Source organism: Brevibacterium sp. UBA7493 (genome assembly GCF_002479565.1).
Taxonomy (GTDB): Bacteria; Actinomycetota; Actinomycetes; order Actinomycetales; family Brevibacteriaceae; genus Brevibacterium; species Brevibacterium luteolum.
In genome coordinates, this window is the sequence record NZ_DLOD01000008.1 from 118,622 (window position 1) to 175,508 (window position 56,887).

52 protein-coding genes (2 of these 52 cut by a window edge) are annotated in these 56,887 nt (G+C 67.3%); 23 read left to right on the forward strand and 29 right to left on the reverse strand.

The window, feature by feature from the left end; translation table 11 throughout:
* Positions 1-169: the 3' portion of a DUF3073 domain-containing protein gene (locus B4E96_RS05605; protein WP_102162091.1), read on the forward strand. It extends 47 nt beyond the left edge of the window; only the last 169 of its 216 coding nucleotides appear in the window; its start codon lies off the left edge, out of view; it ends in the stop codon at positions 167-169.
* A gap of 74 nt (positions 170-243) precedes the next feature.
* Here the strand turns inward: B4E96_RS05605 and purM are convergent, their stop codons facing one another.
* The 5 genes from purM to B4E96_RS05630 all read right to left on the reverse strand — a co-directional run bounded on the left by purM (position 244) and on the right by B4E96_RS05630 (position 5,494).
* The gene (gene purM, locus B4E96_RS05610) at positions 244-1,347 is read right to left on the reverse strand and encodes a phosphoribosylformylglycinamidine cyclo-ligase (protein WP_286956700.1); all 1,104 of its coding nucleotides are present in this window, start codon (positions 1,345-1,347) and stop codon (positions 244-246) included.
* Positions 1,347-2,831, reverse strand: a complete 1,485-nt coding sequence (purF, locus tag B4E96_RS05615) for an amidophosphoribosyltransferase (RefSeq protein WP_286956701.1) — start codon at positions 2,829-2,831, stop codon at positions 1,347-1,349. Before purF ends, purM begins: the two co-directional genes overlap by 1 nt.
* A gap of 4 nt (positions 2,832-2,835) precedes the next feature.
* Positions 2,836-3,234 carry a hypothetical protein gene (locus B4E96_RS05620; RefSeq protein WP_286956702.1) on the reverse strand — a complete coding sequence of 133 codons (399 nt, stop codon included), beginning with the start codon at positions 3,232-3,234 and terminating at the stop codon, positions 2,836-2,838.
* A 251-nt stretch (positions 3,235-3,485) separates the two neighbouring features.
* Positions 3,486-4,946: an aldehyde dehydrogenase family protein gene (locus B4E96_RS05625; RefSeq protein ID WP_286956703.1), complete on the reverse strand. Its 1,461-nt coding sequence runs from the start codon at positions 4,944-4,946 to the stop codon at positions 3,486-3,488.
* Positions 4,947-5,014: 68 nt separating this feature from the next.
* Positions 5,015-5,494, reverse strand: coding sequence for an Lrp/AsnC family transcriptional regulator (locus B4E96_RS05630; protein WP_102162096.1), 480 nt, complete (start codon positions 5,492-5,494; stop codon positions 5,015-5,017).
* A 148-nt stretch (positions 5,495-5,642) separates the two neighbouring features.
* Between B4E96_RS05630 and B4E96_RS05635 the strand changes: the two genes are divergently transcribed.
* The 3 genes from B4E96_RS05635 (at position 5,643) to B4E96_RS05645 (ending at position 8,226) form a co-directional block, all read left to right on the forward strand.
* Positions 5,643-6,839, forward strand: a complete 1,197-nt coding sequence (locus B4E96_RS05635; RefSeq protein WP_286956705.1) for a trans-sulfuration enzyme family protein — start codon at positions 5,643-5,645, stop codon at positions 6,837-6,839.
* Between the two features lie 80 nt (positions 6,840-6,919).
* Entirely contained in the window at positions 6,920-7,375 is a 456-nt protein-coding gene (locus tag B4E96_RS05640) for a hypothetical protein (RefSeq protein ID WP_259855380.1), read from the forward strand.
* A complete protein-coding gene (locus tag B4E96_RS05645; protein WP_259794605.1) occupies positions 7,375-8,226 on the forward strand; it encodes a hypothetical protein in 852 nt (283 codons plus the stop codon). The genes B4E96_RS05640 and B4E96_RS05645 overlap by 1 nt, the downstream gene beginning before the upstream one ends.
* Before the next feature lie 4 nt (positions 8,227-8,230).
* On the opposite strand, the gene B4E96_RS05650 is transcribed toward B4E96_RS05645, so the two are convergent.
* The 3 genes from B4E96_RS05650 to B4E96_RS05660 are packed head-to-tail and all read right to left on the reverse strand — an operon-like array spanning position 8,231 to position 11,188.
* A complete protein-coding gene (locus tag B4E96_RS05650; protein ID WP_286956708.1) occupies positions 8,231-9,751 on the reverse strand; it encodes a phytoene desaturase family protein in 1,521 nt (506 codons plus the stop codon).
* Between the two features lie 4 nt (positions 9,752-9,755).
* The gene (locus B4E96_RS05655) at positions 9,756-10,154 is read right to left on the reverse strand and encodes a sterol carrier family protein (protein WP_286956709.1); all 399 of its coding nucleotides are present in this window, start codon (positions 10,152-10,154) and stop codon (positions 9,756-9,758) included.
* A complete protein-coding gene (locus tag B4E96_RS05660) occupies positions 10,151-11,188 on the reverse strand; it encodes an asparaginase (RefSeq protein WP_286956710.1) in 1,038 nt (345 codons plus the stop codon). Before B4E96_RS05660 ends, B4E96_RS05655 begins: the two co-directional genes overlap by 4 nt.
* 57 nt (positions 11,189-11,245) lie before the next feature.
* Here B4E96_RS05660 and purD point away from each other — a divergent pair, with 57 nt between their 5' ends.
* Positions 11,246-12,535 carry a phosphoribosylamine--glycine ligase gene (purD, locus tag B4E96_RS05665; protein WP_286956711.1) on the forward strand — a complete coding sequence of 430 codons (1,290 nt, stop codon included), beginning with the start codon at positions 11,246-11,248 and terminating at the stop codon, positions 12,533-12,535.
* A gap of 24 nt (positions 12,536-12,559) precedes the next feature.
* Positions 12,560-13,465, forward strand: coding sequence for a phosphoribosylaminoimidazolesuccinocarboxamide synthase (locus B4E96_RS05670; protein ID WP_286956712.1), 906 nt, complete (start codon positions 12,560-12,562; stop codon positions 13,463-13,465).
* A gap of 7 nt (positions 13,466-13,472) precedes the next feature.
* On the opposite strand, the gene B4E96_RS05675 is transcribed toward B4E96_RS05670, so the two are convergent.
* The gene (locus B4E96_RS05675; protein WP_286956713.1) at positions 13,473-14,546 is read right to left on the reverse strand and encodes a hypothetical protein; all 1,074 of its coding nucleotides are present in this window, start codon (positions 14,544-14,546) and stop codon (positions 13,473-13,475) included.
* Between the two features lie 157 nt (positions 14,547-14,703).
* Here B4E96_RS05675 and purS point away from each other — a divergent pair, with 157 nt between their 5' ends.
* The 7 genes from purS to B4E96_RS05710 all read left to right on the forward strand — a co-directional run bounded on the left by purS (position 14,704) and on the right by B4E96_RS05710 (position 18,393).
* On the forward strand, positions 14,704-14,979 hold the full coding sequence (gene purS, locus B4E96_RS05680; protein ID WP_102162103.1) for a phosphoribosylformylglycinamidine synthase subunit PurS: 276 nt from the start codon (positions 14,704-14,706) through the stop codon (positions 14,977-14,979).
* Between the two features lie 35 nt (positions 14,980-15,014).
* A complete protein-coding gene (purQ, locus tag B4E96_RS05685) occupies positions 15,015-15,755 on the forward strand; it encodes a phosphoribosylformylglycinamidine synthase subunit PurQ (RefSeq protein ID WP_102162161.1) in 741 nt (246 codons plus the stop codon).
* Positions 15,756-15,812: 57 nt separating this feature from the next.
* The gene (locus B4E96_RS05690; RefSeq protein WP_286956714.1) at positions 15,813-16,805 is read left to right on the forward strand and encodes a DUF6882 domain-containing protein; all 993 of its coding nucleotides are present in this window, start codon (positions 15,813-15,815) and stop codon (positions 16,803-16,805) included.
* Positions 16,806-16,985: 180 nt separating this feature from the next.
* Entirely contained in the window at positions 16,986-17,660 is a 675-nt protein-coding gene (locus B4E96_RS05695; protein WP_286956715.1) for a hypothetical protein, read from the forward strand.
* A 55-nt stretch (positions 17,661-17,715) separates the two neighbouring features.
* A complete protein-coding gene (locus B4E96_RS05700) occupies positions 17,716-17,919 on the forward strand; it encodes a hypothetical protein (protein WP_102162106.1) in 204 nt (67 codons plus the stop codon).
* 94 nt (positions 17,920-18,013) lie between these two features.
* Entirely contained in the window at positions 18,014-18,199 is a 186-nt protein-coding gene (locus tag B4E96_RS05705) for a hypothetical protein (protein ID WP_102162107.1), read from the forward strand.
* Positions 18,196-18,393, forward strand: a complete 198-nt coding sequence (locus B4E96_RS05710; protein WP_102162108.1) for a hypothetical protein — start codon at positions 18,196-18,198, stop codon at positions 18,391-18,393. Before B4E96_RS05705 ends, B4E96_RS05710 begins: the two co-directional genes overlap by 4 nt.
* 38 nt (positions 18,394-18,431) lie before the next feature.
* Here the strand turns inward: B4E96_RS05710 and B4E96_RS05715 are convergent, their stop codons facing one another.
* Positions 18,432-19,367, reverse strand: coding sequence for a rhodanese-related sulfurtransferase (locus B4E96_RS05715; RefSeq protein WP_286956716.1), 936 nt, complete (start codon positions 19,365-19,367; stop codon positions 18,432-18,434).
* 21 nt (positions 19,368-19,388) lie between these two features.
* Complete coding sequence (locus B4E96_RS05720; RefSeq protein ID WP_286956718.1) at positions 19,389-20,603, reverse strand: Fic family protein; 1,215 nt, start codon at positions 20,601-20,603, stop codon at positions 19,389-19,391.
* Between the two features lie 291 nt (positions 20,604-20,894).
* Between B4E96_RS05720 and purL the strand changes: the two genes are divergently transcribed.
* Positions 20,895-23,198, forward strand: coding sequence for a phosphoribosylformylglycinamidine synthase subunit PurL (gene purL, locus B4E96_RS05725; protein WP_102162111.1), 2,304 nt, complete (start codon positions 20,895-20,897; stop codon positions 23,196-23,198).
* Between the two features lie 118 nt (positions 23,199-23,316).
* Here purL and B4E96_RS05730 read toward each other — a convergent pair whose 3' ends face one another.
* From B4E96_RS05730 to B4E96_RS05740, 3 genes are all read right to left on the reverse strand, one after another.
* Complete coding sequence (locus tag B4E96_RS05730) at positions 23,317-24,525, reverse strand: NAD(P)/FAD-dependent oxidoreductase (protein ID WP_286956719.1); 1,209 nt, start codon at positions 24,523-24,525, stop codon at positions 23,317-23,319.
* A 106-nt stretch (positions 24,526-24,631) separates the two neighbouring features.
* A complete protein-coding gene (locus B4E96_RS05735) occupies positions 24,632-26,446 on the reverse strand; it encodes a BCCT family transporter (RefSeq protein WP_259855370.1) in 1,815 nt (604 codons plus the stop codon).
* An 84-nt stretch (positions 26,447-26,530) separates the two neighbouring features.
* The gene (locus B4E96_RS05740; protein ID WP_286956720.1) at positions 26,531-28,666 is read right to left on the reverse strand and encodes a S9 family peptidase; all 2,136 of its coding nucleotides are present in this window, start codon (positions 28,664-28,666) and stop codon (positions 26,531-26,533) included.
* A gap of 188 nt (positions 28,667-28,854) precedes the next feature.
* On the opposite strand from B4E96_RS05740, the gene B4E96_RS05745 reads away from it, so the two are divergent.
* Both B4E96_RS05745 and B4E96_RS05750 read left to right on the forward strand, forming a co-directional pair.
* The gene (locus B4E96_RS05745; protein ID WP_286956721.1) at positions 28,855-31,032 is read left to right on the forward strand and encodes an MMPL family transporter; all 2,178 of its coding nucleotides are present in this window, start codon (positions 28,855-28,857) and stop codon (positions 31,030-31,032) included.
* Positions 31,032-31,457, forward strand: a complete 426-nt coding sequence (locus B4E96_RS05750; protein ID WP_286956787.1) for a pyrimidine dimer DNA glycosylase/endonuclease V — start codon at positions 31,032-31,034, stop codon at positions 31,455-31,457. Before B4E96_RS05745 ends, B4E96_RS05750 begins: the two co-directional genes overlap by 1 nt.
* Position 31,458: 1 nt before the next feature.
* Here the strand turns inward: B4E96_RS05750 and B4E96_RS05755 are convergent, their stop codons facing one another.
* The 3 genes from B4E96_RS05755 to B4E96_RS05765 form a co-directional block, all read right to left on the reverse strand.
* Entirely contained in the window at positions 31,459-32,250 is a 792-nt protein-coding gene (locus B4E96_RS05755) for an ABC transporter ATP-binding protein (RefSeq protein WP_102162115.1), read from the reverse strand.
* A 2-nt stretch (positions 32,251-32,252) separates the two neighbouring features.
* A complete protein-coding gene (locus B4E96_RS05760; protein WP_286956722.1) occupies positions 32,253-33,206 on the reverse strand; it encodes an ABC transporter permease in 954 nt (317 codons plus the stop codon).
* A 121-nt stretch (positions 33,207-33,327) separates the two neighbouring features.
* Positions 33,328-34,329: an ABC transporter substrate-binding protein gene (locus B4E96_RS05765; protein WP_286956723.1), complete on the reverse strand. Its 1,002-nt coding sequence runs from the start codon at positions 34,327-34,329 to the stop codon at positions 33,328-33,330.
* 279 nt (positions 34,330-34,608) lie between these two features.
* On the opposite strand from B4E96_RS05765, the gene B4E96_RS05770 reads away from it, so the two are divergent.
* Positions 34,609-35,805, forward strand: a complete 1,197-nt coding sequence (locus B4E96_RS05770; protein ID WP_286956724.1) for a cobalamin-independent methionine synthase II family protein — start codon at positions 34,609-34,611, stop codon at positions 35,803-35,805.
* On the opposite strand, the gene B4E96_RS05775 is transcribed toward B4E96_RS05770, so the two are convergent.
* The 12 genes from B4E96_RS05775 to B4E96_RS05830 form a co-directional block, all read right to left on the reverse strand.
* Positions 35,806-37,092, reverse strand: a complete 1,287-nt coding sequence (locus tag B4E96_RS05775; RefSeq protein ID WP_286956725.1) for an adenylosuccinate synthase — start codon at positions 37,090-37,092, stop codon at positions 35,806-35,808.
* A gap of 82 nt (positions 37,093-37,174) precedes the next feature.
* A complete protein-coding gene (locus B4E96_RS05780) occupies positions 37,175-37,642 on the reverse strand; it encodes a DUF3151 domain-containing protein (RefSeq protein ID WP_286956727.1) in 468 nt (155 codons plus the stop codon).
* Positions 37,643-37,664: 22 nt separating this feature from the next.
* The gene (locus tag B4E96_RS05785) at positions 37,665-38,498 is read right to left on the reverse strand and encodes a hypothetical protein (protein ID WP_286956728.1); all 834 of its coding nucleotides are present in this window, start codon (positions 38,496-38,498) and stop codon (positions 37,665-37,667) included.
* Positions 38,495-39,502, reverse strand: a complete 1,008-nt coding sequence (locus tag B4E96_RS05790) for a glycosyltransferase family 2 protein (protein WP_414632675.1) — start codon at positions 39,500-39,502, stop codon at positions 38,495-38,497. Before B4E96_RS05790 ends, B4E96_RS05785 begins: the two co-directional genes overlap by 4 nt.
* A gap of 62 nt (positions 39,503-39,564) precedes the next feature.
* Entirely contained in the window at positions 39,565-40,344 is a 780-nt protein-coding gene (locus tag B4E96_RS05795) for an ABC transporter ATP-binding protein (RefSeq protein ID WP_259794474.1), read from the reverse strand.
* The gene (locus B4E96_RS05800; protein ID WP_286956730.1) at positions 40,328-41,176 is read right to left on the reverse strand and encodes an ABC transporter permease; all 849 of its coding nucleotides are present in this window, start codon (positions 41,174-41,176) and stop codon (positions 40,328-40,330) included. Before B4E96_RS05800 ends, B4E96_RS05795 begins: the two co-directional genes overlap by 17 nt.
* Positions 41,177-41,269: 93 nt before the next feature.
* On the reverse strand, positions 41,270-42,448 hold the full coding sequence (locus tag B4E96_RS05805) for an FAD-dependent oxidoreductase (protein ID WP_286956731.1): 1,179 nt from the start codon (positions 42,446-42,448) through the stop codon (positions 41,270-41,272).
* Between the two features lie 162 nt (positions 42,449-42,610).
* Positions 42,611-44,197: an HNH endonuclease signature motif containing protein gene (locus tag B4E96_RS05810; protein WP_286956732.1), complete on the reverse strand. Its 1,587-nt coding sequence runs from the start codon at positions 44,195-44,197 to the stop codon at positions 42,611-42,613.
* 358 nt (positions 44,198-44,555) lie between these two features.
* A complete protein-coding gene (locus B4E96_RS05815; RefSeq protein WP_286956733.1) occupies positions 44,556-46,424 on the reverse strand; it encodes a dipeptide ABC transporter ATP-binding protein in 1,869 nt (622 codons plus the stop codon).
* A complete protein-coding gene (locus B4E96_RS05820) occupies positions 46,421-47,476 on the reverse strand; it encodes an ABC transporter permease (RefSeq protein ID WP_286956734.1) in 1,056 nt (351 codons plus the stop codon). Before B4E96_RS05820 ends, B4E96_RS05815 begins: the two co-directional genes overlap by 4 nt.
* A complete protein-coding gene (locus tag B4E96_RS05825) occupies positions 47,476-48,567 on the reverse strand; it encodes an ABC transporter permease (RefSeq protein WP_170273626.1) in 1,092 nt (363 codons plus the stop codon). The genes B4E96_RS05820 and B4E96_RS05825 overlap by 1 nt, the downstream gene beginning before the upstream one ends.
* A 140-nt stretch (positions 48,568-48,707) precedes the next feature.
* Positions 48,708-50,345 (reverse strand): ABC transporter substrate-binding protein, encoded by a 1,638-nt coding sequence (locus B4E96_RS05830; RefSeq protein ID WP_286956736.1) that lies wholly within the window; start codon positions 50,343-50,345, stop codon positions 48,708-48,710.
* A gap of 370 nt (positions 50,346-50,715) precedes the next feature.
* Here B4E96_RS05830 and B4E96_RS05835 point away from each other — a divergent pair, with 370 nt between their 5' ends.
* From B4E96_RS05835 to panF, 6 genes are all read left to right on the forward strand, one after another.
* On the forward strand, positions 50,716-52,278 hold the full coding sequence (locus B4E96_RS05835; protein ID WP_286956737.1) for an alanine/glycine:cation symporter family protein: 1,563 nt from the start codon (positions 50,716-50,718) through the stop codon (positions 52,276-52,278).
* Between the two features lie 261 nt (positions 52,279-52,539).
* Positions 52,540-53,487 carry a nitrilase-related carbon-nitrogen hydrolase gene (locus B4E96_RS05840; RefSeq protein WP_286956738.1) on the forward strand — a complete coding sequence of 316 codons (948 nt, stop codon included), beginning with the start codon at positions 52,540-52,542 and terminating at the stop codon, positions 53,485-53,487.
* On the forward strand, positions 53,484-55,064 hold the full coding sequence (locus tag B4E96_RS05845; RefSeq protein WP_286956739.1) for an N-acyl-D-amino-acid deacylase family protein: 1,581 nt from the start codon (positions 53,484-53,486) through the stop codon (positions 55,062-55,064). The genes B4E96_RS05840 and B4E96_RS05845 overlap by 4 nt, the downstream gene beginning before the upstream one ends.
* Complete coding sequence (locus B4E96_RS05850) at positions 55,061-56,128, forward strand: alanine racemase (protein ID WP_286956740.1); 1,068 nt, start codon at positions 55,061-55,063, stop codon at positions 56,126-56,128. The genes B4E96_RS05845 and B4E96_RS05850 overlap by 4 nt, the downstream gene beginning before the upstream one ends.
* Before the next feature lie 17 nt (positions 56,129-56,145).
* Positions 56,146-56,484: a YhdT family protein gene (locus tag B4E96_RS05855; RefSeq protein ID WP_286956741.1), complete on the forward strand. Its 339-nt coding sequence runs from the start codon at positions 56,146-56,148 to the stop codon at positions 56,482-56,484.
* Positions 56,481-56,887 carry the start of a sodium/pantothenate symporter gene (gene panF, locus B4E96_RS05860; protein ID WP_286956742.1) on the forward strand. Its footprint extends 1,099 nt past the window's final position, so only the first 407 of its 1,506 coding nucleotides appear in the window; its start codon is at positions 56,481-56,483; the stop codon falls past the right edge of the window. The genes B4E96_RS05855 and panF overlap by 4 nt, the downstream gene beginning before the upstream one ends.

The following is a 56,887-nucleotide window of genomic DNA, read 5'->3' on the forward strand; positions in this document are numbered from 1 at the left end:
GCTGAAGTACTACAGCCCGGAGACGGACCTGAGTGCACTCCAGCGAGAGCTCGGGGGCGCGTCGACGTCTGATGACTCCGATGACTACGCGGACTACGATGATCCGGATTACTCCGATTATGCCGATAAGTACGCTGACGATGAGGACAGCGACGACCGCTCCCACTGAGCGCTGATTGCGTCAGGGCCCTGCCGACAGGCGGGGCCCTTCGCCGTTCCCGAGGCGGTTCTCGCCTGGCCGGCTCAGTCGAGCAGGATCGCCGCGCCCCCGTCGACACCCTTGGCACCCTGCACGTAGTACGGGTCGGAGGCATAGGTGCCGTCGTCATCGCTGACCTCGCCGAGCAGCCACGAGCCGGGCAACGCGGCGAGCAGCGCCTCGGCGGCGGCCGGATCGACAGCCAGGACCATGCCGACGCCGAGGTTCCAGGTGCGTTCGCGGTCGGCCTGCGGAACCTGCCCGAGGTCTCCGAGGACGTCGAAGACGGCCGGGACCTCCCAGCTGGACCGGTGCATGCGCGCCAGCGTGCCGGGTGGGATGACGCGGGCGACGTTGGCGGACAGACCGCCCCCGGTGACGTGGGACATCGCGTGGACGGCGCCGGGCCGGGCGTCGAGGATCGCTGCGAGATCGCCGGAGTACACGCGGGTGGGCGTGAGGATCTCCTCGCCGAGGGTGCGGGAGAACTCGGGCACCTCACGGTCGAGGGCCCAGCCGGCGTCGGCGATGATGCGGCGGACGAGCGAGTAGCCGTTGGAGTGCAGGCCGGAGGCGGGAAGCCCGATGAGCACATCACCGGTGTTGACGCGTTCGGGCCCGAGCAGGTCATCGGCTTCCACAGCGCCGGTGGCCGCTCCGGCGATATCGTATTCGTCGACGCCGAGCAGGCCGGGGTGCTCGGCGGTCTCGCCGCCGACGAGTGCGACACCGGCAGACGCACAGGCTTCGGCGATGCCGCGGACGATGTCGGCGATGCGTTCGGGCACGACCTTGCCGCAGGCGATGTAGTCGGTCATGAACAGCGGGCGGGCGCCGCAGACGATGATGTCGTCGACGACCATGCCGACGAGGTCGTAGCCGATGGTGTCGTGGATGTCGAGGGCCTGGGCGATCGCGACCTTGGTGCCGACGCCATCGGTGGAGGTGGCGAGGTAGGGCCGACGGTAGTCCTTGAGCCAGGTAGCGTCGAACAGGCCGGCAAAGCCGCCGAATCCGCCGACGACCCGGTCGTTGTGGGTGGCGGCGACTGCGGACTTCATCAGCTCGACGGCCCGATCCCCGGCTTCGACGTCGACGCCGGCGGAGGCGTAGGTGGTGGCTTCGGGGCTCTGGTGGTCCTGAGTCATCAGCATCCTCTTTCAGCTGCCGCGATGTCGGGCACGGTGATGGGGTAGTTGCCGGAGAAGCAGGCGGTGCACAGTTCGGCTTCGCGCTGCTGGGTGGCGGTGATCATGCCGTCGAGTGAGATATAGCCCAGCGAGTCGGCACCGAGGGACTGGCAGATCTCCTCGGTGTTGAGGCCGTTGGCGATGAGCTCAGCGCGGGTGGCGAAGTCGATGCCGTAGAAGCACGGCCATTTGACCGGCGGGGAGGAGATCCGGATGTGGATCTCCTTCGCCCCTGCCTCGCGCAGCATCCGCACAAGGGCCCGCTGAGTGTTGCCGCGCACGATCGAGTCGTCGACGACGACGAGCCGGCGGCCGGCGATGTTCTCCTTGAGCGGGTTGAGCTTGAGTCTGATGCCGAGCTGGCGCAGCGTCTGGGAGGGCTGGATGAAGGTGCGGCCGACGTAGGCGTTCTTCATCAGTCCCTGCCCGAAGGGGATGCCGGATTCCTCGGCGTAGCCGACGGCGGCCGGGGTGCCCGATTCGGGTGTGGCGATGACGAGGTCGGCGTCGACGGGGTATTCGCGGGCGAGCTGGCGGCCCATCTCGGTGCGGGCGGCGTGCACGGTCTTGCCGTTGAGGACGCTGTCGGGCCGGGCGAGGTAGACGTATTCGAAGACGCAGCGGGCCTGTTCGGGTTCGGCCCACCGGTAGGAGCGCAGCCCGTCCTCGTCGATGGCGATGAGTTCGCCGGGTTCGATCTCGCGGACGAAGGAGGCGCCGACGATGTCGAGGGCTGCGGTCTCGCTGGCGACGACCCAGCCGCGTTCGAGGCGGCCGAGGGCCAGCGGGCGCACGCCGTGGCGGTCTCGTGCGGCGTACAGGGTGTGCTCGTCCATGAAGACGAGTGAGAAGGCGCCGTCGAGTCTGGGCATGAGCTCCCGGGCGGCAGCCGTGAGGTTCTCGGCCGCCGACGAGGCGAGCAGCTCGGTGACCAGCGACGTGTCGTTCGAGGAGTCGCGCCCGGACCGGGTGCGGGCCGGCTTCTGGGTGGCGGCCTTGACGGTCTCATCACGCGCGGTGACCTTCGCGTCGGCCATCTCCTGCAGGTCGGCGAAGTTCGTCAGGTTGCCGTTGTGGGCCAGTGCGACGGTGCCGAATGGGGTGGGCCCGAGAGTGGGCTGGGCGTTCTCCCAGGACGAGACCCCGGTGGTGGAGTAGCGGGTGTGGCCGACGGCGATGTGGCCGGGCAGAGTGTCGAGGTCGCTTTCGTCGAAGACCTGGGAGACGAGTCCCATATCGCGGTAGATGAGGATCTGCTTGCCGTTGCTGGCGGCGATGCCAGCCGATTCCTGGCCGCGATGCTGGAGGGCGTAGAGGCCGAAGTAGGTGAGCTTGGCGACCTCCTCGCCGGGGGCCCAGACGCCGAAGACACCGCATTCGTCCTGCGGGCCTTGGTCGGCGAAGTCGAAATCGTCGCTGGAGGCTGCGTTCACGCGTGTCACGCCGTCATTCTCTCACATCCGTCTCCCCCGCCCGGCCGGGTTCAGAGGGCTGTTCGCCAGCGGTCTCGACCTCGGGCACCTCGGTGTCAACCGCCTCGGTGTCGACGGCCCCGGGTGCGGGGTCATGTACGGCGGGCACAGTGTAGGTGCGGGCGCGGCGCAGGCTGATGCGGTCGAGGATGAGGGCGACGACGGCGCCGAGGAAGCCGCCGATGGTGCCGACGAAGACCATGAGCATCCACGTCGCCGAGGCCTGGGTCACCTCGACCTCGACGCCGGCCATGTCGACGGGCAGAAAGGACAGGATACCGCCTGCGATCATGCCGAGGATGGCGCCGAGGATGATGAACGCCGAGTACTTGGGGCTGCGGCGGACCGAGACGTCGATCGTGTCGTCGTTCATGGGCTCCCTTGGTTGCCGTGGTGGCAGGCGGCGGCCTGCTGGTGTGCGCCCAACAGTCTAGTTCACCGGTCCCGCGTGCCGCGATTGCCGGTCGTGCCCGCGCGATGAGCCCGATGCCGATGTCGCGTTCGTCGAAGAGCCGGCGGGCCAGCGGGCTGACCACGAGGATGTAGGCCAGCGGGCTGAGCACGGCGACGACGACGCGCTTGTCGCTGACGGCCACCGCCGGCAGACCGGCCGGTCGGTGAAGGTCAGATCTTCATGACGACGGTCTTCGTCTGCGTGTACTCATCGAAGGCCTCGATCGACTTCTCGCGCCCGTACCCGGACTTCTTGAAGCCGCCGAAAGGCAGTTCGACGCCGCCGCCGGCGCCGTAGGTGTTGACGAACACCTGGCCGGCTTCGATCTCCGCGGCCATCCGGTGAGCGCGTGAGAGGTTCTGCGTCCACACGGCTGAGACGAGGCCGTAGTCGGTGCCGTTGGCCTCGGCGATCGCCTGCTCGTCGGAGTCGAAGCTGCGGGAGACGACGACGGGCCCGAACACCTCCTCCTGCCAGATCTCGGAGTCGGCCTCGACATCGGCGACGATCGTCGGGGCGAAGAAGGCGCCCTCCGTGCCGGAAGAGCCTTCCGTACCCGAGGTGCTGATCGCCTCGGCTGCGGCGCCGCCGGTGAAGATCTCACCGGAGTCGAGACGCTCGAGGAACCCGGTCACCCGCTCGAACTGCTTGCGGGAGACGAGCGGGCCGAGCATCGGGTCGTCGAGTCCGGGCCCGATCGTCACCTCGCGCATCGCAGCGCTCATCTTCTCCAGCACCTCGTCGCGCACGTCGGTGTGGACGAGCAGCCGGGAACCGGCCGAGCAGGTCTGGCCGGCGTTCTGGATGATCGAGCGGACCAGGGAGGGCACAGCTGCGTCGATGTCGGCATCGGCGAAGACGATGTTGGCCGACTTCCCGCCGAGCTCGAGGACGGTCGGGATGACCCGGTCGGCTGCCGCCCGGGCGATGATCGAGCCGGTGCCGGTCGAGCCGACGAAGCCGAGGTGGGCGACCTCGGGGTGCTGGGCGAGTGCCGCACCGGCCTCCCGGCCGAGTCCGGTGACGACGTTGAAGGCGCCGGTGGGGAAGCCAGCCTGGTCGAGGATCTCGGCTAAGCGCACGGTGGTGCGCGGGGTTTCGTCTGCCGGTTTGGCCACCGCGCAGTTGCCGGTGGCCAGCGAGGTGGCTGCCGCCCGGCCGACGAGCTGGAGGGGGTAGTTCCAGGCGACGATGTGGCCGGTGACGCCGTAGGGTTCGCGGCGGGTGTAGACGTGCATGTCCTCGCCGAGCGGGATGGTGTGGCCGTAGTAGGCCTCGATGGTGTGGCCGTAGAACTCGAAGTAGCGGGCGCACACATCGACGTCAGCATAGGCCTGGGACAGCGGTTTGCCGGTGTCTTCGCTTTCGAGCCGGGCGAGGTTCTCACGGTCTGCGCGGATGAGTTCGGCTGCTGCCACGAGCAGGCGGGCGCGCTCCTCCGGCTTGGTCCGGCCCCAGGACTGCTGGGCTCTGCCGGCGGCGATGACGGCCTGGTCGACTTCGTCGAAGCCGCCCCGGGCGATCTGCCCGATCGTCTCGTTGGTCGCCGGGTCGATGTTGTCGTAGGTCGTCACCGAGGGCACGTGACGGCCGCCGATGAAGGACGTGATCTGCGCAGGAGTTGAGGCCATGTCCTGAGCCTAAGCCCCCGCACCCGAGGTGTCAGCCCGCCGGCCGCATCCCGGACGCCTGACCTTTCTCAGTCGGCTTCGAGGGCGGTGGCCCAGCCGGTGCCCGGCAGGTTCTCGAACACGAGGTTCGTCTGGGTGCGGGTGATGGCCGGGTGGCTGGCGAGGTTGTCGACGACGAAGTCGCGCAGGGCATCGGCATCGGTGGCGACGACGTGGATGATGAAGTCGTCGCTGCCGGCCATGTGGAAGACCGAGAGCACCCCCGGCCAGGTGGGGGCATCGCGGCGCAGCGCGGCGATCGCAGTGCGGTCGAGGTGACCGATCTGGCAGGAGACCATCGCCTCCAGCGGCAGGCCGATGCGGTCCTTGTCGACGGTGATGCCGAATTTCGCGATCACCCCGGTGGACACGAGCCGGCGGATGCGCAGCGCCACAGTCGATTCGGCCACGCGCAGCCGGCGGGCCAGCGTCCGCCCGGAGGCGCGCGCGTCGGCATCGAGCAGGCGCAGCAGCTGCCGGTCGATGGCGTCGAGTGCGACATCGGCCACAGTGCACCCCCTTTCCACATCGCAGTGTCTGCGGCAGACTGCGATACAGTGCCCATTGTGCCGCGGTTCCTGCAGGATTATCCGCTCATCCTGCAATTATCTGCAGCAGATGCGCAGGTTCACGTCGAAGAGGAGTTGAATGCAGGCCATGAGCCACATCACGCCCGGCGAATCCGCCGCCCACGACACCCACCCTGACACCCTGGCCGTACACGGCATGACCGCGCGTGCCATGAGCGAGGGCACGCACGTTCCGACGATCGATCTGTCAACGACCTACCCGCTGCCCGAGGTGGAGTCCGGCGGAGATTCCTATGAGCTGCTCGCCGGCGGCGGCCGCGCCAAGGATGGTGCGACCTCGCTCGTCTACCAGCGGCTGTGGTCGCCGAACGCTTCGGACTTCGAGGAGGGCCTGGCCGCACTCGAAGGCGCGGAGTCCGCTGTCAGTTTCGCCACCGGGATGGCTGCGATCTGTGCGGTGCTCCAGCAGCGGGTGGCTGCTGGCAAGCCGCACATCGTGGCGATCCGCCCGCTCTACGGTGGGACCGACCATGTGCTGGCCACCGGGTTCCTCGGCACCCGCGTCACCTGGGCGACCCCCGACACGGTGACTGAGTCGATCGAGTCCGACACCGGTCTCGTCATCATGGAGACCCCGGCGAACCCGACGCTCGAACTCGTCGACATCGCAGCTGTTGTCGCGGCCGCCGGTGACGTACCGGTCATGGTCGACAACACATTCGCCACCCCGGTCCTCCAGCAGCCGCTGGCGCACGGGGCTGCGTATGCGGTGCATTCGGCAACGAAGTACCTCGGCGGCCACGGGGATGCGATGGGCGGCATCGTCGCCTGCTCCGAAGACCGCGCCCGCGAGCTGCGCGGCGTCCGCTCGCTCACCGGCGGGCTGCTGCACCCGATGGGCGCCTATATGCTCGCCCGCGGTCTGCGCACGCTGCCGGTCCGCATCCGCCAGCAGCAGGAGAATGCGCAGGCTGTTGCCGAGGCACTCGACGGCCATGAGGCGATCGCCCGGGTGTTCTTCCCCGGTCTCGACGGCCAGGATCCGGCCGGGCTCATCGGCTCGCAGATGTCGGGTCCCGGTGCGATGCTCGCCCTTGACATGGCCGGCGGCTACCAGGCCGCTGCCGCGTTCGCTGAGCGCACCCGCCTGGCAGTGCACGCTGTCTCACTCGGCGGCGTCGACACTCTCATCCAGCATCCGGCCTCGCTGACCCACCGCCCGGTCGCTCCCGACGCCCGCCCGGCCGCCGGTGTCGTGCGCGTGTCGATCGGGCTGGAGGATCCGCGCGACATCATCGCCGACTTCACCCAGGCTCTCAGCTGAGGGACAACTCCCGACAGCACCTCAGCGGCCGCGCCTTTTCGGTGCGGCCGCTGCGCATGTCGGCGGTAGAATGACAGTTTATGAAGACCGGTTCTCCCCTCGGTCCTTGGGCCATCGGCTGGCGCATCATCGCGCCCGTGGCGGCACTTGCCGTGCTCACCACCGGCCAGTTCCTCAAGACGAACGACTATTTTCCCCTCGGCTCACTGTCGCAGTACTCAACGGCCCGCGACCTCAACGGCCAGGTCAAGACCGCCTATCTGCTCGCCCGGTTCCCCGGCAGCGATGAGGACGTCAACCTGAGCCTCAACCTCCGGGTCGTCGGCATCGAGCGCGGTGATGTCGAGTCCCAGCTCGGCAACATCATCGCCGACCCGGCGATGCTGCAGACGATCGCTGACGGCTACGCGCGCCTGCACCCGGGTGAGCCGCAGCCGACCCATCTGACGCTGTGCCGGTCGATCACGCAGCTGAAGAACGGTGTGGAGACCGGCGAACCGGAGCACATCGTGCTCGCCGAATGGCAGGCGCGCTGATGCACCGCTTCACCGACTGGTTCCTGCCCGCCGTCCCCGCTGCGCGCCTGGCGGTCTTCCGCGTCATCATCTACGCGTTCGTGCTCATCGACGTGTTCCTCATGTCCAACGACGTCGTCAACCACGGCTACAAGCCCGACTTCTACCAGCCGACACTCCTGCCCCGCCTGCTCGGCCTGCCGCCGGTGTCCGTCTGGGGTGCGCACACCCTGCAGGTGCTGCTCGTCGTCTTCTGCGTCCTCGGCGCGATCGGCATCGCCCAGCGCATCACCACCGTCGGCGTCGCCGTGTGTTTCTGGTTGTGGATGATGTACTCACAGGGCTACGGCTATGTCGCCCACGACCACATGGCGCTCATGTTCGCCGTGCTCCTCATCCCCACCGCCGGCGTCATCGCCTTCTCCGACTTCCGCCCCGACCGGCGCGCCGGCTGGGTGCTGCGGATCGTGCAGATCTGTGTGGTGCTCACGTACTTCTATTCGGTGCTCATGAAGTGGATCGCCTCAGGCTCACTCATCCGCTGGGCCAACGGCGCGGTGTTCGTGTGGGCGATCATGCGCCGCGGATCGGTCTTCATCCGCTGGACGCTCGAATACCCCGGCCTGCTCATCGCCGCGCAGTGGGCGCTGCTCATCGTTGAGATCCTCACCCCGGTCGCCCTGTTCGTCAAGGGCCGGATCCTCTACGCGATCGTCATCTTCTTCTGCCTCTTCCACCTCGCGACCTACCTGTCACTCGGCATCCACTTCCTGCCGACCGTCGTGTGCTGGGCGGCGTTCCTGCCGCTCGAACGCCTGCTGCCGGCCTATCGCCGGCACACCGCGCCCGAGGCGGAGGTCGCCTCAGCCTGAGGACTCACCTTCCGGGTGCGAGACTCGGCACCGGCAGCCCGAACACATGTCTCAATGCCCGCTGGGCTGCGAACCAGCCGTTCATGCCGTGCACACCCGGACCCGGCGGGGTGGCCGCCGAGCACAGGTAGACGCCGGGGATGCCGAGTGAGTACGGATCCCAGGTCAGCCGGGGCCGGGCGACCATCCGGTACAGCGACACGGTGCCTGCGGCGATGTCGCCGCCTGCGTAGTTCTCGTTGTGCTCGGACATCTCTGATGCCGGCACGCAGGCGGAGTCGACGATGACATCGCGGAAGCCGGGGGCGAACCGCTCGATCTGGGCGGTGATGTGCTCGGTGACATCGACCGGGCAACCGGCCGGCACATGCGCGTACGTCCACAGTGGCCGCAGACCCGCCACCTCCCGGGAGGGATCAGCGACCGTCGGGTCGGAGACGAGCACGACGGGACGCTCGGGCAGCCGGCCGGAGGTGACCTCCGCCTCGGCGGCGGCCATCTGCTCCCTGGTCCCGCCCAGGTGCAGGGTTCCCGCGGCGGTCAACTCAGGATCGCGCCACGGCACCGGCCCGGAGAGCACGAAGTCGACTTTCGCGGCGGCATCCCCGTGCCCGAAGCGCGTGAGCCCCGCCCGGGCCGTCGCCGGCAGGCTGGCGTCCCAGATGCGGGCGGCGGTACCAGCTGAGGTGTCGAGCAGATAGCTGCGGGCAGGCGGCAGGTCAGCCGCGGTCTCGATGAGCACGCCCGTGCGGATCGTCCCGCCGTGGGCTGCCAGGTCGGCGGCGAGCGCGTCGGTGATGGCCTGGGAGCCGCCGACGGGGATCGGCCAGCCGGCCCCGTGCGCGAGTGTCGCCAGCAGCATCGCTGCGGCTGCAGTCGCCGGGGAGGGCAGGGTGCCGATCGCATGCGAGGCGACACCGGCGAACAGGGCCCGGGCGGGCTCAGTGCGCAGCGGCAGATTCCAGGCCGGTGTCCCCTGCTGGAACAGCCGGGCCATGAACTGCGTCGAACGCGCGAGGGCGGCCGGGCTGCGCAGGGCAGCCGGCAGGGACCGCTTGTCACCGAGGGAGAGCCACACGATCTCCTCGATGTGATCGGCGAACGGCTCGAAGAACCGCTTCCACGCCGGCCCATCGGCACCGAGGCCCGCGGCGGTCCGGTCGAGGTCGCGCCAGGCCAGTGCTGCCGGCTGGTCGTCGAGCGGCTGGGCGTAGGAGATCTCCGGCACGGCGAGCTCAACACCGCGGGCGGCGAGGTCGAAGTCAAGCAGGAACGGGCTGGCAAGCGCCATCGGGTGGACGGCGGAGCACACGTCGTGCCGCAGCGCCGAGGCACCGGTCCGGCCGGCGGCGAGCCCGAGGTTGAGGGTGCGCGCTCCCCCACCGACAGTCTCCTGCGCCTCTAGGACCTCGACGGCCAGCCCGGCGCGGGCGAGGGTGACGGCGGCGGCCAGTCCGTTGGGTCCGGAGCCGACGATGACGGCATCGAGTGCCGGGCTCCGCCGCAGCGCCGGTGGCTGATGCATCGGCTCAGCTGCCGGCGAGTTCGGCGGGAGTGAACAGGGGCAGCTGCTGACTCAGATCGGCCCGCGTGCCCGAGGCGATCGCCGGGTCGGCGGCCTGTGCGTCGGTGAAGCTCAGTTCGCCGATCGCCAGTCGCAACCACGTCTCCGGGTCGGTTTCGATGACATTGGGCGGGGTGCCGCGGGTGTGCTTGGGCCCTGCGATGCACTGGGTGACGCCGAAGGGCGGGATGCGCACTTCGACGGTGCCGCCCTCATGCCGGGCGGCGAGCTCTTCGAGTGTGTAGCGCACGGCCATCGCCAGGGTGCCCCGTTCGACGGCGTCGGCGCCGGTGCGGCGGGCCTGCTCCCAGCGGGCGAGTGCGGCCCGGCCCTCGGTCTGGTCGATTCTGCGGCGAATGCTCATGACTGTTCCCTCCCGTGCATCGCATCGTACAGGCCCGATCCGGCGCGCACCTGCCCGACGACGGCGGGGGCGCCGAGTTCGTCGATGCCGCCGGTGATCTGCGGGGCCAGATCGCTGATGACCGGCAGGGCGGCCTGCGCATCGACCGCCCCAGCGTGGGCAAGCAGCTCGAGCGCGACCATCGAGGTGATCCGGTTCGACCCGTCGAGGCATTTGACCGCAACCGCCCAGCCGTCGCGGGTGCCCATCACCATGACGCCTTCGGCGCCGAACTTCGCGAGCACCTGGAGTCGTTCGATCGCCACCGCGTTGGGCCGGCCGTGCCCGTCGATCGCCCACGGGTGCTCGACGACCGCTTCGGTCAGCAGCCGGGCTGGTTCGCTCACACCCGCTGCGATCTGCCCGATGCCGCGGGCCAGGCGGGTGAGCGGCATCGCGTGCACCGGTGCCCCGCAGCCGTCGACGCCGACGTGATCTGACGGCGCCCCGCAGTAGCGTTCGACGGCGGCGGCGACTGCCTGCTGGACCGGGTTGTCAGGATCGAGGTAGGTGGCGGTGTCCCAGCCGTTGTGGGCGCAGGCGGCCAGAAACGCGGCATGCTTGCCGGAGCAGTTGTAGAACAGCCGGGAGGTCTGCTTGCCCTCAGCCCGCGTGAGGTAGCGGTAGTCGGGGTCGGCCGGTGCGACGGCCGGGCACTTGAGCGCGGTCTCGTCGAGACCGGCATCGGCGAGCATCTCCTCGACGACCTTCACATGCCCTTCCTCGGACCGGTGGGAGGCGGTGGCGAGCACGGCGGCCTCCCCGGCGAGCGCCACCCCGGTCTCCATGACGGCGACTGCCTGCAGCGGTTTGAGGCACGAACGGGTGAGCACCGGCACCTCGGGAGCCCCGGCCTGCGCATACACGCCGCCGTCGGGGTCGAGGACGACAGCGGAGCCGATGTGGCGGGATTCGATGAACCCGCTGCGCTCGATGACGGCGAGCTCAGCGGCCTGGGCGGCGGTGCTGGTGGCAGGGTCGGCAGAAGCACTCATGCCCCCACTCTAAAGCCTGCCTGCCCGGCTGCGACCCGGCATACTAAGCTGAGGAGCATGAAGGTTCTCGTGCTGGGCTCAGGCGCCCGCGAACATGCCATCGTCGCCGGTCTGATCCGCGATCCGCAGGTTGATGCCGTCATCGCCGCCCCCGGCAACCCGGGCATCTCACTCATGTGCGAAACCCGCCCCGTCGAGGCCACCGATCCGGCCGCCGTCACGGCGCTCGCCCAAGAGCTCGACGCCGACCTCGTCGTCATCGGCCCCGAGGCCCCGCTCGTCGCCGGTGTCGCCGATGCGCTGCGCGAGGCTTCCTTCCCGGTCTTCGGTCCCAGCGGTGAGGCCGCCGTGCTGGAGGGTTCGAAGGCGTTCGCCAAGGAGATCATGGCCGCAGCCGGTGTGCCCACCGCCGAGGCGGTCGCCGCCACCGACGAAGACGAAGCCGCTGCTGCCCTCGACCGGTTCGGCGCCCCCTACGTCGTCAAGGCCGACGGGCTGGCCGCCGGCAAGGGCGTTGTCGTCACCGACGACCGCGATGCGGCACTGACCCACGCCCGCTCGTGTCTGTCGGTTGCCGACCGGGTCGTCATCGAGGACTACCTCGACGGCCCCGAGGTGTCCCTGTTCGTGCTCTGCGACGGCGCCACCGCTGTCCCGCTCGAACCGGCCCAGGACTTCAAGCGGATCGACGACGGCGACACCGGCCCGAACACCGGCGGGATGGGCGCCTACTCCCCGCTGCCGTGGGCCCCGCCCGAGCTCGTCGACGAGATCGTCACGACCGTCGCCCAGCCGGTCGTCGACGAGATGGCCCGCCGCGGCACCCCGTTCTCCGGACTCCTGTACTGCGGGCTGGCGCTCACCGCCAAGGGGCTCAAGGTTCTGGAGTTCAATGTGCGCTTCGGCGACCCGGAGACCCAATCGGTCCTCGCCCGCCTGGAGACCCCGCTCAGCACCGCACTCATGGCCGCCGCCACCGGCACACTCGCTGAGCTGCCGCCACTGCAGTGGTCGTCTGAGGCGTCGGTCACCGTCGTCATGGCCGCTGCCGGCTACCCCGAGGCACCGGTCACCGGCACCCCGATCACCGGCCTGAGAGAAGCCGCCGGCCAGGACGGGGTGATGGTCCTGCATGCGGGAACCACCGCCTCGGACACGGCAGGCCAGCTGGCCACCAGCGGCGGGCGCGTGCTGTCCGTCGTCGCCAACGCCCCGACACTGGCCGAGGCCCGCGAGCGCGCCTACGCCGCGACCGCGCTCATCAGCTGGGAGGGTGAACAGCACCGGTCCGACATCGCCGCCGCGGCGGCCGCCGGCCAGATCACGATCCCGTCCACCACCGACTAGCACCACCGACTGAGGAGGTCCGCCATGAGCACCGACGCACCGCAGAGCCTGCCGGGCTGGCAGCACGTGTACTCCGGCAAGGTCCGCGACATGTACGTGCCCGCAGACGGCCCGGCAGAACTGACAGGCGCGAAGCGCGTGCTGCTCGTGGCCAGCGACCGGATCTCCGCCTACGACTACGTGCTCGACACCCCGATCCCGGACAAGGGCGCGGTGCTCACCGGGCTGAGCCTGTGGTGGTTCGACCAGCTCGCCGAGGTCATCGGCAACCACGTCACCTCCACCGACGTTCCCGAGGCGGTGGCCGGCCGCGCGATGGTCTGCCGGCCTCTGGACATGTTCCCGGTCGAATGCGTGGCCCGCGGGTACCTCACCGGTTCAGGCCTGAAGGACTACGAGCGCACCGGCGCCGTGTGCGGTGTCTCCCTGCCGGCTGGGCTGCGGGAGGCCGACAAGCTGACGCCGGCGATCTTCACGCCGGCCACCAAGGCTGAGCTCGGTGATCACGATGAGAACATCAGCTTCGACAAGACCGTCGAACTGCTCGGTGAGGACGACGCCGAGCTTCTGCGCGATATCACCTTGCGCATCTACACCCGGGCTGAGGAGATCGCCCGGGAGCGCGGCATCATCCTGGCCGATACGAAGTTCGAGTTCGGCCGGGACGCTGACGGCCGGGTGCTGCTCGCCGATGAGGTGCTGACCCCGGACTCCTCCCGGTTCTGGGACGCCGAAAGCTACACGCCGGGTCAGGTGCAGGCCAGTTTCGACAAGCAGTTCGTCCGCGACTGGCTCACCGGCCCGGACTCCGGGTGGGACAAGGACTCCGGCCAGCAGCCGCCGGCCCTGCCTGAGGAGATCGTCGCCAAGACCCGGCAGCGCTACATCGACGCCTTCGAACGGATCACCGGCGAGACCTTCCCCGGCTGAGCCCGGTTCAGTCCGCTGACGCGTCGACCTCCGGGGTGCGCATCCACTCACGCTGCCCGTGGGTGAGCTGCCGCAGGTCCGTATCCGAGTCGAAGCTCGCCCCGATCGCACCGGCGAACAGCCCGAGCGCGGCGGACAGCCACGCGAGTTCGACGTAGTCGTTCCACTCCGTCTCATCGCCGAGCACATCGGCCATGAATTGGGCGTCGATGACGATGAGCGACGACAGCAGAATGACGACGAAGAGGATGAGGTAGACGAGCGTCACCCCGACGAGCAGCGTCATCACCGTCGAGAAGTTGTACAGCACCGTCACCGCAGCCAGGGATTCGCGCTTCGGCTTGTCCCACAGCCGGTGGCCGAAGATGAGCCAGGTCGCCACGAGCGTGATGGCCAGCAGCCCGATGAGGATGAGCCGGGCGGTCGGCAGGTAGTCGGCCATCTGCCAGATCGAGTTGTAGAAGATGCCGAACGCGCCGGCGGCCGCCGCGGCTGCGAGCGCACTCGAAAGCTTCGGCACCGCCTTCCACGGCTCGTTGGCCATGATCATACCCAGGGCCATGCGCGGCCCGCCGGTGAAGGTGTGGGCGTGCAACAGGTGCTCGCGACCCTCCTGGTCATACGTCCACGTCGACCACCTGAAACCGGAGGAGGACCGCCCGTGCGAGCCCCCGTCGAGCATATGCTTCACCGAGGCCGTCATCGTCGCCACGAGCCGTCCGGCCCGCGCCCACATACCGAAGGTCGGCAGTGAGATGACGGCGATCGCCAGATCGGTGAACACCTCGGCAATGAGCGGATAGCCGCGGGTGTGGCGCGGGATCTCGGTGAGAAACACCGTGGCATGAGCCGGTTCGGTCAGCTCGGCGAGCTCCTCGGCGGCCTCCATGTCGAGTTCGAACTCCGGGGTCAGGCGCAGGGTCGCGCTGCGCACCTCGACGCTGACCTCCTGACCGAGCTCGCGGGCCAGGCGCTCGGCGAGCTCGTCCTTGGCGGCTTCGGCCCGCTTGGTCGGGGTGCCGGGATCGGCGATGAGCACGACCCGGTCGAATGTCGTCGGCAGCTGTGGTGCGGCAGACATGGCCACCCGCCCTTCCGGCCGCGTCGTCGGCGGCAGAGACTGTGCGATTCGCGGTCACGCTACCAGAGGCTGCCCGGGCTGGTCGCGCTGTTAGGATGAGACTGCTGAACAGACGGCTGCCGGTCAGCCGCGCACATCGCATAAGGAGAACGTGGACATGGCACGTGTCGTCGTCGAGGTCATGCCGAAGCCGGAGATCCTCGATCCGCAGGGCAAGGCGATCAGCTCGGGCCTGACCCGGCTGGGATTCGACGGGTTCACCGATGTCCGTCAGGGCAAGCGCTTCGAGCTCACCGTCGAGGGCGAGGTGACCGATGCGGTGCTGACCGAGGTGCGCGATGCGGCTGAGAAGCTGCTGTCGAATCCCGTCATCGAGAACGTCGTCGCCGTGCGCGCCGAGGAGGACCCCGGCACCGAGGCAGGTGCCCGGTGACCGACCGCAGCGCCTACACTGCCGGCGGCCCGCTCATCGGCGCCCCCACCTCGTCTGCGGCGACTCCCGGCGCTGCCGGCGCCCGGGTCGGCGTCGTCACCTTCCCCGGCACCCTCGACGACCGGGATGCTGCACGCGCCGTCACCCTGGCCGGGGCGGAGGCGGTGCGCCTGTGGCATGCCGATGAGTCCCTGTCCGGGGTCGATGCGGTGATCCTGCCCGGCGGGTTCTCCTACGGCGACTACCTGCGCTGCGGTGCGATCGCCCGCTTCGCCCCGATCATGGATGCCGTCATCGCAGCAGCCGAGGGCGGGATGCCGGTGCTCGGCATCTGCAACGGCTTCCAGGTGCTGTGCGAGGCCCATCTGCTGCCCGGGGCGCTCGTGCGCAACGACTCCCAGCAGTTCGTATGCCGGGACCAGAAGCTGCGCATCGAGAACGCTGAGACCGCCTGGACCTCGGATTTCACCGCAGGTCAGGAGATCGTCATCCCGCTCAAGAACGGCGAAGGCGGCTATATGGCTGATGACGCCGCACTCGACATGCTCGAAGGTGAGGGCCGGGTTGTGGCCCGCTACCTGGAGGTCAACCCGAACGGCTCACGCAACGACATCGCCGGCATCACCGATGCGAGCGGCCGGATCGTCGGACTCATGCCGCACCCCGAACACGCCGTCGAAGCCGGCTATGGCCCGGACACCGCCGCCGGCATGCGCACCGGCCTTGACGGCCAGGGCTTCTTCACCTCGGTCATCTCCGCACTCGTCAACGCATGAGGCCGCCCTGCGGCGGTCTGCCTGCCGAGCCGGCACCGGAACGCTAGAGTTGTGAGCATGACTGAAACGCTGCAGGATCTCGTCAACCGTGCCGTGTTCCTCTCCGCCGAGATGCAGGCCGCCTTCGGCCGCCGGATCGCCGATGCCGACTGGGAAGTCGACTTCGCCGCCGACCCGCCGACGCTGCGCTTCACCGGCGAGCAGCCGCTGGAGGTGCGCGCCCACATGCTCGGCAGCGAATCGCAGCAGACTTCGACCTGGCATTGGGGCTGGGACAACATCAACGACTTCCCCGCTCCTGTCGTCGACCTCTCGCATGCGGTGCGCCGACACGGTGCCGCGCATGAGCTGGGCGAACTCACCACCGAAGAGATCGACCTGAGTGAGGAGCTGGCGCTGCGGCTGACGCTGGCGGCGAAGACGATCACCGGCCTGTGGGCGCACTACCCGGTCGATGCCGGCGGCGGTTCGGTCGTGTGGCTGCTCGTCGAGCATCCGGAGCTCACGCTCGGTCAGCCTGCGATCCGCGATCTCGTCCGCTCACTGGCCCAGGGCCTGACCGAGACCGAGGTGACCGATCACCGGGCGGCGCTCATCGCCTACGCCGAGCAGCGCGGCTTCCCGCTGGTCGAGCTGCCCGCGGGCGGCCTGCGCCTGCTGGCAGCCGACGGCAGCGCCGATGTCACCTTCGACGAGCAGAACCGCATCACCAACTGCGCTCTGCATCAGCCGCTCGAGGGCGAGGCCGCCGAGCAGTTCGCCGGCCGCAGTTCGACACCCGCCACCACGCCCGCCCCTGCGGTCGAGGGACCGGTTCCCGCCCCGGCACCGGAGCCCGCGCCCGAGGCGGGCGAGCCCGAACCTGCCCCGGCACCTGCCGAACCGGTCGCCGAACCCGAACCGGCACCGGAACCTGCAACGGCGCCTGAACCGGCACCGGAGCCTGTCGCCCCGACTCCGGCAGCCGAAGAGCCTGCTCCCGCACCCGAGCCGGAGAAGAAGGAGAAGCCGAAGAAGAAGAGCTTCTTCAAGAAGCTCTTCGGCGGTTAACGACGACTATTGAACGAACGTCGTAATGCAATAGTCCAATATTCATGAGTTTCACCTGAGTGAACGGTCTCAGAACTCTTGAAAATGATGCATGACACCTCATCGCCTGTGGCGTCGAATTCGCATTGGCGTAAGCATGGCCACACCAACCGAGTAGCCCACATGCGAGAGGACAATGACATGCACATGATAAAAAAGCCGACCGGTGCACTCTTCACGGCCGCTGCTCTGGTGGCATCGCTGACGAGCACCCTGCCGGCATACGCAGATACCCAGGTGAAGCAGAACGCTGATGTGAGCACGGTCAGCCAGACTCCATCGGCAGATGGGCCGGGCAACGATTCGAAAGTCACGTCTGCCGAGGGTTTGAGCGACGAGCTCATCGACAAATACGACCCGTATGTCAGCCAGAACGACAAAGGCACCTACTCACTCTCCCTTCCCACAGGAAAGACATTTCCCGAATCAGAGGTGGAACTTGTAGAGAAGGCGATTGAGAAGACGAATTCCGAGGTCGAAAAGATCTCGTCTTCGGCTGAAGCCACACAAGCCGACGATGGCAATCTCGTCGTTCAGAAATCCCATGGAGGATTCAAATCCCATTGGTGGGGATTCGAGGTGTGGCTCGACAATTACGCAGTGGGAAAGGTCCAGAAGATGCTCGCCGCAGGCGCTGGGGTCAGTGGTCTGGCCGCAGCGATCATGTCGTGGACCGGCGTCGGCGGCGGCGTTGCCGGAGTGATCGCCGGAGCATTCGCCGCAGCCGGTGGAATCGCCGAGCTGTGCAACTGGTCCGACAAGGGAATCTCCATCAAGCGGCCGCACGTCGGCCCGGTCGTCTGCTGGCCGCGGTGAACGACGATCCGTCTGCGCCCACTGACGTGGGCCCAAGCACTGAAGGACGACACACATGAAAATCGGATACGCACTGTCCATTGTCCTGTCAGTCCTCGGTCTCGCGGTGCTGTTCGGTGACGGCTTCGGACTCACCGAGCACTCCTTTGAGGCCGCCCTGGGGCTGATAGTGGTCTCCCTGATGCTCACCTTCTGGCAGCGTTCACGCGATCGGCGTGATCCCCAGCGGCATCCCCGCCCCGGAGATCAGGCGGCCTGAGGCCAGTACGCGCCGCTGCCCGACTCCTGTTGTGCTCGGCGAGCCGACGATGACATGGTGAATGCCTGACCCCTGCAGCTGAGAGGAGATGCTGATGAGACATCTGGGATACCTGGCCGCCGTCGCCGCGGCAGTCCTCGGCCTTGTCGTGCTGTTCACCGGCGGCTTCGGACTCACAGAGCACTCCGTTGAAGCCGCTGTGGGACTCATCGTGCTCTCCCTGGCGATCACTCTCTGGCAGCGCTCACGCGATCAGCGGACAGCAGGACGACGACCATGAGCTCCCGACGCAAGGCCAGCCCCGGCACACTCATGACAGCCGGCCTGCTCGTCATGGTCGGCCTGCTGCTGGTGCGCGAATTCGTTCCCGAGGGCCCGATCGCCATCGCCGCGCTCGTCATCGGGCTCGTCGCCCTCCTCATCATCATCCCTGCCTACCTGCGGGCACTGCTGAGCAAACGACGCGAGCGCTGACGAGACCGGCTGCTGATCCCGGGGTCAGCGCGGTTGACTCAAGCCCGCCCCTTTGCCGGAACTGATGGCGCTGGGACCGGCGCCACCGCCTCGGCAGCGGCGCACGCACCGCAGTACGGGTGCCGGCCGGCATCGGTGCAGTCCTGGCAGCGCAGGAACTGCTTCCGGCAGGACTCATCAGCGCAGTTGACGAACAGCGGGGTCGGCTCATCGCACTCCCGGCAGCGGCCCAGCGACTCGGCCCCGGAGCCGAACTCCATGTGCATGCGTTTGTCGAAGACGTACAGCGAACCGTCCCACAGCCCGGAGTTGCCGAAGGTCTCGCCGTAGCGGACGATCCCGCCGTCGAGCTGGTAGACCTCTTCGAAGCCGCGGTTCTTCATGAGTACCGAGAGGATCTCACAGCGGATCCCGCCGGTGCAGTAGGTGACGATCGGCTTGTCTTTGAACTCGTCGTAAGCGCCGGATTCGATCTCGGCGATGAAGTCACGGGTGGTGTCCGTGTTCGGGATGACGGCGTTCTTGAACCGGCCGATCTCGGCTTCCATCGCATTGCGGCCGTCGAAGAAGACGACATCGTCTCCGCGTTCATTCATGAGCTTGTGCAGCTGGCCGGGCCCCAGGCGCACTCCCCCGCCCTGCACGCCGTCCTCGGTGACCGTGACCTCATCGGGGTTGCCGAAGGTCACCAGCTCTGGGCGGACCTTGACGCTCAGGCGCGGGAAGTCATCGCCGGTGCCGTTCGACCACTTGATGTCGGCCGTGCGGAAGGGCGCGTAGCTCTTCGTCGTGCGCACGTACTGCTTGACGTCGTGGATCTCACCGCCGACGGTGGCGTTGATGCCGTCAGCGGAGATGATAATGCGGCCCTTGAGGTTGTGGCGCTCGCACAGCGCATGCTGCCACAGGCGCACCGCCTCGGGGTCGGCCAGCGGGGTGAAGACGTAGAACAGGACGATCTTGGATACGGACATAGCCACATTCTAATTCGCAGCTCAGTACGGCGGCGGCGAGGCCGGAGCCGGGCGGACCGGCACGGAGACCTGCGTATCGAAGCGCGTGCTCGCCATTCTGCGCTCAGCGTGCGCGACGATGTCAAGCAGGTCCCGGGCGATATGCCCACGGATGCCTCTGCCGACAGCCAGACTGTCAGTGATCCCAGCCGCGCTGAGCTGCTGCAGGGCTCTGCGCACCGATGGCACCGAGGCACCCGTCAGCTGCTCGGCGATGCGCTGGGTGAGAATCGGAGTGCGGGGCAGCAGCTCGAGGAGCTTCCACACGACAGCATCGCTGCGTGGGCGCCGGTCCAGCTGTGAATCGAGCGCCTCATGGTAGTCGTCGAGCACACTCTGCACCTCCTGCATGAACCGCTCCGCTTGGCTGACGGCTGCATCTGCTGCGGTGATGAAGAAGGCCAGCCACGTGTTCACTCCTGCGCTGATGTCGAGCTCGGCGGGAGGCTCGGCGCCGGTCATCGAAGCACCCGGCGGAGTCGCCCGGTAAGCCGTCAGGCCGTCGATGTACTGTTGCTGCCATGTCATGAGCACCTGGCTGATGGGCAGCACAGCTCCAGAGGTCAGTCCCCGCCGCGTGAGCACCGTGTGGATGAGGGCGCGTCCGATCCGTCCATTGCCGTCTGCGAAGGGGTGCAGCGTTTCGAACTGTGCGTGAGCCAGTCCCGCTTGGATGAGACCGCCTGTGGCTGCCCCGTTGATGAACGCCATGAGATCCTCCAGCGCCTGCGGCAAGACCTCTGGCTTCGGCGGGATGAACTCGGCCTCGCCCGGGTGGACCGCCGATCCTCCCAGCCAGTTCTGACTCTCACGCAGCCCCAGCTGACTGAAGCCGGGCAGCAGCTGTCGCTGCAGCTCTTCGAGATCGCTCCACGTCACTGCTTCAGCACTGCCGAGAGTGTCGACAGCCGCCACGACTGCAGCGATGTTGCCTGCCACCTCGGCCGCCTGATGACCAAAGCCGCTGAGAGCGTCCTGCGAGCTGAGTTCGGCGAGCACCACGTTCTTCACCGAGGGACTAACTCCCTCGATGCGGGAGCTGGCGACGGCTTCGCTGCGGATGAGGAATCGGGCGATTCCCTCGAACGCCCCGGCTGCCTCCGAGTCGCCGATGGCACGAATCCGTCGTTCGACGTGCGCTGCCTGGACTGCGAGTTCCGCGTCGATCCGCCAGTCTGCACCGGATGTCAGGGACATCGGCACGAAGGTCCAGTAGCTGCCCGCCCATCTCTCGCGACGAGACCGCGCCGCTGCCGACGGGGTCCATGTGTCTGCGTCCCAGCGCATCATCGCGTCAGCCTTTCATTCCTCGCCCTCGGATAGAAACTTTAGACTCTATCCTTTCATTCGCCATAGGTCTATTGAAAGCTTTCTACCTATCCTTTCACCCACCCGCCGACCCCTCTCATGCCAGCCTGGCCACTGCCTCGGGCGCGGTTTGAAGATAGGATGTCGAGTGGGATTTCACGAAAGGACCACACGAGGCGTATGTCTGACAAGCACGTCAAGGAGACCGTCGAGTTCGCAGCAGCGAACCCCGACGTCGAGCAGCCCTACGCGGAGCTGGGACTCAAGGCCAATGAGTATGAGCAGATCCGCGAGATCCTCGGGCGCCGGCCGACCTCCGCGGAGCTGGCGATGTACTCGGTGATGTGGTCCGAGCACTGCTCGTACAAGTCCTCGAAGGTCCACCTGCGCAAGTTCGGCGAGCACGTCACCGATGAGATGCGTGAGCATCTGCTCGTCGGCATGGGTGAGAATGCCGGCGTCGTCGACATCGGCGAGGGCTGGGCGGTGACCTTCAAGGTCGAGTCCCACAACTCGCCCTCCTACGTCGAGCCCTACCAGGGGGCGGCCACCGGAGTCGGCGGCATCGTGCGCGACATCATCTCGATGGGCGCCCGCCCGGTCGCAGTGCTCGACCAGCTGCGCTTCGGTGAGATCTCCCACCCTGACACCGCCCGCGTCGTCCACGGCGTCGTCGCCGGCATCGGCGGCTACGGCAACTGCCTCGGCCTGCCCAACATCGGCGGTGAGACCTGGTTCGACCCCTCCTATCAGGGCAACCCGCTCGTCAACGCGCTGGCTGTGGGCGTCATGAAGCATGAGGACATCCGCCTGGCCAATGCCTCGGGCGTGGGCAACAAGGTCGTGCTCTTCGGCGCCCGCACCGGAGGCGACGGCATCGGCGGCGCTTCGATCCTCGCCTCGGAGTCGTTCGACGACACGAAGCCCTCGAAGCGCCCGGCTGTGCAGGTCGGCGACCCGTTCGCCGAGAAGGTCCTCATCGAATGCTGCCTGGAGCTGTTCGCCGCAGGTGTCGTCGAGGGCATCCAGGACCTGGGTGCCGCCGGCATCTCGTGTGCGACCTCGGAGCTGGCCTCCAACGGTGAGGGCGGCATGCACGTCAAGCTCGACGATGTGCTGCTGCGCGACCCGTCGCTGACGCCGGAGGAGATCCTCATGTCGGAGTCGCAGGAGCGGATGATGGCCGTGGTGACCCCGGAGAAGCTCGACGAGTTCCTCGCGATCACCGGCAAGTGGGAGGTCGAGTCGTCTGTGCTCGGCGAGGTCACCGACACCGGCCGGCTCGTCATCGAATGGCACGGCGATGTCATCGTCGACGTGCCCCCGCGCTCGGTCGCCCACGACGGGCCCGTCTACGAGCGCCCCTTCACCGAACCGTCCTGGCAGGCCGAGACCCGCGCCAACACCGTCGAGGCCGCCGGACTGGCGAAGCCGCAGTCCGATGAGGAGCTGCGCGCCACACTGCTTGAGCTGCTCGGCTCCCCGAACCTGTGTTCGAAGGACTGGATCACCGGCCAGTTCGACCGCTACGTGCAGGGCAACACGGCGCTGGCCTACCCCGATGATGCCGGCGTCATCCGCATCGACGAGGAGTCCGGCCTGGGTGTGGCGATCGCCACCGATGCCAACGGCCGCTACTGCTTCCTTGAGCCGTCCGAGGGTGCGAAGCTCGCCCTCGCCGAGGCGTACCGCAACGTCGCCACCTCCGGCGCCCGTCCGATGGCCGTCAGCGACTGCCTCAACTTCGGCTCCCCTGAGGACCCGGAGATCATGTGGCAGTTCGCCGAGGCGATCGACGGCCTCGCCCACGCCTGCGAGGATCTTGCTGTGCCGGTCACCGGCGGCAACGTCTCGCTGTACAACCAGACCGGACAGACCGCGATCTACCCGACCCCGGTCGTCGGTGTGCTCGGCGTCTTCGACGATGTCTCCCGCCGCAGCCCCTCGGGCTGGCGGGATGCCGGCCAGACGATCTACCTGCTCGGTGAGACCGCAGCTGAGCTCGACGGCTCAGTGTGGGCCGATGTGGTGCACGGCCACCTCGGCGGTGTGCCGCCGAAGTACCGGCCGGAAGCCGAGCGCGAGCTGGCCGACATCCTCATCAACGCCTCCCGCGACGGCATGATCGATGCCGCCCACGACCTGTCCGAAGGCGGGCTGGCTCAGGCGCTGGCCGAGGCGGTTCTGCGGTTCGGCACCGGCGCGCGGGTGTGGCTGGATGAGGTGTGCGACCGCGATGGCATCGACCTGTTCACGGCGCTGTTCTCCGAGTCGACGGCGCGTGCGATCGTCGCGGTGCCGCGCTCCGAGGAGGTGCGGTTCACCGATATGTGCACCGCTAGGAAGTTCCCGTTCGCCCGCATCGGCGTGACCGACACCGGCGAGGACGGCAACGCCACCCTCGAACTCGTCGACCACTTCACGATCCCCGTGGCCGAGCTGCGCGAGACCCACGAGGCGACGCTGCTGAAGCACTTCGGGTGAGCGTGACGCCAGACTGCCGCCTGGCGAGCAGATCGGATTCACCGCCGTCGTCACCGACGGCACCGCCACGGTCGGCTGACGCATCCACCGTTTTTGTGCTGCGTTGAGGGCAACCTCCTCAGGCCATGCCCTTGACGATCGCATTCCAGTACAGCGCCGGCAGCCCGTGGCGTTTGAGCACCCACATGTCGGTGCGCTCCTTCGTCGTGTCGATGAACGGAAACGACGGCGTCGGGCGCATCGTGTAGTCGAACTCGGCGAGGATCGTCTTGCCGCGCGCAGTCGTCAGCGGGCACGAGGCGTAGCCCCCGTAGGACTCCGCCAGCGGCTCGTCCTTGAGGGTGGCCAGCAGGTTCGCCACAAGCACCGGGGCCTGCTTGCGGATTGCGGCACCGGTCTTCGAGTTCGGCGTCGATCCGGCATCGCCGAGGGCGAAGATGTCCGGGTAGCGCACATGCTGCAGCGTGTGCTTGTCGACGTCGATCCAGCCCTTTGAGTCGTCACCGGCCAGCGGGGAGTTCTTGAGCCAGTCCGGCGCTGACTGCGGCGGCACCACATGAGCCATGTCGAAGCTGATCTCCTGGCTCGTGCCGGCGGCGTTGTCGCGGATCGTCGCAGTGCCGGCCGCGGCATCGAGGCTCGTCATCTCCGAGTTGAAGCGCACGTCGATGCCGTAGCGCTTGACGACCTTCTCCAGCTCGTCGGAGAACTCCTTGACACCGAACATCGCCGGCGTCGGCAGCACGAGCACCGGCCGGATGCCGTCCAGCACGCCACGGCGCTGCCAGTGATCACACGCCAGATAGGCGATCTTCTGCGGGGCACCGGCGCATTTGATCGGGCCAGACGGCATGGTGAACAGCGCCGTTCCCGAGGTGGTGGCCTGGATGAGCTGCCAGGTCTTGGGGGCGAGCTCGGGCAGGTAGTTCGTCGAGACGTTCGGGCTCTGCAGCGCCTCGCGCATGCCCGGCACCTCGTCGAAGTCGAGTTGGATGCCCGGGCAGACGACGAGCCGGTCGTAGGCGATCTGCAGTCCCGAGGACAGGCTCACCCGGTGGGCTTCCGGATCGACCTCGGTGGCGGAGTCCTTGATCCACGACACACCTGCCGGCATGACGTCGGCCTGGGCACGGCGCAGCTCGCGAGCGGGAGCGCATCCGCCTCCCACGAGGGTCAGCAGGGGCTGGTAGATGTGCTGTTCGCGCGGTTCGATGACCGCGATATCGGTCTTGCCGGCTTTGCGCAGCCGGGCGGCGACGCTGAGCCCGGCGTTGCCCCCTCCGATGATGACGATGGCGTGATGCAGCGGATGCGCGCTCGTGGTCATAGCGACAGTCTCCTCAGGTGATCGGCATTGATCTACTGCAAATGTACAGACAAAATCGGGCTGAGGTCCAGATCTGAGTGCCCGCGGCGTCGCCGAGACCGAAGCGTCATTCCTGGTGCGAGCCGGACCTGTCGGAATACCGTCCGCTCTCGCGCGGCGGCAGGCGCTTCGACCCCGTCCGCGAAGACAGGGTGCCATCGGAGCGGCGGAACCACCGGCGCTGCGGTTCGTACGGGTCGATGACGTCGGGGGCGTCGCCCTCCGCCTCGGGCAGCACGACAGCGTCCTTCGAGTCGTACTCATCATCGCGCAGCCGACGGACGTACTCCTCCGGCGGTAGGACCTTCTTCCACTGCTTCGTGCGCATCGGCGGCAGCACACCGGCGTCTTCGCGCAGGGCCCGCAGCAGCAGGTACATCTCGAAGTAGCCGAAGATGAAGAACGGCAGGCCGACGAGGATGATCGTCGACTGCAGCGCCTCGAGCCCCCCGGAACCGGAGAACACGAGGAGGGTCGCGGTCACCAGCCCGATCGCCAGGGCCCAGAAGATCCGCTGGCCGAGCGGGTTGTAGTCCTCATGTCCGTTCGTCATCGTGTCGGTCACGAGTGCGGCGGAGTCCATCGAGGTGACGAAGAAGACGACGACCACGAGGATCGCGACGACGGAGACGGCGAAGGCCAGCGGGTAGTGCTCGAGGAAGGCGAACAGCGCACCCGGGATGTCGCCGTCGTCGACGACCCGCTTGACGAGTCCGCCGTCACCGGACTGCTGGCCGATGCCCTCGATGGCAAACGAGCCCCAGCCGAAGATCCCGAACCAGATGACCGAGAAGGTCGCCGGCACCGCGAGCACGCCGGTGACGAACTGGCGGATGGTGCGACCGCGGGAGATGCGGGCGATGAAGATGCCGACGAACGGCGACCAGGTGATCGTCCAGGCCCAGTAGAACACCGTCCACGTCGACTGCCAGCCGGATTCGGCAATGGTGTCGTTCCAGAAGGCGAGTTCAGGCAGGGTCACGATGTAGGAACCGAAGGACTCGATGGTGCCCTTGATCATATACAGCGTCGGGCCGGTGACGAGGACGAAGAGCAGCAGGCCAACGGCGATGACGATGTTGGCGTTCGACAGCACCTTGATGCCCTTCTCCAGTCCCAGCGACACCGAGGTCAGGGCGATGAGGGTGACGACGCCGATGATGATGAGCTGCCAGCCGGCGTTCTCCGGCACTCCGAAGAGCTGGGAGAGCCCGCCGTTGATCTGCAGGGTGCCCAGACCGATCGAAACAGCCACACCGAAGACGGTGCCGACGATCGCGACGATGTCGATGGTCTTGCCGATCGGGCCGTGGATCTTCTCGCCGAGCATCGGCTGGAAGATCGAGGACACCCGAGCGGGGAGGTTGCGCTTGTGGATGAAGTAGGCGAAGCACAGGCTCGGCAGCGCGAAGATCGTCCACGTGTGGAACGTGAAGTGATACAGCGTGAAGTTCATCGCATCCCGGGCCGCCTCCGCGGTACCGGCCTCGATGCCGAGGCCGGCGCGCGGCGGGCTGCCGAGATGGCTGATCGGCTCGGCGACACCCCAGAACATGAGGATCGTGCCGATGCCTGCGGCGAACAGCATCGCGAACCATGCCCGGCCCGAATGCTCAGGCTCTTCGTCGTCGCGGCCGAGCTTGACTCGCCCATAGCGGGAGAAGGCGATGTAGATGAGGAAGATGAGGAACAGCGTCACGCCGAGGATGTAGAACCAGCCGAGCGTGTCGAGCAGCCACGCCGAGGCCGCGGACACCGCGGCATCGAGCTGCTCGGTGAAGACGATGGTGCCGAGCACGAACAGCAGGATGACGCCGGCCGAGGCGAAGAAGATCACCGGCGAAGTGCGCAGGTGCAGCATGTCGTGGAGTTTTCGCAGCATCGTTCGCAGTCTCCTTTCGGCACGAACCACGCAGCGATGACTTCTGGTTCCACGCGATCCGCAGCGGGATCAGTTTCTTCGACTCTAGCGGCTCACATCGCTCCTGCCCAGGACATCGAGCATCCATGCGTAGTCGAATGCGTCTTCCTTCCACGCGTCATAGCGCCCGGATGCCCCGCCGTGACCAGCCGACATCTCCGTCTTCAGCAGCGCATCCGCACCGACCTCGCGCAGCCGGGCAACCCACTTGGCCGGTTCGACGTAGAGCACCCGGGTGTCGTTGAGCGAGGTGATCGCGAGGATCTTCGGGTAGTCCTGTTCGGTGACGTTCTCGTACGGAGAGTAGGAGCGCATGTACTCATACACCTGCTCGTCGTGCAGCGGATCGCCCCATTCCTCCCATTCGATGACGGTCAGCGGCAGCTCCGGCATGAGGATCGAGGTGAGCGCGTCGACGAACGGCACATGCGCACTGATCCCGGCGAACCGGTCCGGTGCCATGTTCGCCACCGCGCCCATGAGCAGCCCGCCGGCCGACCCGCCGGTGGCCACCAGCTTCTCCGGGCTCGTCACCCCGGTGCCGATGAGGTGGTCGGCTGCGGCGATGAAGTCGGTGAAGGTGTTGCGTTTGGCGGTCGTCTTGCCCTCGTCGTACCAGTGCCGGCCCATTTCTCCGCCGCCGCGCACATGCGCGATCGCGAAGACGACGCCGCGGTCGAGCAGCGAGAGCCGCTTGACGCTGAAACCGGGGTCCATGCTCAGCTCATAGGAGCCGTAGCCGTAGAGCACCATCGGTGCCGGGCCGGCATCCCGGCTACCGGTCTTCCACACAAGCGAGACCGGCACCTCGGTCCCGTCCTCAGCTCGGGCCCACATGAGCTCCTGCTCGTAGGCGCCCAGGTCGACGCCGCCGAGCACCGGCTGGCGTTTGAGCACGGTCCGCTGCCCGGTGTCCATGTCGTAGGCGAACACGGTCCCCGGCGTCACCATCGACGTGTAGGTCAGCCGCAGCCGCGGCTGCGCGAACTCCGGGTTCGCGCCGGTGCCGAGTGTGCCGACGGGTTCGTCGACGGCGATCTCCGCAAGCCTCCCGTAGGGTTCCGCTTCCGATGCGGTGATCGCCACGGTGCCCACGCGGGCGAATCCGCCGTGCCGGTAGGAGATGACGAGGTGGCCTGCGAACGCGTCGACGTCTTCGATCCGGTAACCGGTCATGTCCCCGTCGAGCACCGGCCGGCCGGGACCTGCCGGGGCAGCGGCGGGCACGTCGACGATGTCGAAGTCGGCGCGGTCGCGGTTGTGGGTGATGATGAACCGGTCCTCACCGGCGACGATCGCGTGCTCGACGCTGTACTCGACACCCTGCTGACGCTCCCACACCGCCGTCGGTTCACCGGTCGGCTCCTCGGCTGGCAGCACCCACCAGCCTTCGGTCGTCTTCGACCCGGTGACGATGCACACGTACTTCTGCGAACGAGTGAGCCCGACGCCCACGAAGAACCGCTCGTCGGGTTCGTGGAACACCTGTGGGTCGGCCTCCGCCCCGGTCCCGAGGCGGTGGCGCCACACCGTGTCGGGCCGCCAGGCGTCATCGCAGGTGGTGTAGAAGACGTATTCGCCGGTGCCGTCGAAGGTCGCCCCGGCGAAGGTGTTCTCGATGACCTCCGGCAGATCCTCGCCTGCCTCCAGGTCGCGGATGCGCAGCGTGTAGCGCTCATCGCCGGTCAGGTCGGCTGCCCACGCGAGCTTCGTGCCATCGGGGGAGATGCTGAAGGAGCCGAGGGAGAAGAACTCGCTGCCGGCAGCCTCAGCGTTGGAGTCGAAGATGACCTCCTCGCCTGCCAGCTGCTGGCCGTCGGCCACCTCGGGCGGGGTCCAGTCGTCTGGGCCGCTGATCGGGGCGCGGCAGGAGATGCCGTAGTCCTTGCCCTCCTCGGTGCGGGTGAAGTACCACCAGTTGCCGCGCCGGACCGGCACGGACATGTCGGTTTCCTTCGTGCGTGTGCGGATCTCGGTGAAGATCGTCTCGCGCAGGCCCTCCAGGTGTGCTGTGCGGGCGGCGGTGTAGGCGTTCTCCGCCTCCAGGTGGGCGGTCACCTGCGGGGAGTCCTTGTCCCGCATCCATTCGTAGTCGTCGGTGAAGGTGTGGCCGTGGTGGGCGCGTTCGGTCGGGATGCGCTGGGCGATCGGCGCCTGTGCGTCATGTGGTGCAGTCGTCATACCCTCAAGCCTACGGCCTGCCGCGCAATCAGCACCCTCGCCCTTTGCATCGAGACGCTGTGCACGGAGACGGCCACGGCCACCGCCGTGGTGAGGCCGATGCTCACGCTGGTCTCTGCTCCTCGTCGTCCTCGGACACCGCAACCACGGCTGCTCTTGTCGCTGTGCCCCACTGCTACTCTGAACGCATGAATAGCCAGCCGCGCCTGCTGACAGCCTCCCGTCCCGAGGAGCACAAGGTGCGCGGCCGCGGCTGGGTATGGCTGCTCGTGCTCACCCTCATCGGCGGCTGGCTGGCGCTCTCAGGTCTCGGCGGCCCGTACTTCGGCAAGATCTCCGAGGTCGCCACCAACGACCAGTCGACGTTCCTGCCCGCCTCGGCGGAGTCGACTGAGGTGACCGACCGGCTCGGCGAGTTCCGGACCGGGGAGGGAGTTCCGGCGATCATCATCGCCACCCGCGACGGCGGGCTCGAACCCGATGACCAGTCCTGGGCTGAGAGCTTCGCCGCCGATGCCGAAGCGGCTGCTGTCGATGACCTCTCCCCGCCGATTCCCTCCAGTGACGGCGAAGCCCTCCAGCTCATCGTCCCGGTCTCCGAGGACGACACCGAGGCGGGAGTCGATCAGCTGCGTCAGCTCGCTTCCGACACCGCTCCTGATGCCCTCGCGGTCTTCGTCACCGGCCCGGCCGGGTTCTCCGCAGATCTGGCAGAGGCGTTCTCCGGCATCGACGGGATGCTGCTGATCGTCGCGGTGTTCGTCATCCTCATCATCGTCTACCGCTCCCCCATCATCCCCGTCTTCGTGCTGCTGACGGCGCTCGCCGCCCTCGCTTCGTCGATCGTCGTCGTCTATCTGCTCGCCGACGCCGGGTTCATCACCGTCAACGGGCAGGTGCAGGGCATCCTCTTCATCCTCGTCGTCGGCGCGACGACGGACTACTGCCTGCTCTTCGTCGCCCGGTTCCGCGATGAGCTCTCGGCCGTTCCCGAGGCGCCGGGCCCGGAGCGCAGGCGCACGGTGTGGCGTGCGTGGAAGGGCACGATCGAGCCGATCCTCGCCTCCGGGGGAACGGTCATCGCCGGTCTGCTGTGTCTGCTCGTCTCCGACCTCGCCTCCACGCAGGCGCTCGGCCCGGTCGCGGCGATCGGCATCGCGATGGGCCTGGCTGCTGCGCTGACGTTCCTGCCGGCGCTGCTGTTCGCCGTCGGTCCGGTGGTGTTCTGGCCGTTCATCCCCGGCCGTGGGAAGCGCCGGGACACCATGGAGAACCACGGCCTGTGGTCGCGCATCGCCGCTGCGGTCACCGCACGCCCGCGCATCACCTGGATCACCGTCTCCCTGCTGCTGGCTGTGCCGCTGCTGGGCATCACCCAGCTCAAGGCCGATGGCGTGCCGCAGAGCGAGTTCGTGCTCGGCGCCTCTCAGGCCCGCGACGGCCAGGATGCCCTCGGTCAGCACTTCCCGTCCGGTTCCGGCAGCCCCGCCTATGTGCTGTTGGACGAAGACGCTGTCGATGATGCCGTCGACGCCCTCGACCCGATCTCCGGGATCGACGCCCTCGCCCTGTCCGCTGACTCGCCCACCGGGCTCATTCCGCTCGGCGACGCCACCGACGACGCCGGCCTGCAGAGCGGTCCGCCCGGTGAGCCGATCGTCTCCGACGGCGATGTGCTCATCAACGCGACGCTGGCCGATCCGCCGGACTCCCAGGAGGCTGAGGACACCGTCGTGGAGATGCGCCAGGCGCTGGCCGATGCCCGTCTGCTCACGGCTGTCGGCGGTGAGCCGGCGGTCGCCCTCGACTCGAATGAGGCGGCCAAGCACGACCGGGCGCTGGCGATGCCGCTCATCCTCATCGTCGTCACGATCGTGCTCGTGCTGCTGCTGCGTTCGCTGCTGGCCCCGCTGCTGCTGATGTTCACCACGGTGCTGAGCTTCGGCACCGCGATGGGCGTCTCCGCGCTCGTGTTCAACCATGTCCTCGGCTTTCCGGGCGCGGATCCGACGGTGCCGCTGTTCGCGTTCGTGTTCCTCGTCGCCCTTGGCATCGACTACAACATCTTCCTCATGTCGCGGGTCCGTGAGGAGTCGATGGCTGCCCGTGACACGCGCACCGGGGTGGTGCGCGGACTCGTCACCACCGGCGGGGTCATCACCTCGGCAGGCATCGTGCTCGCCGCAACGTTCGCAGCCCTTGCGGTGCTGCCGATCATGTTCCTTGTCCAGCTGGCGTTCATCGTCGCCTTCGGTGTGCTGCTCGATGCGATCGTCGTGCGCTCACTGCTCGTCCCCGGCCTGTTCTGCGATCTGGGCCGGGCGACGTGGTGGCCGTGGATGCGCTCGTTCACCCGGCGGTCCTGATGCGGCTGTGGTCGCTGCATCCGGCGCACCTCGACCGGCAGGGCCTGATCGCCTGCTGGCGTGAGGCGCTGTTGGCCCAGAAGGTGCTCGCAGGGCTGACCACCGGCTACCGCAGCCACCCGCAGCTGATCCGCTTCCGCGCAGCCGACGGCCCGCTGGCTGCGATCGGCGCGTACCTGTCCGGCTTAGCCGAGGAAGCCGATGCCCGCGGCTACCGGTTCGACCGCACGAAGATCCACGATGGCTCCGGCCACGCCCAGCTGCCGGTCACGACCGGACAGCTCGACTTCGAGGCGCAGCATTTCGCTGCCAAACTCGCGCTCCGGTCGCCTGCCGACGCCGCCCGGCTTGCCAACGCACACCTGGGCACCCATCCGCTGTTCCACCTCGGGCCCGGCCCGATCGAAGACTGGGAGCGGCCCTGACTCAGGTCAGCAGCGCGCGGTCGTCGAGCTGGGCGCCCTTGACCTTGGCGAATTCGCCGAGCAGGTCCTTGACCGTCAGCTTCTCCTTGGTGGCGGCGTCGGCTTCGTAGATGATGTCGCCTTCGTGCATCATGATGATCCGGTTGCCCAGGGCGAGCGCCTGTTCCATGTTGTGGGTGACCATGAGGGTGGTGAGGTTGCCCTGGGCGACGATCCGCTCGGTCAGCTTCGTCACCAGCTCCGCCCGCGAGGGGTCGAGGGCGGCGGTGTGCTCATCGAGCAGCAGGATGCGCGGTTCGGTGAAGCCGGCCATGAGCAGCGACAGCGCCTGCCGCTGACCACCCGAGAGCAGCCCGACTTTCGCCTTCAGCCGCTTCTCGAGCCCGAGGTCGAGGCTGGTGAGCTCTTCGGCGAAAGCCTCCCGGCGGGCTTTCGTCAGTCCCCGCCCCAGCCCGCGGCGGCGTCCCCGGTTGAGGGCCAGTGAGAGGTTCTGCTCGATGGTGAGGTCGGGTGCGGTGCCGGCCATCGGGTCCTGGAACACCCGGCCGACATAGCGGGCGCGGGAGTACTCCTTCATCCGGTTGACCTTGACGTTGTCGATGGTGATGGTCCCGGCATCGACCGGCAGCCGCCCGGAGATGGTGTTGAGCAGCGTCGACTTGCCTGCGCCGTTGGAGCCGATGACGGTGACGAAGTCGCCTTCGTCCAAGTGCAGGGACAGGCCCTGCAGGGCCCGGCGCTCGTTGACCGTGCCGGGGAAGAAGGTCTTGGAGATGTTCTCGATGCTCAGCATGCTCAGCTCCCCTCTGCTGCGGTGACGGGTGTCTTGACCGGTGCCGGCTGTGTGTCCGGCGCCAACTGGCCCGGTGCGCGGTTGCCGCGCCCGCGCAGGGATGGGATCTTCTTGAGCAGACCCCAGCGCGGCAGCAGCAGGGCTGCGACGACGAGGATCGCGGTGACGGCCTTCATGTCGTTGGGGTTGAGGCCGTAGCGCATCGCATAGAAGATGATGAGCCGGTAGATGACCGAGCCGAGGATCGCCGCGAAGCTGGCGATGACGATCGTGCGTGAGCCCAGCAGCGCCTGGCCGACGATGACCGAGGCGAGTCCGACGAGGATGAGGCCCACACCCATCGCGATGTCGGCGAAGCCCTGGTATTGGGCGATGATCGCACCGCAGGCGGCGACGAGCCCGTTGGACAGGGCAAGGGTGAGGATCGTCGTGTTGTCGGTGTTGACGCCGAGGGAGCGGATCATCTCCTTGTTGTTGCCGGTCGCCTGGATCGCCAGGCCCAGGTTCGTGGTGAGGAACCAGTCGACGACGAATTTGAGCACCAGTACGGCGAGCAGGAAGGCCGCCACCGACATCCAGGTGCCCATGATCCGCTCCTCTTTGAGCGGCGTCATGATCGTCGTCTCTCTCAAAAGCGGCAGGTTCGCCTTGCCCATGATCCTGAGGTTGACCGACCATAGGGCGATCATCGTGAGGATGCCGGCGAGCAGCCCGTCGATTCCGCCCTTGGTGTGCAGCAGCCCGGTGATGATGCCGGCGAGCACGCCGGCCCCGCCGGCGGCGAGGGTGGCGACGATCGGGTTGACCCCGGCGATGATGAGAGCCGCTGCGGTGGCCGCGCCGGTGGTGAAGCTGCCGTCGACGGTGAGGTCAGGGAAGTTGAGGACTTTGAACGTCAGGTACACCCCGAGCGCCATGACGCCGTAGATGATGCCGAGTTCGAGTGCGCCGATCATAGTGTGGTGAGATTCTCCGAGTCGTGAGGCGGACTGCAGCGAACGGGAGTGTCCGAAGGGGAAGCACCGTTCGCCGCAGCCCGCACTGTCAGCCTACGCGCCTGTCAGCGCATCGGCACGGTCATTCGACGACGGTGTCAGCCGAGTCGATGAATTCCTGGTCCATCTCAACGCCCATCCGCTTGGCAGCTTCGGGGTTGATGACCAGCTGGTACTCCGACTGCTGCTCGACAGCCATCTCCGCGGGATCCTCGCCGTCCTTGAGGATCTTGAGCGCCATGTCAGCAGTCTGCTTGCCGAGGGCCTCGTAGTCGATGCCGTAGGTCGCTGCCGCGCCCTCTTCGACCTGGCCGGCCTCGGAGCCGATGAGCAGTGCCTCGTTCTTCTCTGCGGCCTGGACCATCGTCGAGATCGCTGAGACGACGGTGTTGTCGGTCGGGACGTAGTAGGCATCGACGTCGCCGAGCGAGTCGGCGGCCTGCGCAACCTCTCCGGAGTTCGAGACGGTGGCTTCCTTGATCTCGATGCCCTGCTCCTCGGCGGCTTCCTTGGCCATCTGGACCTGGACCTCGGAGTTGACCTCGCCGGAGCTGTAGACGATGCCGACGGACGTGGCATCCGGGTTGATCTTCTTGACCAGCTCGAGCTGTTCGGCGACCGGGTTGAGGTCGGTGGTGCCGGTGACGTTGCCGCCGGGCTTCTCCAGGCTGTCGACGAGCTGCGCTTCGACCGGGTCGGTGACCGCGGTGAAGACGATGGGCTTATCCGAGATCGCCTGGGCTGCGGCCTGTGCGGTCGGGGTGGCGATCGCCAGTACGAGGTCGAGGTCCTGGGAAGCGAAATTCTGGGCGATCGACGTTGCGTTGGACTGGTCGCCCTGGGCGTTCTGCTCGTCGTACTCGACGTCGACGCCGGCGTCCTCCATGCCCTTCTTGAAGCCCTCTGCTGCGGCGTCAAGCGCTGGATGCTGGACGATCTGGGTGATGCCGACTGAGTAGGACTCCTGACCGCCGCCGTCACCGCCCTCTCCTCCTTCGCCGCCGCTGTTGCCGCCTCCGCAGGCTGCCAGTGCCAGTGCCGCCGATGCTGCCGTGAAGCCCACGGCCATGCGCGTCATCCGCATGTTCTCCTCCTCTGCGAGAGGGCCGCACACCCCTCTGTGCGCGGCCGCTCAACGAGCTCAACCTATCCCAGGTGAGCATGACCTGTTAACTATCTCACAGGGGCCTGACGCCTTTGCAGACAGACGGCCTTGAAGGCTCATTCGTTACGGACATTTGACTCAGCACACCTGTTCGGGCCGGACAGCGCTGCATATACGTCGCCATATGACGTTCGGCGCATAGGACACGCTGCGCGTGTGTTCGACTCTGAGAGACCACACTGTCTGAAAGGAGCTTCAATGACTACGATCCGCACGAGCCACGCCGGTTCTCTGCCCCGCACCGAGGCGCTCATCGCCGCCAATCGAGCCCGACGCGATGAGGACACCGGGGCCGAGGAATTCGACGAGCTGCTGACGGAGAATGTCGTCGATGTCGTGGCCCGGCAGCGCGCCCTGGGCATCACCGAACCCAACGACGGCGAGTACGGTCATGCGATGGCCGCCGACTTCGACTATGGGGCGTGGTGGCATTACTCGTTCGCCCGCACCGGGGGCCTGTCTCTGTCGGAACACGGGCTGTGGGAGCAGCCGGCGGTGCGTTCCGAGCCGGGTCAGGTGCGGCTGACGAGCTTCGGGGACCGGCGTGACCGGCAGCTCTTCCCCGGTGTCTACGCGGATCCCGCCGGTGGCGCTGATACCGGTGAGCAGCCGGACTTCCCGAAGGTCACCGGCCCGATCAGCTACACCGGCCACGAGCAGGTCGCTCGCGATATCCGCAATGTCACCACAGGCCTTGAGCAGGCCGGCTATGAGATCTCGCGCGGGTTCCTCAACTCGATCTCTCCCGGCTCGGCCTCCCGGATCGCCAATGAGCACTATGAGACGGAGGAGGAGCTCATCTGGGCGTTCGCCGATGTGCTGCGCGAGGAGTACCTCGCGATCACCGAGGCCGGCCTCATCGTGCAGATCGATGACCCGTCGATCGCGGAGAACTTCGACCAGATCAACCCGGAGCCCAGCTATGAGGACTACCGGGCGTTCACACAGATCCGTGTCGAGGCGCTCAACTATGCGCTGCGTGGCATCGACCCGCAGCAGGTCCGCTTCCACACATGTTGGGGTTCATGGCATGGTCCGCATGTCACCGATCTGCCGTTTGCCGAGATCGTCGACCTGGTGCTTTCGGTCAATGCTGCTGGGATCACCTTCGAGGCCGCCAATGTCCGCCATGAGCATGAGTGGCGGATCTGGGAGGACACGAAGCTGCCGGACGGCAAGTACATCATCCCCGGCATCGTCTCCCATGCCACGAACGTCGTCGAGCACCCTGAGCTGGTCGCCGACCGGATCGAGCGCTTCGCCCGGCTCGTCGGCCCGGAGAACGTCGTCGCCTCAACGGACTGCGGGCTCGGCGGGCGGGTGCACCCGGAGATCGCAGCCGCCAAGCTCGAGGCACTGGCACGGGGAGCCGAGATCGCCGGCTCGCGGCTGTGATCAGTCGAGCAGTTCGTGGCGGACGATCGACTGCTCACGGTCGGGTCCGACGCCGATGACGGAGATCCGGCAGCCGGAGAGTCGCTCGAGGGCGAGCACGTAGTTCTGCGCGTTCTCGGGCAGCTCTTCGAAGCTGCGGGCCACCGAGATGTCCTCCTCCCAGCCGGGGAATGTCTCGAAGATCGGCTTGGCGTGGTGGAAGTCGGACTGGCTGGCTGGCATCTCGTCGTGGCGCACCCCGTCGATCTCGTAGGCCACGCACACCGGGATCTCCTCGATGCCGGTGAGCACGTCGAGTTTGGTGAGCACGTAGTCGGTGAAGCCGTTGACGCGGGCAGCGTAGCGGGCGATGACCGCGTCGTACCAGCCGCAACGGCGCGGCCGGCCGGTGTTGACACCGTATTCGCCGCCGATCTTCTGCAGGCGCACGCCCATCTCGTCGAACAGCTCGGTCGGGAACGGCCCGGCGCCCACACGGGTGGTGTAGGCCTTGACGATGCCGATGACGCGGGTGATGCGGGTCGGGCCGATGCCGGCGCCGATCACTGCACCGCCGGCGCTCGGGTTCGATGAGGTGACGAACGGGTAGGTGCCGTGGTCGACGTCGAGCATCGTCGCCTGGCCGCCCTCCATCACGACGACCTCACCGGCGTCAAGCGCCTCGCCCAGCAGCAGCGAGGTGTCGCACACCATCGGCCGCAGCCGTTCGGCGTGCTGCAGGAAGTACTCGACGGTCTCCTCGACCTCGACGGCGCGGCGATTGTAGACCTTGAGCAGCAGTTCGTTCTTCTGCCGCAACGCGCCTTCGACCTTCTGCCTGAGGATCGATTCGTCGAACAGGTCCTGGATGCGGATGCCGATGCGCGAGACCTTGTCGGCATAGGCCGGGCCGATGCCGCGGCCGGTGGTGCCGATGGCGCGCTTGCCGAGGAACCGCTCGGTGACCTTGTCCATCGTCTGGTGGTAGGGGGCGACGACGTGGGCGTTGGCGGAGATCCGCAGCGCCGAGGTGTCGGCTCCGCGGGATTCGAGCATCTCGATCTCCTCGAAGAGGGCTTCGAGGTTGACGACCACGCCGTTGCCGATCACCGGGGTGACGTTGGGTGAGAGGATGCCGGCCGGCAGCAGCTTGAGTTCGTACTTCTCCCCGCCGACGACGACGGTGTGGCCGGCGTTGTTGCCGCCGTTGGGCTTGACGACATAGTCGACGCGGGTGCCGAGGATGTCGGTGGTCTTGCCTTTACCTTCGTCGCCCCACTGGGCGCCGACGACAACGAGTGCTGGCATCGAGGAGTTCTCCTTGCTTGACTGCCGTTACTCAGCCAGTCTACGCGAGCCCCTGGTCACACCGGACGGGCAGGACCCGTCGTCACAGACTGTCGGAGGAGGCGATGAGGTCGGCTGCTGCGGGGTCGGATTCGTGCAGGAACCGCTCGATGCGCTGTGCTTCCTCACCTTCGCCGATGGTCGCTGCTGCCCGGCCGAGTGCGTAGAGGGCGCGGAGGAATCCGCGGTTCATCTCGTGGGAGTACGGGATCGGCCCGGCGCCTCGCCAGCCGGCCTGGCGCAGGGCGTCGAGGCCGCGGTGGTAGCCGACGCGGGAGTAGGCGTACGAGTCGACGGTGCGGCCCTCGTCGTAGGCCTCATCGGCGAGGACCGCCCAGGCGAGGCAGCTGGCGGGCAGGTCGCTGACGACGTCGGCGGCCTCCTCACCGGCTCTCATCCGCTCCCGTGCTTCGGCGTCGGGGTGGTCGGCGGGCAGGAAGGTCGGCTGCGGGCCGATCTGGTCAGCGGACAGGTTGCCGATGTGCGAGGGGTTTCCGAGCGGCTGGTTCATCACGTCTCCTGGTGTGGTCGCTTCAGTCGGTCTTGACGGCTGAGGGCTGGATGGTGAATGGGTTGTCGGCAAGCGCGCCGTAGGCTCCGGCAGAGGCGAGTTCGCCGAGCTGCCTCTCAGTGGCGACACCGGTCACCCACGTCTTCACGTCGCTGCTCAACCACTCGTCGAGGTTCTCGGCATCGGCCGCAACGGCGGCCATCGGCGCGTCGACGGCATCCGGGCCCGGAGCCTCACCGTCGAACAGCGCGGTCAGCCCGGCATCACCGGCCTGCTTGAGAACAGCAGGGTCGTCGCTGCGGACGATGATCCCGTCGGTGCGGCCAGTCTCCTCGGCGGTGGCGACGACGTCGCTGATGGTGTCGGCGTCGACGGCGGGCATGAGGACGGTCGCGCTGCCGAAGTCCTCCAGCGCCTTCGCCCACGTCAGCGTCGTGCCGGTGCGCTCGGAGTCAGGTGCGGGGGCGATCGCCGCCTCGGCGAACGTCGCGTCGTCGGTCTGCTCGATCGGCCTGTCGAGTCCGAGGGCCTGGGGCTCAGCGTCGGGGTCGGCGAGCACGAGGGTGCCGTCGGCGGTGCGGGCGAGGTCGACGGCCGGCAGGTAGCCGAACTTCACGTCCTCGGCCAGCGCCTCCTTCGAGTTGGCCGGGTAGAGCGCCGAACCGCCCTGGAGCGCGGCGACAACGGGGCTGTTGAGGCTTGCGACGGTCAGTGACTTCGCAGGGCTGAGCATGTTGAAGGTCACAAGGCCGAGCACGGCGATGGCGGCGATGCCAAGCGCAATGAACACCATCGGCGAGTTCTTGCGCTCAGGCGGCTCAGGGACCGGTGTCCATCCTTCGGGGGTCTTCGTCATGCGCGACTCCGATCGACGGTCTGCTTGGCTCCGGTGATGGTGCCGCGCAGGAATCCGGCACCCCAGCTCACATGCATCGTCGGCACGATCGCGGCGAACCATGCCCGCTCACCGGGCGCGCAGTCCCGGGCAGCGGCGGCCACCGCGAGGATCCCTGCCGCATAGGCCGTCACGGGAGCGAAGCTCACCCGCCCGAGCACGCGGACAGGTGCGGGAGCCTGTCGCAGGGCGCCCGATGCCTCGGCGACGGCACTGGCGGCAGCGGCTGCGGTGCCGAGGACGAGCAACGGGGGCGCGAAGTAGCGCGGGGAGTTCTTCGCGCCGTAGCGGCGGACGATCTCGGCGCGCCACGTGCCGGTGGCGTAGAACTGCTGAACGACTTTGCGGTATTCGGCGCGCGGCCAGTAGGTCACCTGCAGGCGCGGGTCGAAGCGCACCCGGCCGCCGGCTTCGCGGATGCGCAGGTTGAGCTCCCAGTCCTGGCCGCGGCGCAGGGTGGCGTCGAAGCCGCCGAGGCGGTCGAAGACTTCACGGCGGTAGATGCCGAGGTAGGCGGATTCGGCGTCCTGGGCCTCGTCGCCGGCGTGGTAGGCCGGCCCGCCGAGGCCGATGCGCGACATGTAGGCGCGGGCGACGGCCTTCTGCAGGGCGGTGCGGCCGCGGGCGACCATGAGCCCGCCGCAGTTGGCGGCACCGGTTTCGCGCAGCACGGCGATGCCGGTGGCGGTGTAGTCGGCGGTGAGCTCGGAGTGGGCGTCGACGCGGATGATGACCGGGTGGCAGGTGGCGGCGACGGCGAGGTTGAGGCTCGTCGGTGTGTCGCCGGCGGGGTTGTGCACGAGGCGGATCCGCTGGTCGGCGGCAGCGAGGCGCTCGGCGATGACCGTCGTGTCATCGGCTGAGGGGCCGAGGGCGAGCACGACCTCCTTGGGGCCGGGGTAGTCCTGGGCGAGAATCGTGTCGACAGCTGCGGCCAGGTGCTCGGCTTCGTTGAGCACCGGCATGATGAAGGACACGCCCGGCTCGGCCGGCAGGGCTGGCAGTGTCGCGGGGGCGAGGTCTGCTCTCACTTGTGCTGCTCGTACTCCTTCACGACGGCGTCGGTGTCCCCGTCGGCGAGCAGCTCGCCCTTCTCGATCCAGATGGTGCGGTTGCAGGTGTCGCGGATCGAGCGCATCGAGTGGGACACGAGGAAGACCGTGCCGGCCTTTTCGCGGATCCCGCGGATCCGGGCCTCGGAGCGCTTCTGGAAGTCGCGGTCGCCGACGGACAGGGCTTCGTCGACGATGAGGATCTCGTGCTCTTTGGCGGTGGCGATGCCGAACTTCAGGCGTGCGGACATTCCGGAGGAGTAGGTGCGCATCGGCATGTCGATGAAGTCGCCGAGACCGGTGAATTCGACGATCTCGTCGTACTTCGACTCGATCTCCTCACGCGTCATGCCCATCGCGAGCCCGCCGAGGATGATGTTGCGCGAACCGGACAGATCGCTCATGAGCGCGGCACCGACGCCGAGGAGGTTCGGCCGTGATTTCGCGTAGACGGCTCCCTTGGTGGGCGGGGTGAGTCCGGTGATGGTGCGCATGAGTGTCGACTTGCCCGAACCGTTGGTGCCGATGACGCCGATCGACTCGTTGGCGTAGGCGGTGAAGGACACGCCCTTGAGGGCGTGGACGGTGCGCAGCTCGCGGCCGCGCTGCAGCAGGCCCTTGGCTGAGCCGGGGGTCAGGCGCTTGCCGGTGGCCAGGGTCTTGAAGTCGACGTAGAGGTCGTCGACGATGACGACGGGCTGGCCGTCTTCGGGACGGTTGCCGTCGTAGGCGCGGTGCTCAATCGTCTCGGCCATATCGCTCCTCAGCTTTCCAGAAGAAGACGATGCCGATGCACAGAACGACAACGGCCCAGATGGCGTGCTTCCACCAGAAGTCGACGGGGATCTCGTACTCCGGCAGCAGGATGCCGCGGGCGATGGCGAGCACCTCGTAGAGCGGATGCCAGTCGTAGACGGCCGCAATGGCCGGGTACTTGTCGAGGACCGTCGCCGGGTCGAAGAAGACGCCGGAGGTGTAGAAGATCATGCGGGAGATGTAGGGCACGAGCTGGCTGAGGTCGCGCAGGTGGACGGTCAGGCGGGCGAAGATGAGGGCCACGCCCTGGTTGAAGACCCAGAAGATGAGCACGAGGGGGATGAGCAGGAACCAGCTGAACTCCGGCCTGGCACCCCACAGCATCGTCAGGATGATCATGAGCGCCAGGGTCGGCACGAAGTTGAGCAGGTTCTGCAGCACCGTTGAGACCGGCAGAACGAGGCGCGGGAACGGCAGAGACTGCACAAGTGCCGAGTTACTGATGATCGACTTGGCGCCGCCGTTCATCGAGGAGTTGAAGAACTCCAGCAGGAAGACGCCGATGATGACGTAGGGGACGAATCCCTCTGGCCGCATGGACCCGAGCACGAGGCCGAAGACGAGGCCGTAGATGAGCGCGGAGAAGATCGGCCGCAGCAGCACCCACAGCATTCCCAGACGGTTGCGCTCGTTCTCGCTTTGGATACGGAACTTCGCGAGGCTGAAGATGAAGTCGCGCCGCCGCCATACCTCTCTGAGGTAGTGGGTCAGCGGCGGGCGAGCACCAACTCTTTCGAGTGAGTACTTCGCCGCCATCTCAGGCATGCTCATGGTGCGCAGAACGCCCTTCGTCGGTTACAGGATCAGTGCGGAACAGACACATTGTAATCAGCCCCGCTCATAGCAGTGTACGAGGGCAGGCGCCTAGCTGCGCAGTCGGCGCACCCAGGCGCGCAGATCAAGGACTCCGCCGGCCGCGGCCGAGGTCGTGGGCCGGCTGGCGGGCGGCAGGGCCAGAATCTTCCGGGCCGCGTTGTGGGCTGGCGGCTGGTTGAGGGTCTCGACCCCGCTGAGCACCCCGTCGATGAAGTGCAGCACCTGGAAGCGCCCGGATTGCTCGTCTCCGCTGACGATCGCGGTGTCGGTGCCGGTGACCCGGCCGGCGGCGAAGACACGCTCGGGGCCCTGGAAGCTCCAGTGCCACGGTACATCGTCCCATTTTTCATCGGTGCTGCCGGCCGCGAGCTGCTTCCCCAGCCATGTCCCCTGGGAGGCAGCGGTTGCCTCGGATTCCATCGGCCCGGCATCGGCCAATGGGCCGCTGGCAAGGTGGGCAATATCACCGATGGCCCATGCGTTCTCGGCGGGTTGTCCGTCGATGGTGAGCCGGAGGCTGCGGTCGACGAGGAGGTGTCCGCTTCCGTCGCGGTCCCATTCCTCAGGCAGGGTGGTCGTGAGGGGCGCGCCGCCGATGGCTGCGATCCAGACATCGTGGGCGGTGTAGTCGCTAGGGTCTGCGTCGAGGAGGAAGTTGACACCGGCTTCGGCATGCCGGTTCATGAGTGCGCGGCCGATCGCCTCGTGGTGCCGGCCGATGAGCGGGCGGTCTCCGCGCAGGTACACGGTGACGCGGTGGCCGGCGTCGGCGGCGCTGCGGGCTGCTTCGAGCGCGAGGTAGCCGGATCCGAGGACGCCGATGTCTGCGTTGTCGCCTGTTGCCGCACGGATGGCCTCAGCGTCGTCAGCGCTGCGGATGGTGTGGACCGGCCCGCCTGGCAGGTCAGTCTGCGGGCGTCGTGCCCGCATGCCTGCGGCCACGACGAGAGCGTCGCAGTCGATGCGCTGGCCGTCGTCCAGATGCAGTCCCCGGCCGTCTGCCTCCACCCGAGTCACTTCTCCTTCGACCAGGCGGATGCCGTCTGGTCGAAGGAGTGGCACATGGTCGAGCTCGTCGGCGAAGAGGGTCTTCGACAGGGGCGGGAGTTCGCTGGGAACTGGGCGCGGGTCAATGAGGATGACGTCCGCGGTTCCACCGCCACCCACGTAGGCGCGGGCGCATTCGGTTCCGGCCAGGCCGGCGCCGATGATGGCAAGAGTTTCCATGCGGCTCATCGTCTCATGTGGGCAGCAGGGCCCGACACTATGTGGTTGTCAAACATCGTTCTGTCACTGCGGTGGTGTTGCAGGCAGCGCTGGGAGTGAAACGACGAGAAGTCGCTTCGGGCAGGTCGTCTGTTTCGGTTAGGTCGTCGGTGGCGGTGCGGTCTAGGTCGTGAGATTGAGCAGCTGCTCGGCGTGTGCCTGGCCGATGGGATTCGAAGGTGGTCTGGCTTGGAGTTGGTGTCCGCCGGGCAGTGTCCAGGTCAGCATCCCAGTGTCGGGACTGCGGGTGACTCTGAGTCTGTCTTCGGTTTTCATCTGGTGATGCTCCCGGCATAACGGGTGGAGGTTCCCCATCGAGGTCGATCCGCCTCGTCCAGGGTCTTCATGATTGAACGGCTCAATATGGTCCAGTTCTGCTTTCACAGCTGACCGGTCACAACCAGGGAGTGTGCAGAACTGCCACTTCTCAACCAGCGCGATCCGCATGCGTTCGGGGATCGTGTAGGTCTCAGCAGCGTGGTCGAGGACGGTCCCGTCGGTGGGATCGGTCAGGATCCGGTAGACCGTCGAATGACCAGTCCCGGTGAGCTGCCGGGCGGTCTCAGGTGAGATCGGGTGACCATTGACCATCCCCGGCACACGTGCAGCATCGTCTTCCTTCTCGGTGTTCTTGTCGAGCAGGGTCAGTGCCGGGACGGTGATAGTAATGCGGGCTTGACGTTTGAGCCACTCGCTATCGACGGGGCACCGGACCCCGGTCTCGGCAAGAGTCTCAGCGATCTTCTCGGCCGTGGCATTGACATCAATGCCGGCTGGGTTCGCGGCTTCGACAATGGTTGAGGCGCCCCCATCGCTGTCGACGGGTTGAGTGGTGAGGGTTCCGGCGGGTTGGGAGCCGGTGAGGAAGTCGAACATCAGCTCACCCATGCCCCGGTCGTCAGCGATCTCGCGTCCTTCGGGCACACCGAGCGGCGCCCCAAGGCCTTTGATGACGGAACGGGCCATGCCAGCCAGCCGTGCTTCTAAGAGTGCGATCTGGTGGGAGGGGCCGCGGGCGATGAGGATCCCCAGCCCGTGCGGTTCGTAGTAGGTCTCGACGGTGCGGCGATCCCGGATCTGCTTGGTTCGTTCTTCGCGGGTGACGAGTGTGGCGATCAGTTGGTTGACGGCGCGTTTGAACGCCGTCATATCCGACACCCGGATCCGGGTGAGCCCTGCGTCGAAGCCCGCCAGATGCTCAGGCTCTAAGGTCGTGGCGCGCCGGGCGCCGTGAAGGTAGCGGTCGTAACCGATCACCCCAGCACGAGCCTGTGATGTAAAGGCTGGCAGCCCGACGAGTCCTGCTGCAGCGACCTGCACACGGGAGCGAACATGCTTCACGGTGGTATCGAGTGCGTCTGCCATGTGCATCAGCGACGTCGACGCTGTCCGTTCAACAAGCCAGGCGTACGCGTTCCGCCGCTGTTCGGCCTCGTTCTTAAAGTCCGTGCCGTCACGGTCCGGGCGGCCGAGCGCACGCGGGTCAGTCGCGAGCTCACGGACCGCATCGACCTGCAGGGAGACATCCTCAGGCGAATCGGAAGCCGCACGGGCGAGGAAAGCATCAAAGAGGAACCCGAGCCCAGCCATGCGGCGGTTATCAATGTCCCGGTTGGTGGATCTGAGCCGGTAGAGGCAGTCAGCGAAATCAGACGTGTCGACCACCGCGTCGTTGCGGCGGGTCGTGATGACCTGTTCTTCCACGAGCATCGCGGCCACCTCCCTTGTGATCTACCGCGATCTTTCTAGTTTCAAGTCTAAGCATGTTCGATATGCTGGAACAATAGTTTCGACTGTGTTCACATGAAACTCACATGAACATATGCCTGCCTCGACTCTGAACTCAGTCTGGCACGAGGCACGGACAACGCTCCCCCACGAGCGCTTCCGCCGCCTCGGGCCCGGCCACCACCACCTCGGGCCCGGCGCCCCGCGACAAGCCCACCCACAACACGGAACCGGCCCCGTCGAAGACGACGGAGCCGGTCACGTTCAGCAAGTGGCCAGGCCAGGCAGCCAGACCAGGCGGGCCCCACGAGGCAGGCAGGCCCCAGGCCCAGCCCCTCCCCTACACGCGGGCGCGGATCTCGCGGGCGAGTTCGCGGCGCTTGGCCTGCTCGACGGGGTCGGGCACGGGCAGCGAAGCAATGAGCTTGCGGGTGTAGTCGTGCTGCGGGCTGCGGAGCACCTGCGCGCCGGTGCCCTCTTCGAGCAGGCGGCCGTGGAAGAGCACGCCGATGCGGTCGGAGAGCATGTCGACGACGGCGAGGTCGTGACTGATGAACAGCGCGGCGTAGTGGAACCGCTCCTGCAGCTCGGCGAAGAGCTCGAGCACGCGCGCCTGGACGGACACGTCGAGGGCGCTGGTGGGCTCGTCGGCGATGAGCAGCTCGGGGTTGAGCGCGATGCCGCGGGCAAGCGAGGCGCGCTGGCGCTGACCGCCGGAGAGCTCGTGCGGGTAGCGCTGGGCGTAGGCCTCGGGTAGCTGAACGGCTTCGAGCAGCTCGCGGGTGCGCAGACGGCGGTCGTGAGCGGACATGTCCGGCTGATGCACGGCGATCGGCTCAGCGACGCACTCGCCGATGCTCAGGTGCGGGTTGAAGGACGCCGCCGGGTCCTGGAAGACGAATCCGATCCGCTTGCGCAGCGGCTTGAACTTCCGCTCCTTGAACCCGACCATCTCATGGCCGAACACGGTGAGCGAGCCGCCGGTAGCCTTCGTCAGTCCGGCGATCGCGCGCCCGATGGTTGTCTTGCCGGAGCCGGACTCGCCGACCATGCCGAACACCTCACCGGGCCGGATCTCGAAGCTGACCCCGTCGACGGCGGTGAAGTCGGGCTTGCCGATCCCGCCGGGGTAGACGATCTCCAGGTCCTTGGCCACGACGATCGGCGCGGCCTCCGGGCGGGTGCGCCCCGCCTCGGTGCCGGTGGCCGCCCCCGGGGCGGCCGCCCCAGCAGACCCCGCTCCCGAGGAGCCGGTCGCCTCACCAGCCCCAGTCCCGGCTTCCAGCCCGCCGGCCTCGCGCTCGGACACCGAGGTCAGGCGCGGCACGGCGGCGAGCAGGCTGCGGGTGTACTCTTCGCGCGGCTCGGCGAAGAGCGTCTGCACATCGGCGGTCTCGACGAGGTCGCCGCGGTACATAACGGCGACCCGGTCGGCGAGGTCGGCGACAACGCCCATGTTGTGGGTGATGAGCACGATCGCGGTGTCCATCTCATCGCGCAGGTCGCGCAGCAGGTCGAGGATCTCGGCCTGCACGGTGACGTCGAGGGCGGTGGTGGGCTCGTCGGCGATGATGAGCTTCGCTCCGAGCGCGAGCGCCATCGCGATGACGATGCGCTGCTTCTGCCCGCCGGAGAACTGGTGCGGGTAGTAGTCGTAGCGCTCAGACGCGTTGGGGATGCCGACCTTCTCCATCGCCTCAACGACGCGGGCGCGCAGCTCTTTGCGGCTCATCTTGGGATTGTGCACGCGCAGGCCCTCGGCGATCTGCCAGCCGACGGTGAACACCGGGTTGAGGGCGGTCGAGGGCTCCTGAAACACCATCGAGGCGGATCTGCCGCGCAGTTCGCGCAGCTGTTCGCGGCTGGCGGTCACGACGTTGTCGCCGGAGACGATGATCGCCCCGCCGACGGTCGCGGTCTCGGGCAGCAGGCGCAGGATCGACTTGGCGGTCACGGTCTTGCCGGAGCCGGATTCGCCGACGATCGCGAGCACTTCGCCGGGCGCGACGGCAAGCGAGAGGTCGTTGACGGCGTGCACGTCGCCGCCGTCGGTGGCGAAGGTGATGTCAAGGTCCTCGATGCGCAGCAGCGGCTCGCGCCCCGCGCCCGAGGCGGTGCTCGCCTGTCCTGTCCCCGTCCCCGAGGCGGTACTCGCCTGTCCTGTCCCCGTGCCCGAGGCGGTGGTCGTCTTGCGGGTCTCGTCTGTCATGCGTTCTCCACCTTCTTCGCGCGGGCCTTCTTCCTGCGCACGCGCAGCCGGGGGTCGTTGAGGTCGTTGATGGACTCGCCGACGAGCGTGATGCCCAGCACCGTCATGACGATGGCGATGCCGGGGAACACGGAGGTCCACCAGATGCCGGAGGTGACGTCGGCCAGTGCTTTGTTCAGGTCGTATCCCCACTCGGAGGCCGAGGTCGGCTCGATGCCGAAGCCGAGGAAGCCGAGGGCTGCCAGGGTGAGGATCGCCTCGGAGGCGTTGAGCGTGAAGATGAGCGGCAGGTTGCGGGTGGCGTTGCGGTAGATGTGGCGGGCCACGATCCGCGTCTTCGACACGCCGATGACCTGGGCGGCCTCGACGAAGGGCTCGGCCTTCAGCCGCACAGTCTCGGCGCGCACCACCCGGAAGTACTGCGGGATGAATACGACGGTGATCGAGATCGCTGCGGCGAGCACACCGCCGATGACGTCGGACTGCCCGCCGGAGATGACGATCGTCATGACGATCGCCAGCAGCAGGGTCGGGAAGGCGTAGATGGCATCGGCGACGACGACGAGGATCCTATCGAGCCAGCCGCCGATGTAACCGGAGATGAGCCCGAGGATGACGCCGAGGAAGATCGACATGAGCACGGCGACGACGATGACGAACACGGCCGTGCGCGCGCCCCAGATGACGCGGGAGAGCACGTCGAATCCGCCGACGGTGGTGCCCCATGGGTGCTTGGAGCTCGGCGGCTGCTGGGCGCCGAAGCGCCCGGCCTCGTCGGCGAGCTGGTTGAACCCATAGGGGGCCAGCAGCGGGGCGAGCAGGGCGGTCAGCAGCACGATCGCGCACATGACGAGGCCTGCGATGAGCATGCCGCGCTGCAGCCCGACGGACTGCTTGAGGTGGCTGATGACCGGCACCCGCGAGGTCCAGTGCCGCTGTGAGCCGCCGGCGGTCTGGCCGGTCTCCGCGCCCGAGGCGCCGGCTGCGGGGGCACCGGTGGCGGCGTGTGCGCTGCCGGTGCTGTCGTTCTTGCGATCGGTTGGCTGGGTCATCAGTACCTCACTCGCGGGTCGATGAGGGCGGCGATGATGTCGACGATGAAGTTCGTCACCGCGACGATGACGGCGAGCATCACGACGATGCCCTGCACGGCGACGAAGTCACGGGCTGTGAGATAGTGGGCGAGCTGGAAGCCCAGTCCCTTCCATTCGAACGTCGTCTCCGTGAGCACCGCACCGGCGAGCATGAGCGCGATCTGCATGCCCATGACGGTGATGATCGGGATGAGGGCCGGCCGGTAGGCGTGGCGGGTCACGAGCCGGAACTCGGATACGCCTCGGGAGCGGCCGGATTCGATGTACTGCTGGCCGAGTGTGCCGATGAGGTTGGTGCGCACGAGGCGGAGGAAGGTGCCGCCGGTGAGCAGGCCGAGTGCGATCGCCGGCAGCACGGCGTGGCTCATGACGTCGGTGAAGGCGGCCATGTCGCCGATCCGCAGCGCGTCGATGAAGTAGATGCGGGTGGGTGCGACCACGCCGCCCATGACAAGTTCGGTCGAGGAGCTAGCACGGCCGGCGATCGGCAGGATCGGGAAGAGCACGCCGAAGATGAGCTTGAGGATGAGGCCGGCGAAGAACACCGGGGTGGCGTAGCCGAGGATCGCGAGCACGCGCAGGGTGGCGTCGGGCCAGGTGTCGCGGAAGCGGGCGGCGATCATGCCCAGCGGGATGCCGAGCAGCAGTGCGACGATGAGCGCGAAGAACACGAGCTCCAGCGTCGCCGCCCCGTAGGTCATGAGGATCGAGGTGACCGGGCGGTTGTCCGACAGGGTGGTGCCGAAGTCGCCGCGCAGCATGTTTCCGAGGTATTCGAAGTACTGCACGAGGATCGGCCGGTCGTAACCGGCGGCGGCGACGCGCTCGGCCAGCTGCGCTTGGGTCAGGCGCCCGCCGAGGGCGGCGGTGATCGGGTCGCCGGTGATGCGCATGAGGAAGAAGACGAGGGTGGTGAGGATCCACACGGTCGGGATGATGAGCAGGAACCGGATGAGGATGTATCTCCCCAGGCCGGATCCGGAGCTGCGTTTGGCCGTCTTCGCCGCTGGATCCTCAGCGAGATCGGGCACCTGGACGCTTGCGGTCATGGGTTCACATTTCGTGGGTTGGAATCGGGGTGGTTCTGGTCTCCGCCGCCGAGGCGTCTCTCGCCTCCCGGCAGACCGGAGCCGAGGCGGGGGTCTGGTGGGATCCCCGCCTCGGCTGCGGTGCGCGGTTCAGTCGGGCGTCACTTCTCCAGCAGCGCCAGGCGGAACTGGAACGACGGGTCGAGGGTGTCGTCGACGCCCTTGACGTCCTTACCGGCAACGGCGATCTGGTTGCCCTGCAGCAGCGGCAGAGTCGGCAGCTCTTCGCCGACGATGTCCTGCGCCTTGCCGAGCTCCTCAGCGCGCTTGCCCTCGTCGGCCTCGGAGCCCTGCTCCTTGAGCAGCGTGTTGAGCTCGTCGTTGGTGTAGTGGTTGGCGAGGAACGACGGGTTCTCCTCGGTGTTGTAGAAGAACGGCACGAGGTAGTTGTCGCCGTCGGCGTAGTCGGGGAACCAGCCGAGCTGGTACAGCGGGTAGACGTCGGCGGTGCGGTCCTCGGCGTACTTGACCCATTCGGTGGACTGCAGGTCGACGGTGAACAGGTCAGTCGACTCCAGCTGGTCCTTGATGAGCGCGTACTCGTCACCAGACGACGGGCCGTAGTGGTCGGGGTTGTACTGCAGCTTCAGCTCGACCGGGGTCTCAACACCGGCGTCCTCGAGGCGCTTCTTTGCCTTCTCAACATCGGCGCCGCCGTTGCCGTCGCCGTACATCTCCTTGAGCGATTCCTTCGCCGCCGGCAGTTCGGTGGGCATGTGCGAGTACAGCGGGGTGTAGGTGCCCTTGTAGACCTGGTCGGCCACGGCCTCACGGTCGATCGAGTCGGCCATCGCCTGGCGGACGGCCAGTGCCTTGTCCTCGTCGGCCTCATCGGTCTTGGCACCATAGGGCATGGTGTCGAGGTTGAAGACGATGTAGCGGATCTCACCGCCGGGGCCCTGGTGGACCTCGACGCTGTCGCTGCCTTCGAGGTCTTCGATGTCGGTGGCCGACAGCGAGCGCCAGGCCACGTCGATCTGGCCCTTCTCGACGTCGAGCTTCATGTTGTTGGCGTCCGAGTAGTACTTCATCTGGACGTTGCCGGTCTTCGCCTCGCCGAGCGAGCCCTGGTATTCGGGGTTGGCTTCGTAGGCGACGAGCTCGTTGAACTGGTACGAGCCGATCTTGTACGGCCCGCCGAAGGCGTCGCCGGAGACGATGTCGTCGTCGGAGGTGATCTCGTCGGCGGAGAAAGTGTCCTCATCGACGATCGGGCCGGCCGGCCCGGCAAGCACCTGCGAGAAGAGCTGATCATTCTCCTTGTTCAGCTTGAACTGGACCGTCAGGTCATCCGGGGTCTCAACCGATTCGAGGCTGCCGAGCAGCGAGGACGGGCCGTTGGGATCGGCGATGCCCAGCTGGCGGTCGAAGGAGAACTTCACATCCGAGGACGTCAGCTCGTTGCCGTTGGAGAACGTCAGGCCCTCCTTGAGCTTGACCTCGAAGGTCTTCGGATCAGTGAAATCGGCCGATTCGGCGATGTCGTTCTCGATCTCGGCGGTGCCGGGCTTGTAGCTCAGCAGGAAGGGGAACACCTGCTTCATGACGAAGAAGGAGCCGTTGTCGTAGGAGCCGGCCGGGTCGAGGACGGTGACCTTGTCGGTGGTGCCGATGGTGAGCGCATCACCGGACTCGTCTTCGCCACCGCCGCCGGTGGTCGAGGTGGAGCAGGCCGACAGCACCATCGCTGCCGCGCCGAGCGCTGCGCCGGTGGCCAGCAGCTTGCGTGATCGGAACATGGACGCGCCTTTCGTCATTCAGGAGTGGAGCAGACGTCATCCTAGTGCTGCAGTGTCACGAGGCGACGGCTTGTGCCATGTATATCCCAGATCGCAACCGAAGTGTGACCGTGGGCACGGGACTCCCCCGCACCTGCGGACATTCGTCTGCGCACTAGATACATACCAGGACGCGTGTCATGACGCCAGAGGGTCACGGTGACTCACAGTGAATTGACACACACCGCGGAGTGTGGCTGAATCAGTCCGTGTGATGCCGCGCACAGAGATCGTGCACGTGCTGCTCCCCCTCCCTCTCACATCCGGGATCGGAGGATCCCGCTGCCTTACCCGAGGCGGTGGCTGGGCTGATTTCCTAAGGAGTCCTTTCATGTCAGACATCATCAGTCTGCTCAACGACCTCGTCTGGTCACCGGTGCTCGTGTACCTGTGCCTGGGCGTCGGCGTGTTCTTCACGATCCGCACAAAGGCGATCCAGATCCGCCGGATCGGCGACATCTTCGTCTACATGTTCACCGGAAAGGGCTCCGCCTCAGGAGTCTCGTCCTTCCAGTCCCTGGCGGTCTCGCTGTCCGGCCGTGTGGGCACCGGCAACATCGCCGGCGTCGCCACCGCGATCGCGCTCGGCGGGCCGGGTGCGGTGTTCTGGATGTGGGCGGTCGCCCTGCTCGGCGCGTCCACCTCGTTCGTCGAATCGACGCTCGGCCAGATCTACAAGGAGCGCGACCGCGACACCGGCGAGTACCGCGGCGGCCCGGCCTACTACCTGGCGAAGGCGTACGCGCACACGAAGGCCAAAGGCCTGTTCGAGCTCTACGGCGCAGTCTTCGCCTGTGTTGCGATCTTTGCGATGAGCTCGCTGCTGCCCGGCGTGCAGGCCAACGGCATCTCCTCGGCGATGGCCAACGCGTGGGGCCTGGAGCCGTGGATCCCGGCTGTGGGCATCGTCATCGTGCTCGGGTTCATCATCATCGGCGGCATCAAGCGCATCGCGAACTTCGCCTCGATCGTCGTGCCGTTCATGGCTGTCATCTACATCATCGGCGCGCTCGTCGTCGTCATCATCAACGCCGGCGCCATCCCTGAGGTCATCTCGCTCATCTTCTCCTCGGCCTTCGGCGTCAATGCCGCCTTCGGTGCCGTCATCGGCGAGGCTGTGGCCTGGGGCGTCAAGCGCGGCATCTACTCCAATGAGGCCGGTCAGGGCACCGGTCCGCACGCCGCTGCCGCCTCCGAGGTCTCCCACCCCGCCAAGCAGGGCCTGGTGCAGGCCGGGGCGGTCTACATCGACACGCTGCTGGTGTGCTCGGCCACGGCGTTCATGATCCTCTCGACCGGCATGTACCGCGTGTATGAGGGTGAGGACGGCGGCCCGCTCGTCGGCGAGGGCGGACGTCTGCCCGAGGGCGTCGAGGCCGGCCCGGGCTATGTGCAGAACAGCTTCGACACGATCGTGCCGGGCCTGGGCGCGAGCTTCATCGCGATCTCGCTGGCGTTCTTCGCCTTCACCACGATCGTGGCCTACTACTACATGGCCGAGACGAACCTCTCCTACCTGCTGCGCAACTCGCGCAACACGCTGCTGCGCAGCGTCCTCATGCGCCTGCTGCAGCTGGCGATCCTCGTGGCCGTCGTCATCGGCGCTGTGGGCGGTGCCGGCGATGCCTGGACGCTCGGCGACATCGGTGTGGGCCTCATGGCATGGCTCAACATCATCGGCATCCTCATCATCCAGGGCCCGGCGTTCAAGATCCTCAAGGACTTCGAGGCCCAGCGCAAGGCCGGCAAAGATCCGGTCTACATCCCGGAGACGTGCCCGATCCCGGGCGCCGAGCACTGGGAGTCGGGCCTGCACATCGAGGCCCACGAGGAGGCCACCGGCCAGAAGATCGACCGGCGCACCGGCGATCTCCTCGACCTCCCGCGCCCCTGAGCGGCCGATGACCTGACTCGCAGGCCGCCTGAGCAGCCGAAGCTCACCTGACCGGCGTCCCACCCCTTCACGCGGCCCCGGCGGATGGATCTCCCATCCGCCGGGGCCGTTGCATGCGCGCTGTCGGCTCACCGCCGGCAGCGATTGCCTGACCATGCGTTCTCACAATCTGAATCAGACCCTTGACACAGACGGCCGCCCTCGCGAAAATTATGCAAACGTTTGCACATGTGTATCGAGGCACTGCAGGAGGGCGGAATTGTGAGCAAGGTTGTCGTCGGAGTCGCTCAGGTGGGCGGAATCCAGCCGGAGGAATCGCGTGAGCAGGTGGTCGCACGCCTCATTGCGCTGGTGGAGACTGCCGCTGCGCGCGGCTGCACACTCGTGGTGTTCCCGGAGCTGACGCTCACGACGTTCTTCCCGCGCTACTGGGTCGATGACCTCAGCGCCGTCGACACCCATTTTGAGCGGTCGATGCCCAATCCGCAGGTGCAGCCGCTGTTCGACCGGGCCGCTGAGCTCGGGATCGCCTTTGTGCTCGGCTATGCGGAGCTGACTCCGGAAGGGCAGCACTTCAACACGGCGATCGCCGTCGACACCGATGGCACGATCGCCGGCACCTACCGCAAGGTCCACCTGCCCGGGCATGCCGATGACCGCGGCATCGCCCAGCAGCACCTGGAGAAGCGCTATTTCGAGATCGGCGATCAGGGCTTCCCGGTGTTCACCATCGCCGGTGTTCGGGTGGGCCTGGCGATCTGCAATGACCGGCGTTGGGCGGAGACCTACCGAATCCTCGCGCTCAACGGCGCCGACCTCGTCGCAATCGGCTACAACACCCCGTTCACCTCGGTCCCGGGTATGGATCCGGAGGCGCACCGGGCGATGGACGAGCATCTGCTGTCGGTGCGCGCCGGCGCCTACCAGAACGCCGTCTGGGTGCTGGCGGCCGGCAAGTCCGGCGTCGAGGACGGCCACCGGCTCATCGGCGGGTCCTGTGTCGTCTCCCCCACCGGCGATGTCGTCGCCCTGGCGGTCGGTGAGGGCGATGAGCTCGTCGTCGCCGAATACGACTCTGCAACCGCTGAGCCCTACCGCCGAGAGCTGTTCAACTTCGGCAAGCACCGCAAGCCCGGGCACTACCGGCTCATCGCCGAACAGACCGACCGCGCCGGCGCTGCCGGCCAGCAGTCTGAGGTGATCGCGTGACCAGCAGGATCACCGCACTGACCGGCGGCACCATCATCGACGGCACCGGCGCCCCGGCCCGACCGGGCACCGTCCTCATCGCTGACGGTGCCATCACCGATGTCGTCGAGCCGGCGGCGTCTCTGGCTGCCGATATCGAGACTGTCGACTGCTCCGGGCTCGTCATCGCCCCGGGCTTCATCGACACCCATTCGCATGCGGACAACGCCCCGCTCCTTGCCGAGGACGATGTCTCCAAGATCGAGCAGGGCGTGACGACGGAGGTGACGGGCAACTGCGGCTTCAGCCTCGCCCCGGTCGACCCGTTCAACGAGGAGGCCGCGCACACGCTGCTGGCCCGGATCTTCCCGCCGATGGACGTCTCCTGGAGCCGCGTCGATGAGCTCTTCGCAGCACTCGTGGACCGCCGGCTCATCACCCACCATGCCCCGCTCGTGGGGCACAACGTGCTGCGGATCGCGGCGATGGGAGCCGACGGCCGCACCGCGGAGCCGGATGAGGTCGCTGCGATGGTGCGGGAGCTGGAGAAAGCCCTGGAAGCCGGGGCCTTCGGGCTCTCCAGTGGTCTCATCTACCCGCCGGGGCTGTTCTCCGATCCGTCAGAGCTCCGCGCCCTGACCGCGCTGCTGGGCGCTGAGCGCGTTTACGCCACGCATATGCGCAATGAGTCGAGCCGGGTCTTCGAGAGCATCGCGGAATCATTGGCCGCCGTGAGCGAGCGCTGCCGCCTGCACGTCTCCCACGTCAAGATCGCCGATCCGCAGCAGTGGGGTCGGATGGATGATTACATGGCTGCGCTCGACCAGGCGCGGGAGAACGGGCAGGACGTCTACCAGGACGCATACCCGTACAGCGCTGGCAGCACGATGCTGACGGCGACGCTGCCGCCGTGGTTCCACGACGGCGGGGAGCCGGCGGTGCTCAGCCGCCTGGAGTCAGCCGAGGCGCTCGAACGGGCTCTGCACGACATGGAGAACGACCGCTCCTACGAGAACATGGTGATCGGCGGCTGGGACAAGATCGTCATCTCCAGCACGCGTTCACACCGCTATGAGGGCGCCTCGCTCACTGAGCTGGCTCACAGGCTGGGTGTCACGCCGTTCGAAGCGCTCGTGCGGGTGCTGCGCGAGGAGCAGCTCAAGGCCACGATGGTCGTGCACTTCATGCATGAGGACGATGTCCGCACCGCGCTGCGGCATCCGCTCACGGCGATCGGCTCCGACGGTCTGCCACCAGGCACCGGCGGCAGGCCGCATCCGCGGACCTTCGGGACCTTCCCACGGGTGCTCGGCCACTATGCGCGCGATGAAGGGATCATGTCCCTGGAGGATGCGGTGCGGCGGATGACGCAGCTGCCGGCGCAGATCTTCGGACTCACCGACCGCGGCGTCATCCGGCGCGGGGCGGCAGCCGATCTCGTCACCTTCGACCCGGCGGCGATCATCGACACGGCCACCTACGCGGAGCCGACCAACCGGCCGCGCGGCATCGACCGTGTGTTCCAGGAAGGCCGCCTCGTCGTCGAGGGCGGCCTGTGGCAGGGTCAGCGGCACGGCCGCCGGCTGACGGCGGCATGAGCGGCCGGCCCGTGCCCGGGGTCGCCACCCCGGCGCTCGTCGTCGACACCGCTGTCCTCGACCGGAACATCGCGGCCACCCACCGTTTCCTCACCCAATCCGGGGTGCGCATCCGCCCGCACGTCAAGACGCACAAATCGCTGGAGATCGCCGGCCGGCAGCTGGCCGCCGGCGCCAGCGGGCTGACGGTTGCCACGATCGGCGAGGCCGAGGTGTTCGCGCAGGTCTGCGATGACCTGTTCGTCGCCTATCCGCTGTGGCCGGATGCTACGCAGTTCGCAGTCCTCAACGCTCTGGCCTCCCGTGTCCGGTTGACTGTCGGCGCGGATTCGGCTGAGGGGATCGCGCATCTGGCCGCAGCACTCGACCCAGCCGTTGAGCTCATGATCGAGATCGACTCCGGCCATCACCGCACCGGCTGCGCCCCAGAGGATGCCGGGGCACTCGCCGCTGCCGCCGGCCGGCTCGGCCTGCGGGTCCGCGGAGTGTTCACGTTCCCCGGCCACAGCTACGGCCCGGGCACCACAGCGAGCGCAGCCGCGGACGAGTCCGCTGCACTCACTGCCGCTGCGGCCTCGATCCGCACCGCCACCGGTCAGGACGAGCTCGAACTCAGCGGCGGGTCGACGCCCTCGCACCGCTCGACGGCAGCCGGCGTCATCACCGAGGCGCGCCCGGGCGTCTATGTCTTCAACGACGCCCAGCAGTGGGAGCTCGGCACCGCCGATCCCAATGCCATCTCGCTGACCGCCTATGCCCGGGTGGTGAGCACCCGACCCGGGCATTTCGTCCTTGATGCCGGCAGCAAAGTGCTCGGCGCGGATCGGGCGCCCTATGCCAGCGGTTATGGGCGGCTGCTCGACCTGCCGGAGGCGCGGATCATCCAGCTGAGCGAACACCATGCGGTGGTCGCCTCCGATGCCCCGGTCGAGGTCGGCAGCACCGTCCGGGTGGTGCCCAATCATGTGTGCACTGCCGTCAATCTCGTCAGCGAGCTCGTTCCCGTCCTCGGGACACACGCCCATTCCCCGTGGCCAGTCGATGCCCGGGGCCGGAACAGGTGACAGAAAGGAAAACGACGATGTCCAGTCAAACTGAACACGCGTCTGCACGGACGACGGAGTTCGAGGAGGATCCCCGGTACCGGATCGCAGGGCGCGAAGCGCTGCTCTGCTTCGGGTACTGGGCGGTCTTCACAGTCGGAGCCGTCATCATCGCATGGCTGCTCGGCCACCGGGATCCTTCTCAGATCAGCTTCATCATGGGCTTCCCCGACTGGTTCTTCTGGTCGGCGCTCGCATTCGTCGCCGTCATGGCGATCCCGGTGCCGTATCTGATCGTCAAGCTCGGCTTCACCGATATGGATCTTGAGCCGGAGCCGCAGCCAGGCTCTCCGGGTGCTGGGGAGGTGCAGCGATGAGGTGGGATGTCGCTCTTCCGATCATGCTGATGTTCGCCACCATGATCCCGCTGGCCTATGTGGCGATCCGGCGCAGCCGCAAGCATGACAACAAGACCTCCAGCTACTATCTGGGCGGCCGCACGCTCGGCCCGTGGGTCCTCATCTTCACCGTGCTGGCATCTGCTGCCAGCGCCGGCACCTTCATCGGCACCGCCGGCCTGACCTATGCGCAGGGCTACGGCTGGGTCTGGGGTGCGATGATGCAGGTCCCCTCAGCGGTCCTGGCGCTGGGCCTAGTCGGCAAGAAGTATGCGATCGTGGCCCGCAAGCTCAATCTCATCACCTTCACTGACTTCTTCAAGGAGCGCTACGAGAGCCGCGGCGTCACGTTCCTCACCTCGATCTGCATGGTGATCTTCCT

Bases quoted from the DNA above. Each gene is read 5' to 3' on its own strand.
- B4E96_RS05715 (WP_286956716.1), bottom strand. From the start codon at position 19,367: ATGTCCGTATCCAAGATCGTCCTGTTCTACGTCTTCACCCCGCTGGCC.
- B4E96_RS05660 (WP_286956710.1), bottom strand. From the start codon at position 11,188: ATGAGTGCTTCTGCCGACCCTGCCACCAGCACCGCCGCCCAGGCCGCT.
- B4E96_RS05835 (WP_286956737.1), top strand. From the start codon at position 50,716: ATGTCAGACATCATCAGTCTGCTCAACGACCTCGTCTGGTCACCGGTG.
- B4E96_RS05705 (WP_102162107.1), top strand. From the start codon at position 18,014: ATGAGACATCTGGGATACCTGGCCGCCGTCGCCGCGGCAGTCCTCGGC.
- B4E96_RS05805 (WP_286956731.1), bottom strand. From the start codon at position 42,448: ATGGAAACTCTTGCCATCATCGGCGCCGGCCTGGCCGGAACCGAATGC.
- B4E96_RS05625 (WP_286956703.1), bottom strand. From the start codon at position 4,946: ATGGCCTCAACTCCTGCGCAGATCACGTCCTTCATCGGCGGCCGTCAC.
- B4E96_RS05830 (WP_286956736.1), bottom strand. From the start codon at position 50,345: ATGTTCCGATCACGCAAGCTGCTGGCCACCGGCGCAGCGCTCGGCGCG.
- purM (WP_286956700.1), bottom strand. From the start codon at position 1,347: ATGACTCAGGACCACCAGAGCCCCGAAGCCACCACCTACGCCTCCGCC.
- B4E96_RS05785 (WP_286956728.1), bottom strand. From the start codon at position 38,498: ATGACGAAGACCCCCGAAGGATGGACACCGGTCCCTGAGCCGCCTGAG.
- B4E96_RS05635 (WP_286956705.1), top strand. From the start codon at position 5,643: ATGAGCCACATCACGCCCGGCGAATCCGCCGCCCACGACACCCACCCT.
- B4E96_RS05750 (WP_286956787.1), top strand. From the start codon at position 31,032: ATGCGGCTGTGGTCGCTGCATCCGGCGCACCTCGACCGGCAGGGCCTG.
- B4E96_RS05855 (WP_286956741.1), top strand. From the start codon at position 56,146: ATGTCCAGTCAAACTGAACACGCGTCTGCACGGACGACGGAGTTCGAG.
- B4E96_RS05815 (WP_286956733.1), bottom strand. From the start codon at position 46,424: ATGACAGACGAGACCCGCAAGACGACCACCGCCTCGGGCACGGGGACA.
- B4E96_RS05675 (WP_286956713.1), bottom strand. From the start codon at position 14,546: ATGTCTGCCGCACCACAGCTGCCGACGACATTCGACCGGGTCGTGCTC.
- B4E96_RS05650 (WP_286956708.1), bottom strand. From the start codon at position 9,751: ATGCATCAGCCACCGGCGCTGCGGCGGAGCCCGGCACTCGATGCCGTC.
- B4E96_RS05775 (WP_286956725.1), bottom strand. From the start codon at position 37,092: ATGCCAGCACTCGTTGTCGTCGGCGCCCAGTGGGGCGACGAAGGTAAA.
- B4E96_RS05720 (WP_286956718.1), bottom strand. From the start codon at position 20,603: ATGTCCCTGACATCCGGTGCAGACTGGCGGATCGACGCGGAACTCGCA.
- B4E96_RS05765 (WP_286956723.1), bottom strand. From the start codon at position 34,329: ATGCGGATGACGCGCATGGCCGTGGGCTTCACGGCAGCATCGGCGGCA.
- purS (WP_102162103.1), top strand. From the start codon at position 14,704: ATGGCACGTGTCGTCGTCGAGGTCATGCCGAAGCCGGAGATCCTCGAT.
- B4E96_RS05620 (WP_286956702.1), bottom strand. From the start codon at position 3,234: ATGAACGACGACACGATCGACGTCTCGGTCCGCCGCAGCCCCAAGTAC.
- B4E96_RS05755 (WP_102162115.1), bottom strand. From the start codon at position 32,250: ATGCTGAGCATCGAGAACATCTCCAAGACCTTCTTCCCCGGCACGGTC.
- B4E96_RS05690 (WP_286956714.1), top strand. From the start codon at position 15,813: ATGACTGAAACGCTGCAGGATCTCGTCAACCGTGCCGTGTTCCTCTCC.
- B4E96_RS05780 (WP_286956727.1), bottom strand. From the start codon at position 37,642: ATGAACCAGCCGCTCGGAAACCCCTCGCACATCGGCAACCTGTCCGCT.
- purL (WP_102162111.1), top strand. From the start codon at position 20,895: ATGTCTGACAAGCACGTCAAGGAGACCGTCGAGTTCGCAGCAGCGAAC.
- B4E96_RS05825 (WP_170273626.1), bottom strand. From the start codon at position 48,567: ATGACCGCAAGCGTCCAGGTGCCCGATCTCGCTGAGGATCCAGCGGCG.
- B4E96_RS05800 (WP_286956730.1), bottom strand. From the start codon at position 41,176: ATGAGCATGCCTGAGATGGCGGCGAAGTACTCACTCGAAAGAGTTGGT.
- B4E96_RS05640 (WP_259855380.1), top strand. From the start codon at position 6,920: ATGAAGACCGGTTCTCCCCTCGGTCCTTGGGCCATCGGCTGGCGCATC.
- B4E96_RS05740 (WP_286956720.1), bottom strand. From the start codon at position 28,666: ATGACGACTGCACCACATGACGCACAGGCGCCGATCGCCCAGCGCATC.
- B4E96_RS05700 (WP_102162106.1), top strand. From the start codon at position 17,716: ATGAAAATCGGATACGCACTGTCCATTGTCCTGTCAGTCCTCGGTCTC.
- B4E96_RS05670 (WP_286956712.1), top strand. From the start codon at position 12,560: ATGAGCACCGACGCACCGCAGAGCCTGCCGGGCTGGCAGCACGTGTAC.
- B4E96_RS05730 (WP_286956719.1), bottom strand. From the start codon at position 24,525: ATGACCACGAGCGCGCATCCGCTGCATCACGCCATCGTCATCATCGGA.
- B4E96_RS05770 (WP_286956724.1), top strand. From the start codon at position 34,609: ATGACTACGATCCGCACGAGCCACGCCGGTTCTCTGCCCCGCACCGAG.
- B4E96_RS05760 (WP_286956722.1), bottom strand. From the start codon at position 33,206: ATGATCGGCGCACTCGAACTCGGCATCATCTACGGCGTCATGGCGCTC.
- B4E96_RS05795 (WP_259794474.1), bottom strand. From the start codon at position 40,344: ATGGCCGAGACGATTGAGCACCGCGCCTACGACGGCAACCGTCCCGAA.
- B4E96_RS05745 (WP_286956721.1), top strand. From the start codon at position 28,855: ATGAATAGCCAGCCGCGCCTGCTGACAGCCTCCCGTCCCGAGGAGCAC.
- B4E96_RS05735 (WP_259855370.1), bottom strand. From the start codon at position 26,446: ATGCTGCGAAAACTCCACGACATGCTGCACCTGCGCACTTCGCCGGTG.
- B4E96_RS05790 (WP_414632675.1), bottom strand. From the start codon at position 39,502: ATGCCGGTGCTCAACGAAGCCGAGCACCTGGCCGCAGCTGTCGACACG.
- B4E96_RS05655 (WP_286956709.1), bottom strand. From the start codon at position 10,154: ATGAGCATTCGCCGCAGAATCGACCAGACCGAGGGCCGGGCCGCACTC.
- purD (WP_286956711.1), top strand. From the start codon at position 11,246: ATGAAGGTTCTCGTGCTGGGCTCAGGCGCCCGCGAACATGCCATCGTC.
- B4E96_RS05695 (WP_286956715.1), top strand. From the start codon at position 16,986: ATGCACATGATAAAAAAGCCGACCGGTGCACTCTTCACGGCCGCTGCT.
- B4E96_RS05820 (WP_286956734.1), bottom strand. From the start codon at position 47,476: ATGACCCAGCCAACCGATCGCAAGAACGACAGCACCGGCAGCGCACAC.
- B4E96_RS05710 (WP_102162108.1), top strand. From the start codon at position 18,196: ATGAGCTCCCGACGCAAGGCCAGCCCCGGCACACTCATGACAGCCGGC.
- B4E96_RS05810 (WP_286956732.1), bottom strand. From the start codon at position 44,197: ATGCTCGTGGAAGAACAGGTCATCACGACCCGCCGCAACGACGCGGTG.
- B4E96_RS05645 (WP_259794605.1), top strand. From the start codon at position 7,375: ATGCACCGCTTCACCGACTGGTTCCTGCCCGCCGTCCCCGCTGCGCGC.
- B4E96_RS05850 (WP_286956740.1), top strand. From the start codon at position 55,061: ATGAGCGGCCGGCCCGTGCCCGGGGTCGCCACCCCGGCGCTCGTCGTC.